This window comes from Kangiella sp. HZ709 (genome assembly GCF_009674675.1).
GTDB lineage: Bacteria > Pseudomonadota > Gammaproteobacteria > Enterobacterales > Kangiellaceae > Kangiella.
In genome coordinates this window covers 1-57671 of record NZ_WKJC01000002.1, presented here as the reverse complement: position 1 = coordinate 57671, position 57671 = coordinate 1, and the positions used below count along the sequence as shown (strand labels likewise).

Here is a 57671-nt window from a genome sequence, read left to right as displayed (position 1 = left end):
CCGGCAATTTTGCAACAGATGGCTGATGAGATTAAGTCGGTGACGGCTATGGGCGTTGAAGTGGGCGTGGTGATTGGGGGCGGCAATATTTACCGCGGTCAGGCGCTATCTGAAGCCGGTATGAATCGTGTAACGGGCGATCATATGGGCATGTTAGCGACTGTAATGAATTCTTTAGCGCTTCAAGACTCGTTTGAGCGAAATAATATACCAGCGAAAGTATTATCCGCGATGCCAATCGACGGAGTGTGCGAAGGTTTTTCACGCCGAGGCGCTATTAATGCGCTTGAAAAGGGTAAGGTTGTTATCTTCTGCGCCGGAACCGGTAACCCTTTCTTTACTACGGATACAGCGGCTTGTTTGCGTGGGATTGAGATTGAAGCAGACCTAATCTTAAAGGCAACTAAGGTTGATGGTGTTTATAACGCTGACCCAGCAAAAGATCCCGATGCAGTGAAATATGACCAGTTAAGCTATAAAGAAGCGCTAGAAAAGGAATTGGCGGTGATGGATTTAACTGCGTTTCATTTAGCCCGCGATCACCAAAAGAATATTCGAGTATTCAATATGACTAAGTCGGGTGCTTTGAAAGATGTGGTTACTGGCGGTTCTGAAGGGACGCTTGTTCATCCATAACATAGGTTCGTCGTAAGGCAGCAATAAATCATTATTTTACTTAGAATTTAAGCCAATTTAGGGCATAATATGCGCCTTACTCTAGTATGCAAGATGCCGTCTAGAGCCCAGAAATAACAGAATTAGAGATATTTAGGAGTTTGCCGTGATAAACGAGATTCACCAAGACGCTGATGAGCGTATGGATAAAAGCCTTGAGTCATTAAAAATGGCTTTAACCAAAATCCGTACAGGCCGTGCACACCCCAGTTTATTAGAGCATTTGATGGTGCCTTATTATGGTGCTGATACTCCTATCAGCCAAGTAGCGAGCATTTCGGTTCAAGAGGGCCGGACCTTGGTATTGCAAATCTTTGATAAAGGCGCGATTGAAGCAACTGAAAAGGCGATTTTGAAGTCAGACTTAGGCTTAACGCCCAATGTTGCAGGCCAAGTTATCCGTATTACTTTACCACCATTGAACGAAGAACGTCGTCGCGAACTCACTAAAGTGGTCGGTGGTGAAGCGGAAAATGCCAAAGTGGCTATTCGTAATATTCGTCGTGATGCTAATTCGACTTTGAAAGAGTTGGAGAAAGAGAAAGAAATCTCTGAAGATGAGTTGCGTGCGGCTGAGTCGAATATCCAATCTTTGACTGACGATATGATTGTTAAAGTTGATGCGATGGCGGCGGAGAAAGAGAAAGAGTTGATGGAAATATAATTAAAGCGAATTTTTCGTTTTAATTATCGTATTGCCGCGGGAAACTGCGGCTTTATTGTATTTATAAGATAACGAATATTAAGTCATGAGCGAGATTGAACCTAACATTCCTGCAAACCTAAAGCATATTGCTATCATTATGGATGGTAATGGTCGCTGGGCGCAAAAGCGTGGCAAGAAGCGCGTGATGGGCCATAAAGCAGGGATGGAACGCGCTCGTGAAATGGCGGAATATTGTGGTGAGCAAGGAATAAGTGTTTTAACGCTATTTGCTTTCTCCAGCGAAAATTGGAAACGGCCACAAGACGAAGTCAGTTTCCTGATGGATTTATTCGCCACTAGCTTAAAAAACGAATCTAAAAAATTGCATAAAAACAATGTAAAGCTTGTGGTTATTGGTGATAAAGCGGGCTTTGATAAACGGTTACAAAAAGCTATTGATAATGCAGAAGAACTGACTAAAGATAATCATGGTTTACTTCTGCAAATAGCAGCCAATTATGGCGGTCATTGGGATATCACTCAAGCGGCCAACCAGTGTCTTATGGATGGAATTGGAAAGATTACTGAAGATGACATTAGTAAGCGTCTTGTGACAGCAGATGTTACGGATGTTGATTTAATGATCAGAACTGGTGGTGAGCAACGTATAAGTAATTTCTTATTATGGCAAACTGCTTATTCTGAGTTGTATTTTAGTGATGCCTTGTGGCCAGATTTTGATAGCAAAGAATTAGAAGTCGCTATTAGCGATTTCGCAAAAAGACAAAGACGCTTCGGGCAAACAGGCGAACAAATAGGATAGATGAGGATAAGAAGGGTATATGTTTAAACAAAGAGTTATTACGGCGTTACTATTATTGCCATTGGCAGCTTTGCTTTTATTTTATCCGACGTTAGAGATATTCTCTTTTATTTTGATCCCAATTTTCGGATTGCTAGCTTGGGAATGGTCTAAGCTATTAGAAACTAAGTATGCCGTAGTTCAGTATGGTTTTATTGCGGGTGCTTTGGCTATCGTAGGTTTCTTCTGTTATCAATTATTTAATATGGGTTTCTATGAAACTCCAAACCATATTTTAATGCAAAAAGCAGGTTTGGGATTATTAAACCTCTATCCTTTTAAAGCTTTGATGGTGGCAGCATTGATCTGGGTATTAGCCTTTGTTTTGGTGTTAATGTTTCCTAAAGGCAGTAGGCTTTGGACTCGTGGCGCAGCATTAAGAATGTTATTTGGTTGGGTGATGTTAGCTGCTGCCTGGTTAGCGATAGTCTTAATTCGTTCTAGCCAATATGAAATTGATACCAACTATGGCGGCTTTCTATTATTGCTCATGTTTTTTGTTATTTGGGGTGCTGATGTCGGTGCTTATTTAGCAGGAAAAACTTTTGGCAAAAACAAATTAGCTCCGGTGGTTAGTCCTAATAAAACTTGGGAAGGTTTTTTTGGTGGCTTAATCACTTCTTTTTTAGTGGCATGGGCGCTTGGCACCTATATGGGTTTACCGTTACCTCTGAAATATTTCATTCCTTTTGTGCTCATCCTGGGTATCGTATCTGTTATTGGTGATCTATTTGTTTCTATGTTGAAACGCCAAGCAAAAATTAAAGATACCAGCAATATTTTACCTGGCCATGGCGGCCTGCTTGACCGTTTGGATAGTACCTTATCAGTAGCCCCCTTTTTTGTGGTTTTACTATTGTGGCTTAAAGGCGGTTTTTAAGTTTTATGACTTCTAGTAAAGAGCAAATTACCATCCTTGGCGCAACAGGCTCTATAGGTATTAACACTTTAGATGTAATTTCTCGACATCCGGAAAAATATCAAACTTTTGCCTTAACAGCACATCGTAATGTGGATCTGCTGTCCGAGCAATGTTTACAATTTAAGCCACGATATGCAGTTATAACCGATGAAAGCAAAGCTGAGCAGTTAAAGGTAACGCTTGCTAGCTATAACTCTAATACGCAAGTTCTATCTGCAACTGAAGATTTGTCTGTAGTGGCAAGTCATAGTGATGTAGATACTGTGATGGCTGCAATTGTTGGTGCCGCTGGTTTGTTACCAACGTTAGCAGCTGTTGAAGCGAGTAAAAAAGTCTTGCTTGCCAATAAAGAAGCTCTTGTTATGTCCGGCTCTATCTTTATGCAAGCGGTAAAAGAATCGGGCTCTACTTTATTACCGATTGACAGTGAGCATAATGCAATATTTCAATCTTTACCTGAGCACTTTGTTGCACAAGGGATCCGCTCTTGCGGGATTGAAAACATTGTCCTTACTGGCTCAGGCGGTCCGTTTTTAAATAAGCCGCTAGATGATTTCTCTTCAATCACTCAGGAAGAAGCCTGTGCTCATCCAAATTGGGATATGGGAAGAAAGATTTCCGTTGACTCTGCCACTATGATGAATAAGGGATTGGAGTTAATCGAAGCTTGTTGGATGTTTGACGTAAAACCTTCGGATATTGAAGTGATTTTGCACCCGCAAAGTATTATTCACTCGATGGTTCGTTATAAAGATGGCTCAGTAATTTCGCAAATGGGCAATCCCGATATGCGCACGCCGATTGCTCATGCCCTAGCATTTCCTGAACGAGTTGATGCTGGTGTTGCGCCATTAGACTTTATGAGCATTAGCCAATTAACCTTTGATAAACCTTGCTTCAAACGTTTCCCGTGTTTGAAATTAGCCATTGATGCCATGAAAGCTGGCGGCAATATGCCTGCGACCTTGAATGCGGCTAATGAAATTGCGGTGGAAGCATTTTTGCAAGAAGAGATCGGCTTTACACAAATCGCGGAAGTGATTCAGCAAACGTTAAGCCAAACTGGCTATGCTGAAATAGCGGATTTAAGAGCTGTTTTGGCGGCTGATTTATCTGCACGGCAATTAACTACTCAAATAATTAGTGAGTTATAACTTTGAGCTTTTTCTACAGTATTTTTGGATTACTTATCCTGCTTGGCATTTTGGTCACTTTTCATGAGTGGGGGCACTATTGGGTAGCTAAAAAGCTGGGTGTTAAAGCATTAAGGTTCTCGGTAGGTTTTGGTAAGCCTTTTTGGAGTAAGTACAACAAGGCTGGCACCGAGTTTGCCGTCGCGCCTATTCCGCTGGGTGGTTACGTAAGATTTGTCGATGAGCGAGAAGGTAATGTAGCGGATGAAGATTTACCTTATGCATTTAATAGAGCGCCAGTCTGGAAGCGAATTTTAATTGTATTGGCAGGCCCAATGGCGAATTTCTTATTGGCTATTTTGGTTTATGCGGCTGTTTATATGATGGGCGTAAATATTAGTAAACCGTTTATTTCAGAAGTCAAAGTAGATTCAATTGCCTATAAATCCGGATTTCCAGAAAACAGTGAAATAATTTCGGTAAATGGTAATAAAGTAAGACATCTTGAAGATTTTGTGTTTGGGCTAATTGGCGAAGTTGGTAATCAGGATAAAGTTGCGATTGAGCTTATTCCTGATGGGGAAGCTAAAAAAACTATCTATCTTGATGTGGCTAATTGGAAAGAGCCTGATGAAGGAACTATTGTCGATGCTTTAGGCGTGAGCTTTAGTAGAGTCTACAGTGGAAGCTCTATTGGCTACGTTTCTGAAAAATCAGCAGCTGAAGAAGCAGGCATTAGAGTCGGTGATAAAATTATCGCTTTGAATGAGACTAACATTGAAAAGTGGTCTGATATTACTGAATTTATGAATTCGAATGGTAGTAAGCTATTAACCTTATCCTATGAAAGGGATGGCTATCAGTATCAAAAAGAGATTGCTCCTAAAGTCTTCGAGCAAAATGAGCAAATAAGGTATTTGATAGGTATCTCTCCGAGAACCTTTAACGAATTCAATACCATTCAATATGGTCTATTTGAAGCGCTGCAAAAAGGCTCGGAAGAGACTTGGACCATGCTGAATAGAATTACCAGTTTCATTGGCAAATTAGTCACTGGCAAACTATCTATCAAAAACTTAGGTGGACCAGTGGGAATAGCCCAAGGAGCAGGGCAAGTAGTACAGGCAGGAATGGTTGCATTCTTGTTTTATCTCGCTATGATAAGCGTCAATTTAGGGTTCGTGAACTTATTGCCTATTCCGATGCTAGATGGCGGTCATTTAATGTACTATTTGGCCGAATTAATCCGTGGAAAGCCAGTTTCTGAAAAAATAATGGAACTTGGTATGCGAATAGGCATCATATTACTGCTGACAATCATGGCGATTGCGCTATACAACGACATAAATCGAACATTTTAGAGTATTTAATTAATGCGTTTAATAACAAAAACATTAACAGTTTTATTGATTTCATTGGCAGCAGCCAAAGCTCAAGCTATTGAGCCGTTTGTAGTAGAAGATATCCAAGTTGAAGGTTTGCAAAGAGTTGAATTAGGAACCTTCTTCACCACCTTGCCAATTCGTGTTGGTGAAACTCTAGATGAAGCACGTGTACCGAATATTATTCGAGCAGTTTATAAGACCGGTAACTTTGATTCTGTAAAGCTTCAGAAAGAAGGGTTGAAACTGAAGATAACAGTAGTAGAAAGACCTACCGTTGCTTCAATCGTTATTTCAGGTAATAAGGTACTTAAAACGGATCAAATTGAAGCTGGTTTAAGTGCATCAGGGGTAATGGAGAAAGAACCTTTTAACCCTTTTGTTTTAGAAAAAATTAAGCAGGAAATTACATCACAATACTTTGCCAATGGTAAGTATGATGTAGATATCAATGTCAGATTAGGAACTTTATCTAGAAATCGAGTTAATCTTTTTATTGAGGTTGAAGAGGGGCAGAGTGCGTTAATTGCTGACATAAACATTATTGGAAATAAGTTATTTACCGATGAAGAGTTAATAAGCCAAATTGAATCCACAACAGGCGGAATGTTTTCTTTTATTTCTAATGACAATAAATACGCTAGGCAAACACTTGATAAAGATATTGAAACGTTAACTTCTTTTTATAAGGATCGTGGTTACTTAGATTTTTCGGTAACCGATACCAATATCTCTTTGTCGCAAAACCAAAGAGATTTATACATTTCTTTAAAAGTCAAAGAAGGTGAGCTTTATTATATTAATGAAGTTAAAATTCTTGGGGATTTCCAAATAGAGAAAGATGTTATCGAAGCCATGATGCCTTTTAAAGAAGGCGATAAATATTCACATGCGATTCTTAAATTTTATGAAGAGCAAGTAGAGGAGTTTCTGGGCTTTTACGGGTATACCTACCCAGAAGTTAAAACATTTCCTGAGAAGTTAGCAGACTCAAATGAAGTTGACTTGAACATATTGATAAACCCTGGGAAACGTTTTTATGTAGATAAAATTGAGTTTGCAGGGACATCTGACACCGATGAGAACGTATTCCGGAGAGAGTTTAGAATTAGAGAAGGCGAGCCTTTATCATCTAAGTTAATCGATCGTTCAAAGCTCAGATTGCAAAGATTACCTTTTGTAGAAAAAGTAGATATTAAGAATAAAGTTAGCGAAGAACACCCTAATAAAATTGATTTAGATGTGAACATCGAAGAAAGAGGTGCAGCTCAGATAAGTGGTAGCTTGGGTTATAATGATAGGTTCGGTATAACACTGCAAGGCAATCTTTCTCATAGTAACTTTTTAGGTGAAGGTAAAAATGTAGGGCTTGGGTTGTCTTTTAATCGTGCGCAAGAAAGTATCAATGCCTCTTACTCCGATCCGTACTTTTTTAATGACAACTTGGGCTTTACAAGTTCTCTATCTTTTAGAAAAACAGATTTTGAAGAATTAAATATTTTTAATGGACAAAGCTTAGATACCATTTCACTTGGGTTAGGCTTGGTTTATCCAATAGGTGAATTCACCTCTCTAAATTATGGTTTCTCTTACCAAGACAATACCTTGAAAGCGCCAGGTTCATTCGACCTTCGAGTCTTGGAGTTTTTTGAGTCTTTTGGTCAAGATCCAAGAACAGAGCCTAACCTTGATTTTGTCAATTTCTCGCTGAATTTTGGTTGGCAAACAAATAAGTTAAATAGAGGTATATTCCCTACTAATGGGTATTCCCACTCGGTTGCTTTAGAAGTTGGAACTCCTATTGGAGATACAGAGTTTTATAAGGTTAACTATAACTTTAGGCAGTATTTCCCTTTAACATCTGATAATGATTGGATTATTTCGGTGAGAGCGAACCTAGGGTATGGAGAAGGATTAGGTGATACAAGTCGCCTTCCTTACTTTGAAAACTTTTTTGCTGGCGGCGCAGGAAGCTTGAGAGGTTTTGAGCCAAATACTATTGGTCCTAGGAGTATCCAGCTTATACCATCAACTTCTAATATACCTGGACCATTTCCTGGTGGTGGCAATGACACTATTAGCTTTCCACCTGCATTTGATACTGTACAAATTGGAGGCTTCTCTATTGGTGGAGACTCTTTGGCTACGGCATCACTTGAGTTGATTTTCCCTATTCCTTTTGCAGATAACAACAATGTAAGAGCAAGTCTTTTTGTAGATGCCGGTAACGTATGGGACTCTCAATTTAATGTTTCAAGGTTTGATGGTTTAAATATTATTAATAACAATAATCGGCAGTTTGATAGTGTTCCAGATTTCGCAGACCCAAATAGTATAAGAGTTTCTTCAGGGCTTGCGCTACAATGGTGGTCACCATTAGGACCATTAATGTTTAGCTTCTCTAACCCAATAGATAAGCAATTTTATGATGAAGTGAAAACTTTCACTTTCACAATTGGTCAAACCTTTTAATTAATGTTTTTACATTAGGAGTAATATTTTGAATAAAGTAATATTAGTTATAGCCAGTGTTTTAAGTTTAATGTCTTTTTCGGCTATAGCTGAAACACGTATTGCAACTGTAAACACAGCTTATGTACAAGCAAAGGCTCCACAAAATGATACGATAGGGCAACGCCTAAAGTCGCAGTTCTCAGGTAGAGAAAATGAAATTAAGCGCTTAGCAGAAACCATCAAAAAAGAACAAGAAAATTTTACAAAAAATTCTGCAACAATGTCTGAAAGTCAATTGACTAACTCTCGACGTGAGATAGAAAAAAAGATGGCGGATTTCCAGTTGAAGCAAAAGAATGCCAAAGATGACTTTGATAAAGCTCGTCGTGATGAAGCAATGAAACTCAATAGTCAGATTAAAAAAGCTATTGACGCCGTTGCTGTAAAGGGTGGGTTTAACCTTGTGATTGAAAGGCAAGCAGCTGTTTTTACGGATGTTTCTGTTCCTGATCTTACAGAGCAAGTTTTGGCAGAATTGAAAAAATAATTTATTCTTGCAAGGAGCCTTTTTGAAGAAAAGCCTTCATAAAATTTCTCAGCTATTAAATGCTGAGCTGATTGGAGAACCGCAGTGCGAAATCGCTGCGGTTTTGCCGTTAGATAAAGCAGACGATTTAAGCCTCAGTTTTATCAATGATCCTAAATATATCCCGCAAATTGAATCATCTAAAGCAGCGGCTCTAATTATTAGTGCAAAGTATTTAGAAGAAGTATCGCAACGATACAAAGGGAATATATTAATCGTAAAAGACCCTTATCTTGCTTTTGCAAAAGTATCTCAACTATTAGATCCTAGTCCGGTACCAAGCCCAGGTATAAGTCCACTAAGTTCAATTTCTGACTCGGCTAAAATCGGCTCAAATGTCCATATTGGTGACTTTGTGTCGTTAGGAGACAATGTGGTGGTTGGTGATAATACTATCATCGAATCAGGTGCTCAGATATCCAGTGGCACTATCATCGGCGCCAATTGTAGGATTTACCCTAATGTGGTCTGTTATCATAGTATTGTCGTTGGCAATAGTTGTGTGATTCACGCTAGTGCAGTGATTGGTAGTGATGGTTTTGGTTATGCTAATGACCAAGGCAGTTGGGTAAAGATCCCACAAACTGGCTCTGTGATTATTGGAGATAATGTAGAAATTGGTGCTCACACCGCTATTGATCGTGGGGCTTTAGAAAACACTATTATATCTGAAGGTGTTATTCTGGATAATCACATTCATATTGCGCACAATGTTGAAATTGGAAAAAACACTGCCATTGCAGGCTGCACTGCTGTAGCAGGAAGTAGCAAAATTGGGGCTTACTGTACCATTGCTGGTAGGGTAAGTATTATTGGGCACTTGAACATTTGCGATAAAGCACATATCACTGCTTGCTCATTTATCAATAAATCCATTTCTGAACCCGGTGTCTATTCCTCAGGAACAACGTTTCAAACAAATAAAAATTGGCAGAAAAGTGCAGTACGTTTTAGACAATTAGATGATATGTGGCGTAAGCTAAAAGCCGTTAGTAAAGAATTAGCATTATTAAAAAATAAAGAGAAATAACATGAACAGCGAAAATGCAGTAATGAACTCGATGGATATTTATGAGGTAATGAAACACTTGCCCCATCGTTATCCTTTTCTACTAATCGATAGAGTGATTGATTATACTCCGGGCGAAACTTTAACTGCGATAAAAAACGTTACTGTTAATGAGCCTTTTTTCCCAGGACATTTTCCACATAGACCTGTTTTTCCAGGAGTATTAATGTTAGAAGCTTTAGCACAGGCTACTGGCATATTGTCTTTTAAAACTACTGAAGATTTGCCTTCAGATGATTCTTTATATTACTTTGCCGGCATTGATAATGCGCGGTTTAAAAAGCCTGTTGAGCCCGGCGATCAGTTAGTGATGACAGTTACATTATTAAAGCGTAAGCGCAATTTATGGCGTTTTGAAGCAGAAGCAAGAGTTGATGGTAAAGTGGTTTGTTCTGCAGAATTAATGTGCGCTAAATCAGAAATTTAAGAGGGTAGAAGATGATTCATCCCACTGCAATTATTCATGAAACAGCTAAGATTGCCGAGAATGTAATTATTGGTCCATATTCTATTGTGGGTAAAGAAGTAACTATAGGCGATGGATCTCACTTAGGGCCGCATGTCGTTATCGGCGACTATACTCAGATCGGAAAGAATAACCGCTTTTATCAATTCTCATCTATTGGTGAAGAAAACCAAGATAAGAAATATGCTGGGGAACCGACTAAAACCATCATAGGTGATGGCAATGTGTTTAGAGAATGCTGTACTGTCCATAGAGGTACTGTGCAAGATAAGTCGGTTACTCAGATCGGAAATGATGGCTGGTTTATGGCGTACACGCATATAGCACATGACTGTGTATTGGGTGACAATATTATCATGTCGAATAACGCGACTTTGGCCGGTCATGTTGTAGTAGGTAACCATGTAATTCTCTCTGGTTTTGCTAAAGTTCATCAATTTTGCAAAATTGGGGCTCATGCTTTTATCGGCATGGACTGTGCTATTTCTAAAGATATTCCGCCATTTATATTGGTTGCCGAAAATGCACCTTATGGTTTAAATAGTGAAGGATTAAAGCGCCGAGGGTTTTCATCGGAATCGATTAGTGATCTTAAAAAAGCTTATCGTTTAATTTATAGAAAATCACTTAAAGTTGATGAAGCAATCGAAGAGTTGTCACAATTATCAGATGAAAAGGTTAAAGACTTAATTAACTTCTTGAAAAACGCTACTCGAGGGATATTAAGATAATATGCCGCATAGCTTGTCAGCTGCTGTTGAGACACAAGCAGTAAATAAAATTAACAGAATTGCTATAGTCGCCGGAGAATCTTCCGGCGATATTTTAGGTGCTGGTTTAATTCGAGAGTTAAAGAAAGCGAACCCAAATTTAGTCATCGAAGGTATTGGCGGACCTTTAATGGTAAAAGAAGGCTGCGAGACTTTATTTCCCATGGATAAATTAGCTGTCATGGGTATAGTGCCTATTTTAAAACGGTTACCAGAACTGCTTAAAATTAGAAGGCTATTAGCTACTCGTTGGAAAAAAAGCAAACCTGATTTATTTATTGGAATTGATGCCCCTGAATTTAATATTGGCTTAGCATTAAAGTTGAAATCTTCCCATATCAAGACCGTTCATTATGTCAGTCCTTCTGTTTGGGCATGGCGACCTAAGCGCATCGTCAAGATTAAAAAAGCGGTAGATTTAATGTTGTGCTTGTTTCCTTTTGAACAGAAAATTTATGATAAACATTTTATCGACAATACTTGCGTTGGTCATACTTTGGCTGATGAAATTCCTTTATATACCGATAAAACGGAAGCAAAAAGAACTTTAGATTTAGAAGAAGCTTGTCGATATATCTGTGTGATGCCGGGTTCTCGCGGCAGTGAGATAAAGTACTTGGCGAAAGATTTTTTAAAATCGCTTAAGTTAGTAAATCGCTTTTATCCAGATATAAAATTTATTGCTCCGATGGCTAATGAGTTGCGAAAAGAGCAGTTTTTAGAAGCAATTAATCAAGAAAGCGAACTGCCGGAAATTAAATTGATTGATGGTCAGTCACGAGTTGCCATGGCTGCATCAGATTTGGTTTTAATGGCTTCCGGAACGGCCACTTTAGAAGGGTTATTGATTAAGCGTCCAATGGTTGTGGCCTATAAGTTCGGAGAGCTGAGCTACCGTATTTATAAAAAATTACTAATTATTGATAACTACTCAATTCCTAACCTTCTAACCGGTGAAACGCTAATTCCTGAAGCTGTGCAACATGAATGTACTCCCGACGCATTGTTTAGCGAAATAAGGGCTTGGTTAGATGCAGATCCACAGCGTTGGGACTATACCTTGCTCAAATTTATGGAGTGGCACCAAAAGTTAAGAAAAAATGCTGATGTCTACGCTGCTAGCTATATTCAAGATTGGTATTCTCAGCAGAATTTGCTGCCACCGGAGTCAATAGACTAGTTAGCTTATGAGTCGAGAGCAGTTTCAGTTTATTGCAGGAGTTGATGAAGTTGGCCGAGGTCCATTAGCAGGTCCTGTGGTAGCCGCGGCGGTTATTTTAGATCCGCGAAAGCCAATTCAAGGGTTGGCCGACTCAAAAAAACTGTCTGAAGCAAAGAGGGAAGCACTTTCCCATGAAATTAAAGAAAAAGCATTGTCCTGGTCGATTGCTCGGGCAGAAATAGAAGAAATTGATCAGATCAATATTTTGCAAGCGAGTTTGTTGGCGATGAAACGAGCCGTCGAAACCTTAGGTCAATTCCCGCAATTGGCGTTAATTGATGGTAATAAATTGCCTGATTTAGCGTGTGCAATGGAAGCGATTATCAAAGGCGACTCAAAAGAAGCTTGTATCAGCGCAGCTTCAATTATTGCAAAGGTTGCTAGAGACGAGGAAATGGTAGAAATGGATCATCGTTACCCTGGTTACGGATTTGCTAAGCATAAAGGCTATCCAACTAAGCAGCATAGAGAGGCCATTCAAACCTTAGGTATTACTCCAATCCATCGCCGATCTTTTGCTCCAGTACAAAAGTTATTGTTCTAATACTAAGAAATCCTATTAAAAAGCTGACATCAGTTTTTTCTGCTTTATAATCTTTTGATACAACAATAATTCTTATCAGTATTCTATGAGCCCAAGCTTTGTTCATTTAAAAGTCCACACCGAATATTCGATGGTGGATGGCTTGGTGCGTGTAAAGCCTTTAATTTCACAATGTGTTGAGAATGGTCATGTAGCCATTGCTATGACTGACCAAATGAATATGTGTGGTTTAGTCAAGTTTTACTCTGGTACAGTGAAATCTGGGGTAAAACCTATTGTTGGGGCAGATTTACTAATCCAACATCCTGAGAATGAGGATGAACATTTTAGAGTCACAGCTTTATGCATGAATCAAGAGGGCTATCAAAACCTTAAGGAGCTAATTTCAAAGGCATATTTAGGTAACCAGCTTCGAGGTTTGCCGTTAGTCAAGAAAGCTTGGTTACCGCAACACAATGAGGGACTGATCATATTGTCGGGTGCCAGAGAAGGTGACGTTGGTAAAGCCTTATTAGCGGACAATATGGATGCTGCCGCGGAGTATTTAGGCTTTTGGAACCATCATTTCGAAGATAGGTTTTATTTAGAGTTACAAAGAACGGGACGTCCGCAAGAAAATGAATATATTCATCAGGTTATTGGAATAGCGCAAGGGTCCAATACCCCAGTGGTTGCTACCAATGACGTTCGCTTTATCGATTCTTCTGATTTTGGCGCTCATGAAGCCAGAGTCTGCATTAATCAAGGTCGTGTACTAGGCGATCCCAGAAGGCCAAGGGATTATTCTAATCAGCAGTATTTGCGTAGTGCTGATGAAATGATTGAGTTATTTTCCGACATCCCAGAAGCGATTGAAAACACTGTTGAGATTGCTAAACGCTGTAATCTAGATTTGATGCTAGGTAAATACTTCTTACCTGACTTTCCGATTCCTGAAGGCATGACCATTGATGAGTTTTTCGCCGAAGAATCAAGAAAAGGTTTAGAAAAACGTTTAGATCATTTGTACGAGCGAAGCGCAGACAATTTTGCAGAAATTCGTCAACCCTATGATGAACGCCTACAAATTGAACTCGATGTCATTAACGAAATGGGCTTTCCTGGCTACTTTTTAATTGTTGCTGACTTTATTCAATGGTCCAAGAACAATGGTGTACCGGTTGGCCCTGGCCGTGGTTCAGGTGCTGGTTCCTTAGTGGCCTATGCATTGGATATTACCGATCTGGATCCGCTTGAGTACGATTTATTATTCGAACGTTTTTTGAATCCTGAACGAATTTCGATGCCCGATTTCGATGTCGACTTCTGTATGGAAGGTCGTGATAAGGTGATCGATTACGTAGCCCAAACCTATGGTCGAAATAGCGTTTCGCAAATTATCACCTTTGGTACCATGGCAGCGAAAGCTGTTATTCGTGATGTGGGACGAGTATTAAGTCAACCTTATGGTTTTGTTGATAAACTTGCCAAGCTTATTCCTTTTGAAGTTGGTATGACTTTAGAAAAAGCTTGGGAACAAGAGCCAGAAATTCCTAGACGCTATGAAGAAGACGATGATATGCGTGAGCTTTGGGATCTCGCAAGAAAGCTCGAAGGTATCACTCGTAATGCGGGTAAGCATGCCGGTGGAGTAGTTATAGCGCCAAATGATCTTACTGAGTTTGCGCCGCTCTATTGTGATGAAACTGGCTCAAATATTGTTACACAGTTTGACAAAGATGATGTTGAAAGTGCAGGTCTGGTAAAATTTGATTTTTTAGGGCTAAGAACTTTAACTATTATTGATTGGGCGCTGGAAACCGCGAACCGCCAGCTGGCTAAGCAAAGTATTGAGCCTATTGATATTAGCCGCATTGATACAGAAGATCCTGATGTCTATCAATTGCTCCAAAAAGCAGATACTACAGCAGTATTCCAGTTAGAGTCTCGTGGTATGAAGGATTTGATTAAGCGCCTACAACCAAGTCGCTTTGAGGATATTATTGCACTGGTAGCCTTGTTTAGGCCGGGTCCATTGCAATCGGGGATGGTCGACGACTTTATCGCCCGTAAACACAAACGACAACCAGTTTCATATCCGCATCCGGATTATCAGCACGAATGGCTCAAAGATACCCTAGAGCCGACTTATGGCATTATTTTGTACCAAGAACAAGTGATGCAAATCGCTCAGATATTGTCTGGTTACTCACTCGGCGGTGCAGATATTTTACGTCGTGCTATGGGTAAGAAGAAGCTTGAGGAAATGGAGAAGCAGAGAGCCATTTTCAAACAAGGTGCTATTGATAATGGTGTTGATGGCGACCTGTCGATGAAAATTTTTGACTTGGTAGAAAAGTTCGCTGGTTATGGTTTTAACAAATCTCACTCAGCTGCTTACGCATTAGTCGCTTACCAAACTGCTTGGCTTAAAACTCATCATCCCGCAGCGTTTATGGCAGCGGTAATGTCTTCAGATATGGATAATACTGACAAGGTAGTAACCTATGTTGAAGACGCCGAAAATAATGGCTTAGTTATTCGCCCACCGGATGTAAATGAAGGCCAATATCGATTCTCAGTTGATGATGAAGGAAATGTTATTTATGGCATAGGTGCTATTAAAGGTGTTGGTGAGGCTGCGATAGAATCAATTGTTAAGGATCGAGAAGCGAACGGACCCTATACCGATTTATTCGATTTTTGTAGCAGGATTGACCTTAAGAAAGCCAATCGCCGTGTTTTAGAGTCACTCATTAAAGCTGGTGCTTTAGATAAAGTTGCGCCGAACCGAGCTACTTTGATGGCTAGCCTTGATGAAGCGATTAAAGCTGCTGAGCAATTTAATAAAAGCCAAGAAGCAGGGCAAGATGACTTGTTTGGCTCAGTAGTTACCGAAACTGCTACTCAACAACATCAATACATTAAGGTAAAGCCTTGGACTGACGAGCAGGTTTTGCAGGGCGAGAAAGAAACTCTAGGCTTGTATTTGACAGGCCATCCAATTGAACGTTATTTGCCTGAAGTGAACCAGATGTCGATAAGACGTTTGAGAGACTTGCAACCTACAAGGCGTGGTGAAAACACAAAAGTGTCTGGTTTAATTGTTGGAATGCGAGTAATGACGACTAAGCGCGGTGATAAAATGGCGATTCTCACACTTGATGACAAATCTGGTCGCTGTGATGTTGCTGTTTATTCAGAAGCTTTTGAGACTTACCAACATTTATTATCAAAAGATAAAGTTATAGTTGTTGAGGGTGAAGCTAGAAATGATGAGTATTCTGGCGGCGTTAGTATTAGTGCTAAAACTTTAATGTCTTTTGAAGAAACTCGGGAACGTTACTGTAAAAAGATACAGATAACTATTTCTGATTCGATAACGGGCCCCGATACTTTAGCGGAGCTTAAGGAATTAATTCAAATGAATCGAGATGGAGCTTGTCCATTTTCCATTAAATTACAAGCACAGCAGGCGCAACTAGAAGGTGTGTTTCAATTTTCAGAAGATTGGTGTGTACAACCTAGCGATAGTTTAGTTTTTAGCTTAAAACATTTACCAGGTTGTGTGGATTATAAGGTTGTATATTAGCAAGAGCTAATTGCACCTACAATTTTCTTCCTAGCTTTCGTTCCGCAATTTTCTTTTCCCAATCGACTTTAAAAAAGTTGAGTTTCTCGAAAGCATTCAGACCATGTATAACTAAGCCGATTGCCCATCCTAGTATTAACCAATTAAAGGTAGGCTCATACAATCCTTTTTTGAATACTATAACGGGAATAAACACTAGGAAAAAAAACAAGTGAGTTAAGAACTCTTTAACGCCTTTGGCATATTCGATGGCTTCTTTTTCATCAGCTTGTATAGTTTCAATTGGTTTCGATTGCTCGGATAGTGAATTATCAGATTCAGTCATTTTAGACTCTCCTTGAATAGAATTTTCAGTAGGTAGTTCAAAAGTTGAGATATCTACTTCAAATACAGCAGCCAATGATTTTTTTGTTTCAAGACTTGGATTTTGTCCCCTTTCAAGGCGTTGTATAGTGCGAACATTTAAACCCGTAACTTGGGCTAACTGTTCTTGTGACCAACCACGCTTTAATCTGAGTTTGCGAATAATCATTGTTTACTGTTTCGGTTAAGTGAGTCGAGAGTGTGGCTTAAAATGGCATAACTATACCACGACAAATGGACGGCTTTCATTAGAAGTCCCCCGGCATTCTAACGACATTGAGCCGACATGATGTAAGAATCAATGACTTACAACAGTTAAAAAATCAAAGAAGTCCTTCATGCTTTAACAGCCATTGTTTTGCTTGCAGCCCACCAGCGTAGCCGGTTAAGGCACCATTAGCACCAATGACTCTATGACAAGGTACGATTATGGAAATGGGGTTTTTTCCATTGGCTGCGCCGACAGCGCGCGAAGCCTTAGTATTCCCAATCGCGCTAGCTATTTCTCCATAATTTCGACTTTCACCAAAAGGGATCTTTGTAAGTTGTTGCCATACGTTTTTTTGAAAATCGGTACCATTGGACTCAAGCGGCAAATCAAATTGTCGACGATCGCCGGCAAAGTATTCATCTAATTGTTTACGGCACAGTTCGATTAAATCGGTACTCTTGTTGATCGCATTTGTTGCATCAAAACTTTGCCATGCTTTAAATAAGACAGCTTTAATAACTTTCTCATCGGCATAAATAAACAGTTTGCCGAATGGTATTTTAAACGTTTGATAGTAAAGCTGATTCATAAGCTATTCCATAGTTGTAAGGTCGCATAGCTACGCCATGGCTTCCATTGTTCTGTGTCGGTTATTTGATACTTTTTCATGGCTTTGATAATGCCTAAATCATTTTCTGGGAAAGCATCCGTGTCGATTCCTGAGCGTAATTTAATATACTCTAGGGTCCAAGGTCCTATCCCTTTTATATCCAATATGGACGCTAAATTTTGTCCTGAATTTTGAATGTACCATTGGGAAAAATGTTTTAAGGTTTCTCTTCTGGCATTGGGCATTTTCAAAAAAGAGACATCAGCATCTACAACTGCTTCCGGTGTAGGAAAAGTTTTATACTGTTTATTATATTCTGCACCTAAATGTTCTATTAAGTGAGCGGTGTGGGTGTAAGCGGCTTTGACTGAAACCTGTTGACCTAAAATTGCTTTTATCCCTGCCTCATAAGTATCCCAAGTAGCAGGCAACCTTAGTCCTTTTTGCAACAATGGCGATAATTTTGGATCACTTTTGAGATGATTTTCTACTACTTGCGTATTGGTATTAATGTCCAATATGCGCTTAATATTATTTAAGACAGGCATCAAGTATCGGATGTTAGAGATTTCTATTTGGATATCAAAGGCTTTAGCAATTGGTTTGTGACTGGCTTTAAAGATCCCTGATATATTCTCAGCTAAATCATCTGGTGACTGATATAGAAAAGTTCGTTCATAGCTATTCTGCTTAACGGATTCAAAGCTCGATATTTCTCTTTGTTTAAGAAATTGCTGCATTAATTTCCAATTGTAATCTGCTTGATAATACACTCTTAATTGAATAGCAGAATGTTCGCATGGTTGATAATTACGAATATCACTAGGGGTAAGGTGAATCGTTTTTTTAAAGGCATCATTAAAACGTCGAATACTATTAAAACCCGCACTAAAAGCGATGTCTGTGATATTTAATCGTGTTTGATGTAATAGCTGTTTGGCAAACATGAGGCGTACATGGTTCGCATATTGTCTTGGTGAGGTTCCTATATGTTGTTGAAATAGCTTTCTTAGATAGCGTTCAGAAATTCCTAACGGCTCACAAAAATCAGCCATAGCTTGATGATTGAGTTCACCAGCATGAATTTTATTCATTGCTCGATTAAAGACGGCTTGGGTGCCTAGCCAGGCTGCAGATTGAGGCGCAGACTCTGGGCGGCATCGCCTACAAGGTCTAAATCCAGCATCTTGCGCCTGAATAGCCCTATCAAAATAAAGCACATTTTTTTCTTTAGGCGAAGGCGCTGGGCAGATTGGTCGACAGTAGATTTTAGTGGTTTTAACAGCCACAAAAAATTTACCGTCGTATCTGATATCTCGAGCCAATCGTGCTTTTTGATAAGTTTGCATAACTGTCTAATGCTTTAATTTAGAATTAAATATTAGCATGTAAATACAAATTGAGTAGCCATTTTCGGAACTCAATGATTTTATATGTTTTTGAACTCTTGAAAGCTATATAACTCAAAATATCAAAGTCACAGTAAAATTAAGTTATGAAAATAATATTGAGTTTAATACTAGTTCTATTTATCTCTTTACCTATAGCTAACTCAGCTGAAAGTTCGAGTTTATCTAATGAGCTGGTGAATGCCGCTTTATCGAGAACTAACGCATCGGTAACCTATGATGGAGCTTATCGAAAAATTGCTTATCCGATGGGGGATGTGCCGGCTGATGTTGGCGTATGCACTGATGTGGTTATTCGAGCTTATCGAGCTATAGATTTGGATCTGCAAGAATTGGTGCATATCGATATGAGTCAAAATTTTTCAGAGTATCCAAAAAATTGGGGGTTGAATCGTCCTGATACTAATATTGATCACAGGAGGGTCCCTAACTTAGAGGCGTTTTTCAAGAGGTATGCTGAAGTACTCGTCATTACTGATGACTCTGAAGATTATCAACCTGGGGATATTGTCAGTTGGCGTTTAGATAATAACTTGCCGCATATAGGTATCGTTTCGAATGTTAAAGATAGTAACTCAGGTAATTACAAAATTGTTCATAATATTGGTAGGGGACCAACACTAGAAGATATGCTTTTTGATTATAAAATCGTCGGTCATTTTGGATATTTACCAGAAAAAGCAGAAGATTGATAATTGTCAGACCAGTAGCAGTATTGCCTTTCTTTACTTTCCTTAACAAGCACAAAAAAGTAGAATAGTCAGCCAAGATAGCTTTAAACATATAAAGATTAATACCAACATGAGTTTAAACTTTTTAGATTTTGAACGACCAATTGCAGAATTAGAAGCCCAGATCGACGAGCTCCGCTTGATGGGTGAAGATAAAGAATTAAATATCAGCGAAGAAATTGATCGTTTAAAAGCAAAATCCAATGAATTAACTGAGCAGATCTTTAAGGATTTATCGCCTTGGCAGGTCGCTCAACTGGCACGCCATCCACAGCGTCCATATACACGCGATTATATTGAGCACATCTTCACAGACTTTGATGAGTTAGCGGGCGATAGAGCTTATGCTGATGATGCGTCTATTGTTGGCGGTATGGCTCGACTTGATGGTAAACCTGTTGTTGTGATTGGACATCAAAAAGGCCGCGATACTAAAGAAAAAATTAAGCATAATTTTGGTATGTCTCGTCCTGAAGGATATCGTAAGGCAAAACGTTTAATGGAATTAGCTGAGCGTTTTCAAATCCCTATTTTTACTTTTATCGATACTCCAGGAGCATTCCCTGGTGTTGGTGCAGAGGAGCGCGGCCAATCTGAAGCTATTGCCCGTAACTTAAAAGTGATGGCTACCTTAAAGGTACCTGTTGTGGCGACTGTAATTGGTGAAGGTGGTTCTGGTGGAGCTCTTGCCATCGGGGTAGGCGATAGAGTCAATATGCTGCAATACTCTACCTATTCAGTTATTTCTCCTGAAGGTTGTGCTTCGATTTTGTGGAAGAGCGCTGAAAAAGCAGAAGAGGCAGCATCGGCTATGGGTATTACCGCGGAACGTATTAAAGAGCTAGGTCTTATTGATGCGATTGTAGCAGAACCTAAAGGTGGTGCTCACCGTGACTACCCTTTGATGGCGACTAATCTTAAGCAACGCTTATTAGAAGATTTAGAATACCTCGAATCCTTGGATGAAAATACTCTGCTGAATAAGCGCTATGAAAAATTAATGGCGGTAGGAACTGTCAGCGAAGACTAATGAGCATTAGTAGTGGTTCAAAAGAGCCAGTAACTCAAGCGGTAAATGAGTTTCTGGCTTTTCTCGTTTCTGAACATCCCAAAATTCGTAAATTAGTCATCGCATTAAGCGGCGGCAAAGACTCAGTGTGTTTGTTGAACGCTTTATCTAAGCATGCTAAAAATTTTGTTCTTCAAGCAGTGTATATTGATCATGGTTTACAAGCAGAGTCACTAGAATGGGGCACATTCAATCAAGAGCTTTGCGAAACACTGGGTATTAATTATTCATCAGTAAAAGTAGTTGTTAATCGAAGGCAAGCAAGTTTAGAGCAAGCAGCTAGAAATGCTCGTTATCAAGCTTTAAGTCAGTTTGTTGACGCGCAATCTTGTTTAGTAACAGCTCAGCACCAAGATGACCAGGCAGAAACAGTGTTATTACAACTCCTTCGAAGCGCAGGAGTTAAAGGCCTTTCGGCAATGCCTTACAGCAAATGTTTTGCAGCAGGCTGGCATGCAAGGCCGTTATTAAAAGTGTCTCAAGATGCTATAGCAGACTATATTCAGAAATATCAGCTAAAACATATTGAAGATAATTCTAATCAAGATATAGCATTTAGCAGAAATTTTCTGCGCCATAAAATCATTCCTGAACTTAGCAAGCATTGGCCTCAAGTTTCCGAGACTTTAGCTAATTCGGCAGAGAACTTTGCAGCAACGCAGTTACTACTTGAAGAATTAGCGCAACTAGACTATCAAGATGCGTTTGATCAAAGCAGATTGGACATTAGTAAACTTGAAGTGTTATCTAGTGAACGCCAGTCTAATTTATTAAGATATTGGTTTGCGAAATTTAATATAAAAATGCCGTCAAGAGTTTTATTACAAGAAATAAAATCTCAGTTTCTAAATACTCAATCTGATATAAATCCCTGCATTGATATTGAGGCTTATCAATTAAGACGTTATAAAAATCATATCTACTTATTATCAGACCCTTTGGAAAAATTTAATCCATCTCAAGAATGGCAATGGACATTGACTAACAATTTTAATGGTGCGAATAAGCAAACGATCTTGGTTAAAGATGTCCTTGAGATGTGGCCTGAGCTTCGAGACCAGCAGGTGATTGTTAGATATCGAGCAGAAGGTGATAAATTTTATCATCCTAATAAAGAGCATGGGCAAACATTAAAGAATTACTTCCAGGAAAATGATGTACCTAGTTGGCTACGGGCATCTGCTTTGTTAGTGGTGTATCAAGGAAAAGTTATTTTTGTTCAGAAAAGAAAGCTGTTATAGCCTCTTTTTCTTGCATCGCATCTTGGAATCCAATTTGCATTAAGTGCTGAGTGAAAGGTGCATAAAACAATAAATAGCTAAGGATATTCTCGCCTTTATCTGCGGCTATTCCAATGCGTTTAAAAAAGAATTTTAAGCTTTTTGGAAGAGCTTCAAAGTATTGTCCAGCCAGCTCTGCTGGGTCGATGCTGGGTGAAATAATTAAGGCATCGATAGGCCGCAAAGCTAGCTGACTCTTAATAATGTCATCATCTGGGATATGGCTCAAAAGTTCATTAACTCTGCGCAGACGTTCAATATCGCTTTCTAAGCTATCCACAAAAATACTATTCAGTAAATGACCGCTTATATCGCCAATAGAAGGGATTTCCGTATGTTTTTGTTCTTCAGCTTTCAATGGATTTACTGTAATCACAAATAATTTATTGGCATTTAAATGTAATGCAGGACTTAAGGGCGCTAAAAAACGCAATGCACCATCACCGTAGTGAGTAGCTCCGATCTTTCTAGACGGAAATATTACTGGAATAGCAGCTGAGGCCATTAAGTGATCAAGACTAATGGTTGCTGCTTGTCCTCTACGGCGATATCTTTTCCAAGACTTGTTGTTGGTGCTTTGGTGAAAACTAACAGAGTCGCCATTGTTGTAATCATAACTGGTGGTACAAAGGGCAGTTAAGTTTCCCAGTTGAATATTTGAATCAATGGATTCGAATTGCACCATACTTGCTAGCAAACTTTCTAACGGCGAATTATCCAATAAAGAAATGGCTTTTTGATTTTGATTTTTCGGTTTAGCTAACGCCCATAACCAGTGAAAAAAGTTTTTAGAAAGATGGCCTGCGCCAGTTTTATATACTTGATTAGGTTGAAAGTTCTGCCAAATCTTCGATAGTCTTGCTAAGCCATGTGAGAATTGGTGATTGTGAGTCGCTAAAACGGTTCCATTAATAGCGCCTGCAGAAACGCCTGTGATAATGGAAAAAGGACTTTCTTTAGGTTGTGATAAGATTTCATTAACAGCATTAAGAACTCCAATTTGATAAGCCGCGCGAGCACCGCCACCGCTTAAGACTAATGCTTGCGAGTCGGTCATTTACAGAGCCCAGCGCTTTCTTAATGCTGCATATACTTTTCTAGGATATTTCATTTTTCCGCGTGAACCATTGTAGCGACCAAGTGCTAATGTGGTATTGCCTTTTTCATACTTTAAATACAGCTTATAGATATAACAGCCGTACTTAATATTGGTTTCTATATCAAACAAATCATCTTCAGGTGTACCGATTTCTTTTATCCAAAAGGGCATGATTTGCATTAATCCTCTAGCATAAGCCACAGATAAAGCATAACGGTCAAAATTCGACTCCACTTCCATAATGGCAAGTACCATTTGTGGATCCACTCCTGCAGCATTGGAGTGTTTATGCACTAGGGCAAGAATCTTTAAGCGTTCCTTTTCAGGGATGTGTGGGGCGCGCTTAGCTAACCGAATGGACATATCTTTCATCCAAACTTTTGCATCATATTCATCAACAAAATGATGCTCAGCATTGAGTAAAGATTTAAGTTCATCTTTAAAGGCTTGGCCAGGGTCTTCTTGCGCTTGTACAAAAACGCTAGTGGTTAACAATATAACCACTAATAAGCTTCTTTTGATTGATGATATAAAACTCATGATATCTACTGTTTTAGAACAAAGTTTCCAAGAATGCATCTAAGTTACTTAACTCTATGTCTTGCTTATCAGCACCTTGGCGAGCTTTATATTCAACAGTATTATTTTTTAAACCGCGATCACTAATAACCACGCGATGGGGCACGCCGATAAGTTCCATATCTGAGAACATTACGCCGGCGCGTTCTTTGCGATCATCAAATAATACTTCAATTCCTTGTTGTTGCAGTTTGACATAAAGCTCTTCTGAAACTTTTTGCACTTCTTCTGATTTATGCATATTCATTGGAACAATGGCAATTTGGAAGGGGGCAATAGCATCAGGCCATACAATACCATAATCGTCATGGTTTTGTTCAATAGCAGCAGCAACAATTCTAGAAACTCCAATACCATAGCAACCCATACTCATAGTTAGGGCTTTTCCATTCTGATCCAGGACCGTAGCATTCATGGCTTCAGAATACTTAGTACCCAATTGGAAGATATGGCCAACTTCAATGCCTCGTTTGATTTCTAATTCACCTTTACCGTCTGGACTTTTATCACCAGCTACCACTTCTCTAAAATCAAAAACTTCGCTATAACTAGCATCGCGTTCCCAATTGACACCAGTAAAGTGGAAGCCATCTTCATTGGCTCCGCAGACGAAATCCGCTAATGTTGCAGCATCTCTATCCACTAGAATTGTCATCTTTAAATTAACTGGTCCTAATGAGCCTGGCGTCGCTCCTGTGGCTTCTTTTATGGTCTCGACTTTATCAACAAACTCTACTGGAGATTGAATAAGAGGGTGTTTTTCGGCTTTAACCTCATTAAGAGTATGGTCACCACGAAGAATTAAACAAACTATTGGAGATGCTTCGGTTGCACCTTTAACTAATAAAGTTTTAATAGTTTGCTTGGCATTGATGTTCAAAAAATCCGCAACGGCATCAATGGTTTTACAATTTGGGGTTTCAACTTTAACTAACTCGGTTGAGGCGTCAGGGCGTTCAATCTGTGGAGATAAACTTTCCGCTTTTTCAACATTCGCGGCGTAATCACTTTCGGTACTAAAAGCGATTGCGTCTTCACCAGACGCTGCTAGCACATGGAATTCATGCGAGGTAGAGCCACCGATAGAGCCTGTGTCAGCTATTACAGGGCGATAATCTAAACCTATGCGATCAAATATATTGCAGTAGGTTTGATGCATCACTGTATAAGTATCTTCTAAAGAACTTTGATCCGCATGGAAAGAATAGGCATCTTTCATTAAAAATTCGCGAGCTCGCATTACGCCAAAACGTGGACGAACTTCGTCACGGAACTTAGTTTGAATTTGGTAGAGATTCGTTGGTAGTTGCTTGTAGCTATTAATTTCATCACGAACCAAAGTGGTAATAATTTCTTCATGTGTTGGCCCCAAACAAAAATCACGATTATGGCGATCTTTAAAACGTAATAACTCTGGACCAAACTGATCCCAGCGACCCGATTCTTCCCATAAATCTGCAGGCTGAACAGCGGGCATTAAAACTTCTATGGCGCCAGAAGTATTCATTTCTTCTCTGACAATGGACTCTACTTTTCTTAAAACCCGCAAACCTGTGGGTAGCCAAGTATACATGCCTGAAGCAATTTTGCGGATCATTCCCGCACGTAGCATAAGTTTATGACTAATTAGCTCAGCATCACTTGGATCTTCGCGAAGAGTTGATAATAAATAGTTACTGGTACGCATTGTTTCGTCTTAGTTTTTTAGTTAAGGCATTGTAACAAGGTTATATAAAGGGCTAAAGCACAAATCGGTAAACTTGCAAATTGTATAAAAAGTAGTCTATATTTATAGAGTATTAGTCTGTATGAATTAATCAGGAGTTGTGTATGAAGACTTTCTCATTTTCATTAACATTGATAATTTCTGCTAGTTTATTGGCTTCTTGCTCAAGTTCTTCAAAGTATACTAGCGCTAAATCATCTGGTGATGATTACGTTTATGTCTTAGATTATAGAAAGATTAGTGCTGTAGAAAGAGCAAGACTATCATCTGCTGGAAATCTAAGAACTGTTTGGGTAAACCCACCAGTTAAAAGAATTAAGAAAAGCGAACTACCCAAAATAGACTAGTTTTTAGCTTTTCTGTCAAAAACCTGAATTCCATTTATCCAGGTTTGGTGTACTTTTGTATCCCAAATTTTATTTAGCTCGTCACTAAATAAATCTTTATCAACTAATATGAAGTCCGCTTTTTTGCCTTTCTCTAGCGAGCCTATATGCTTTTCCCAAAATGAAGCATAGGCGCCATTGACGGTAAAGCTAGCCAAGGCCTCTTTAATCGAAAGAGCTTCATTAGAGTACCAGCCATCTTTTGGTTGATTATCATGGCTTTGTCGCTTCACCGCTGAGAATAAACCATGGAAAGGGTTAGCAAGCTCAACAGGAAAATCTGAACCTGAGGCAATCAAGACATCATTATTTAGCATAGTACGCCAAGCATAAGCTCCCTTAATTCGCTCAGAACCAACGCGATCCTCAGCCATATTCATATCTGAGGTGGCGTGCGTAGGTTGCATTGAAGCAATAACGCCTAATTTTGTAAAGCGGGGTATATCTTCTAGTGCCACCACTTGCGCATGCTCTATTCGGTGGCGTGAAGATTGAATCGAATTTTTTTTATCTAACTTCTCAAAAGTATCTAAAACTTGTCGGTTACCTTTGTCACCAATGGCATGCACATTAATTTGAAAGTCATATTGATTGATTAAATCGAACTTGCTCTTTAGCACCTTGTCAGAATGAAATAATAAGCCTACGTTATCGGCGTCATCAGAATAAGGCTCGATTAAAGCTGCGCCGCGAGATCCCAATGCGCCATCGGTGTAAAGTTTAACCGATTGTATCTTCAAGAATGAATCATCAATTTTTCCTAATTTAAGCATGGCTCCTAGGTATTCATCGCTGCCTGATAACATGCCATAAACTCTTAAAGGGATTTCTTTCTTTTCAGACATTTTCAGCATAGATTTATAGGTAGGGAAACTAACGCCGGCATCGTGTACAGAAGTAATGCCCAGTTGGATTAGGTGTTCAAATGCAATATCTAAAGAGGTTTCTATTTCATCAGCATTTTGCTCAGGAATTTTTTCCGTAACCATACCCATGGCAGTATCGATGAGCACACCAGTAGGGTTTCCTTCCTTGTCTTTAATGATTTTACCGCCTTTTGGATCAGGTGTGTTTCTATTGATACCTGCAAGCTCTAATGCTTTTGAGTTTGCCCAGCCTGCGTGACCATCCACTCTACTTAACCAAATAGGTTTGTCGGTATTGATTTTGTCCAGAGATTTTTTAGTAGGGAATGTATTAGAGTCCCATAAAACTTGATTCCAGCCACGACCAATAAACCAACGCTTCTTGGGGTGTTTGTTAATATACTCTGCGACTTTGCTAGCGGATAGCGACTCACTTTGTATTCCTCTTAAATCAATCTCCTGTAGGTTATTCCCTAGGCCAAGAAGATGACCATGAGAGTCAATTAGACCTGGTAATAAGGTTTTTCCTTGGCCGTCAATGGCTCTACTAAAACTGACTTTTTTGGCTAACTCTTCACGTTCTCCAATACCAATAACGGTCTCGCCCTCGAATAAAATAGCCTCAAACTCCACCAGTTCTCCTTGGTTGATAGAGTAACCCTTAACATTGTGAATAAGAGTCGCTAACCCCCAGGCTTGGGTGCTAAACATCAATAATATGGCGAGAAAGAGTTTTTTCATGGGGCTGATATTGTTTAAGGTTTTGCTTAATCTAATACAGTCACTTGCTCATGAAAAGAAAAATTAACTAAGCTTGAGTAATAAAACTCAAAATGAAACAACTTCCCTTGTAATATCCATAAACTATTTATTAGGAACCTAATAAATACTGCGAAAAGCCAGCAACTATAAGGCTTGCAGCTTGCTTAGACCTAAGGTCTGGCGTACCATATAGCGCTTCTTAGGCTAGGGCCTAATTTACACCAAGAATTTACTATTTCGGATACTAATTTACATGAGCACAAATATGCGCAGCCACTACTGTGGTGAACTTTCAAAAAACAATGAAAATCAATCAGTTACAATTGCAGGTTGGGTGCACAGACGCCGTGATTTAGGCGGTCTTATCTTTTTGCAATTAAGAGATAGAACCGGTGTATTGCAAGTGGTTATTGATCCTGATTTTAAAGAGTTGTTTGAAACCGCAGAACAACTGCGCAATGAATTTGTAATTCAGGTGAAAGGAACCGTTAGAGCTCGCCCTGAAGATATGGTAAATAAAAATATGGCTTCTGGTGATATTGAGGTCTTGGCACAAGAAATTACGATATTAAATAAAGCGCAACCACCTGCGATTCCAATTGATGAAAACTTGGAAGCATCGGAAGAAATGCGCCTGAAATACCGCTATTTAGATTTGCGTCGTCCAGAGATGCAAGACAAGTTATTGTTTCGCCATAAAGTGACTAGTGCTATGCGCCGTTATATGGATGAGCATGGCTTTGTTGATGTGGAAACGCCAATTTTGACTAAGGCAACGCCGGAAGGTGCTCGAGATTACTTAGTACCAAGTCGAGTTAAGAACGGTTCTTTCTATGCTTTGCCTCAATCGCCACAGTTGTTTAAACAATTGTTGATGATGGCTGGCTTTGATCGTTATTATCAAATCGTAAAATGTTTCCGTGATGAAGACTTGCGTGCGGATCGTCAGCCAGAATTTACCCAACTGGATATTGAAACGTCGTTCCTTGATCAAGAAGAAATCATGAACTTGATGGAAGGTATGATCCGCCATTTATTCAGTGAACTTAAAGGAATTGAGATGCCAGTGTTCCCGCGCATGAGTTATGCCGAAGCAATGGATCGTTATGGTTCTGATAAACCAGACTTACGAATGGATACCGAATTAGTTACGGTTGATGACGAATTGAAAGATGTAGAGTTTAAAGTTTTTGCAGGCCCTGCAAATGACGAAAATTCGCGTGTTGCAGCGTTAAGAGTTCCAGCTGGTGCTCAATTTAGTCGTAAACAAATCGATGAATACACCAAATTCGTTGGCGTATATGGCGCTAAAGGTTTAGCTTGGATTAAAGTTAATGATGATGGCTTACAAAGCCCAATCATTAAGTTTATTGGTGACGATGTCGCCGCAGCCATAGTCTCAAAAGTCGGCGCGGTGGCAGGTGATATCATCTTCTTCGGTTCCGATACTAAACGTGTTGTTGCGGATGCGATGGGTGCTTTACGCTTAAAAACGGCAGAAGATTTAAACTTAGTTTCTAACGATTGGAAACCATTGTGGGTAGTTGATTTCCCAATGTTTGAAGAAATTGATGGTCATGTGCATGCTTTACACCATCCATTCACTGCACCAAAAGATTTGGATGTGGCTGCAGTTAAAGCTAATCCAACAGGTACTCTATCGAAAGCCTATGACATGGTTTTAAATGGCAGTGAAGTTGGCGGTGGCTCAGTTCGGATCCATAACCAAGATATGCAAGAAGCGGTTTTTGATATTTTAGGTATTGATGAAAATGAGCAGCAAGAGAAATTCGGTTTCTTGCTAGATGCTTTAAAGTTTGGTTGTCCTCCTCATGGTGGTTTAGCATTTGGTTTAGATCGTCTAGTGATGTTAATGGTTGGCTCTGACTCAATTCGTGATGTCATAGCATTCCCAAAAACTACAACGGCATCATGTCCATTAACGCAGGCACCAAGTAAAATTGAAACTGCTCAATTGGAAGAGTTAGGAATTGAAGTCACTAAAAAGGATGCTACTCAAAAGAGGCCAAGAGAAAAACCTAACGAATCTATCTCGTAACTATCGATTGAGGCCTGAAGACATTAAGAACTTTAGGTAAATAGTTATGAAGCTAAACCAAATGAGAAGGTTTGCTTTCTAAAAGATAAAATAGGGTCGTGGCTACGGTTAAATAGCCTATGGCAGCATGAATTCAAGGTATAAACTTTACCTAGAAGAATTTATGACGACCCAAAGTTCGAAAGGAGAATAAAAATGGCTGGTCACAGTAAATGGGCTAACATTAAACACAGAAAAGCAGCACAAGATGCTAAACGAGGAAAAATATTCACTAAAGTTATTCGTGAATTAGTCGTTGCCGCAAAGGCAGGTGGTGCAGAACCAGATGATAATCCACGCTTAAGAGCTGCCATCGATAAAGCCTTAGGCGCCAATATGAAACGCGATACGATTGAAAAAGCAGTGGCGCGTGGTGCAGGTAATACCGAAGGTGAAAATTATGATGAACTGACCTATGAAGGTTATGGTCCTGGCGGTGTTGCGGTTTTAGTTGAAAGTATGACTGATAATAAAAATCGTACTGTTGGCGAAGTTCGCTTTGCTTTTACTAAAAGCGGAGGTAATTTAGGAACTTCTGGTTCGGTGGCGTATTTGTTTGAGCGTAAAGGTCAATATATCTATTCTGCTGAAACTGATGAAGATGCTTTGATGGAAGCTGCGCTTGATGCTGGAGCTGATGATATTATCACTCATGAAGATGGTTCTTTAGAAGTCCTTGCTCCATGGGAAGACTTTATGACTATAAAGGACTTGTTGGAAAACGCGGGTTTTAAGGCCGAAAATGCTGAAGTTGCGATGTTGCCATCCACTCAAGCGGATCTAGATATCAAAGACGGTGCAAAGGTTTTGCGCTTAATTGATTTGTTGGAAGAGTTGGATGATGTTCAAAATGTTTATACCAATGCGAATATTCCTGCTGAATCTTACGAACTAGTTTAGTATCTAATAAGCCAAGATAAGAATTAAAACCTCTTCTCTTGGCTTTACAATACACCTTTATAGAAACATACTTAACACTCATAACTTCTAATAAAATACACTATGGCTGTCATCCTTGGAATTGACCCTGGCTCACGAATCACTGGATTTGGTATTATCCAAGTGGGTGATGGCATTCCCCATAATAAACCTAAATATATTACCAGTGGCTGTATTCGTATTAAAGATGGCTCGTTGGACCAAAAACTAAAACAAATCTTTGATTCCGTCTGCGAGTTAATCCTTGAGTTTAAACCCGATGAATTTGCGATCGAGTCAGTTTTTTTATCTAAAAATGCAGACTCAGCATTAAAGTTAGGACAAGCTAGAGGCGCTGCCATTGTTGGTGCTAGCCATTATGCTTTGCCAGTGGCTGAATACCCGGCTAGAAAAGTAAAGCAATCGGTGGTTGGAACCGGTGCTGCTGATAAAACGCAAGTTCAGCATATGGTGAAAATGATTTTAAAATTACCATCAAACCCTCAGGCCGATGCCGCCGATGCGTTAGCCGTGGCATTGTGTCATGCCAATACGGCAAGCGGTCTAGATAAATTATCAGGTGCCAAAGGCACCGCCAAAACAATAGCGAGAGGACGGTTACGTTGATAGGAAGAATACGCGGTATATTAATTGAGAAAACTCCACCATTTGTCATCCTAGAAACAAGCGCCGGAGTAGGCTATGAAATTCAGGTACCGATGACGACTTTCTATCAATTGCCGGAAGAGGGTGCAGAAACCATTCTTTCTACTCATGTATCAATTTCTGAAAACCTACATGCTTTGTATGGCTTTATATCAGCTAAAGATCGTTTGTTATTCAGAGAATTAATTAAAGTTAATGGCGTGGGACCTAAACTAGCGTTGGCTATTTTGTCCGGTATGGAAGCGGATGAGTTTGTATTAACCGTTCACGATCATAACGTCGATCGATTAGTCAAACTTCCCGGTGTAGGTAAGAAAACCGCAGAACGTTTATTAATCGAAATGACCGATAAGTTAAAAGATTGGTCAGTTTCAGCTGAATTGATAGAACAAACTGAAAGACCAGCTCAATCAGCTGTTGGTCGCTCTAATGATCAAACTCAAGAAGCGATTAGCGCGCTAGTAGCTTTAGGTTATAAGCCGCAAATTGCCAGCAAAGCTATCTCACAAGTCGCAACAGAAGATTTGAAGTCAGAAGAAATTATAAGAATGGCTTTAAGGAAATTGGCGGGTTAAAAAAAGCCAAGCGTTAGCTTGGCTTTTTCGCATTAGAACTAGCGTTAAATTATTTATCCATCCCTAACTCATCCATAAAGAAGGCATATTCCATAGCGGTTTGCTTTAAACGTTGAAAACGTCCTGAGGCGCCGCCATGTCCGGCTTCCATATTGGTATGGAATAACAGTTTGTTATCCCCCGTTTTATATTCACGAAGTTTAGCTACCCATTTCATAGGTTCGAAGTATTGAACTTGCGAGTCATGTAAACCTGTAGTGACTAGCATATTAGGATATTCTTTACGCTCAATTTGATCGTATGGTGAGTAAGACAGCATATACTCATAAGAGTCTTTATTTTTTGGATTGCCCCATTCGTTAAATTCATTAGTGGTTAACGGGATTGACTCGTCTAGCATGGTCGTTACCACGTCCACAAAAGGTACATGTGAAGCTACAGCTTTGTATTTCTCTGGCGCCATATTAATCACCGCACCCATTAATAAACCACCAGCACTTCCGCCAGCGATCACGACTTTATCTTTATGGCCATATCCTTGTGCTACTAATCCATCAGTAACATCAATAAAGTCAGTAAAAGTATTTATTTTATTGAACATTTTACCGTCTTCATACCAATGACGACCTAATGTTTGCGAGCCGCGAATGTGGGCAATGGCATAAACAAAACCGCGATCGAGTAACGACAGAATGGTAGAGCGGAATCTTGGATCAATGGTGGCGCCATAGGAGCCATAGGCATATTGGTACAAAGGATTGGTTCCATCTTTTTTGAAAGTATTCTTTCGATAAACAATCGATACTGGAACCATTTTGCCATCGCGCGCTTTTACGCTAATGCGTTCGCTATGGTAGTTATCGGCGTCAAAATCGCCAAGCACTTTATCTTGCTTTTTTAACTCTGACTTACCAGATGCAATATCGTAATCATAGGTAGAACCTGGAGTGGTTAAACTACTGTAATAATAACGAACGGTTTTTGCATTTGGATCAACGTTCGTGCTCATTGACATAACGTAAGCGGCGTCTTTTGCTGGAATAGTGGTAAATTCACCAGAATCTTTGTCCATCAATCGAATACGACTTAAACCGCCATTACGCTCGCTCAGTGCTAAGAATTGATTAAAGCCGGTGACGCCTTGTAATAGAGTGTTTTCATCATGTGGGATTATCTCAGCCCACTTGGAGAAGTCATCTTTATTTTCAATGCTTGCTTGCATCAAACGAAAGTTTTGTGCACCTTTGTTAGTACGAATATAGATATCATCACCTGACTTAGTGATGCCGTATTCATGACCCTCTTCAAGCGGGTAAAATAGTTCAAAGTCGCCAGCAGGGTTGTTCGCATCTAAGAAACTCATGCCTTTAGTTTCAGTGCTTGAGTGAGCAATGATTAGCATGGAGCTATCCATAGTTTTGCCAATTCCTGTGTAGAAAGTTTTATTGTTTTCTTCATACACTAAAACGTCTTCTGATTGAGGCGTACCTAATTTGTGGCGATAGACTTTATCCGCCAATAAAGTTTGCGGATCTTTTTGTAAATAAAATAAATATTCATCATCATTAGCCCAAACGATATTGCTGCTCGCGTTTTTTAAAACATCATCGTACATCTTGCCGGTTTCAAGGTTTTTAAATTTGATGTTGTAAATTCTGCGACCCTCTTTATCTTCAGCATAGGCCAAAGTCTGCTGGCTTTTACCAAGTTCTAAACCTGAAATCGAAAAATAACCTTCTTTTGGCGCATGTGCATTAACATCCACTATGATTTCTTCTGCGGCTTCTAAGGTGCCCTTTTTACGAGCATAAATTGGGTACTCTTTATCTGTTTCAAAGCGACGATAGTACCAGTAACCTTCTTTAAAATAAGGAACGCTTGAATTGTCTTTTTCTATTCTTGATACAATTTCATCGTATAAAGTTTTCTGTAGTCCTTCGGTATGTGCCAACATCTTTTCTTTGTAGGCATTTTCTGCTTCAAGGTGCGCAAGGATTTCAGGATCTTTACGTTCGTCATCGCGCATCCAATAATAGTTATCGACACGCTTATGATCATGTATCACCATTTCAAATGCTTCTTTGCGAGCTATCGGAGGTTGGGGCTCGGCGGGTTTAGTGACCGCGGCTTCCTGACTGGCTGCAATTGGAGCGGAGGCTTTGCTTTGAACCTCTTTAGCTTGATCGTCTTTATTGTTATTGATGACGTAATAAACGCCAAAAGCTAAAGCGGCTAAGCTTAATAAAATGAGTAAATATTTCATACCTAGTTCCTAATGAATTTTTGATAGCAGACGTTATACCAGATTTTTTGTGTAGTTAGCGGAATTTCGTAGCAAATTATAATGGTCAGAGCTGTTTGGTTGTAAAAAAAGTAGGATGAAATCTTAACGCTTTTCAAGGATAATACGCGCCCTCGGATATTTAAGTTCGATAAAACAATCACACGACAGGATTAGCGGAGAAAACCATGAGTTGCGATTTTATTGCATTAGCTGGCGCAGGCGTTCAAAAATTACACCCTTATCAACCAGGTAAGCCGATTTCTGAGCTGGAAAGAGAGCTGGGGATTACCAATATTGTTAAGCTTGCTAGCAATGAAAATCCAATTGGTATTAGCAGCAAAGCACAAGCAGCTATGGAAAAAGAGTTTGCTGAAATGGCACGTTATCCTGATGCTAATGGCTATTATTTAAAAGCAAAACTAGCAGAGCGTTGTGGTGTGGATATTAATCAGATAACGCTTGGCAACGGATCTAATGATGTGCTGGAGTTGATTGCCCGTGTTTTTGTGCAACCTGAGCATGAAGTTATTTTCTCTCAACACGCTTTTGTCGTATACCCAATTGTAACTCAAGCGATTGGTGCTAAAGCCGTACAAATTCCTGCCAAAAATTGGGGGCATGATTTAGAAGCGACTGCAGATGCAATTAATGCTAACACTCGCATGGTGTTTATCGCTAACCCTAACAACCCTACCGGTACTTGGAATAATTCAACTGATCTTAAAGCCTTTATGGATAAGGTGCCAAATGATGTGATAGTGGTGGTGGATGAGGCCTATTATGAATACGTTGAGTTTGCTGAATATCCACAAACGATTCCATGGATCAAAGAGTACCCGAACCTCATCGTGACTCGCACTTTTTCAAAAGCATACGGGTTAGCTGGAGTTCGGGCTGGTTATGCGGTTGCCAATGAAGAAATTACGGGTTTAATCAATCGCCCTCGTCAGCCTTTTAATATGAACTCATTGGCATTAGCGGCGGCTGAAGCGGTATTAGATGACCATGAATATTTACAGCGCGCTTTAGATGTGAATAAAGCCGGAATGCAGCAATTGATTGATGCATTTAATCAGTTGGGCTATGACTATATTTCTTCAGTGACAAACTTTATCACTGTGGATATGAAGCAAAATGCTGGCCCTTTATATGATGAAATGCTGCAAAAGGGTGTGATTGTTCGGCCTGTTGCCAATTACGAGATGCCAAATCATTTACGGGTTTCGATTGGTTTGGAAGAAGAAAATGCTAAGTTTATCCGTGTCTTAACTGAAATGAGCAAAGGTTAAGGGACAACCTTAAGCGAGGTCATGTGGAGAGCACAGCCATGAGCGAAAAAAATGTAGAAAGCACCGTAGTAATCACTATTGATGGCCCGAGCGGCTCAGGTAAAGGTACCATCAGTCAAATTCTAGCAACAAAGCTCGGTTATCATTTACTGGATAGCGGGGCTTTGTATCGTTTGACCGCGCTGGCGGTAATTAAAAATGATATACCGCTAGACGATATACCGGCAATTGAAGAGGCAGCTTTGCATTTGGATGTGGTTTTCCAGCCATCCAGCGACGGTTCGGAGCAAGCGATTCTTCTCAATGGCGAAAATGTTGGCGTGCAATTGCGTTTGGATGAAACCAGTGCCATGGCGTCGAAGGTGGCTGCCATTCCACAAGTTCGAGACGCGCTTTTGACTCGTCAGCGACAATTTCGCCAAAAACCAGGTTTAGTAGCGGATGGCCGGGATATGGGAACAGTGGTTTTTACTGATGCAAAACATAAGGTCTTTTTAACTGCAAGCCCCGAAATACGGGCGGATAGGCGCTATAAACAGTTGACCGAAAAGGGTGTAAATGCTAGTATTCCGCACCTTTTGAAAAGCATCATTGAAAGGGATGAGCGTGACCGTACCCGTGAAGTGGCTCCATTGGTGCCAGCGCAGGGTGCTTTAGAGGTCGATAGCACAGACTTAACGATTGATGAGGTTGTTCAGCAAATACTTGATTTTATTCATGATTCTTGAATTGAATCCTAGCTGATTTATAAAAATTCCGTTTGCTTGCATGGATGATAAGCGAACTTAACTAACTGACCCAGTATTAGCGGATCTTAATCTGGTGATTTTGAAACAAGTCTTAATGTGGCAGATAACTTATCTTTTTTGTCCATTAAGGTATCAGGTACTAACAAATGAGCGAAAATTTCGCAGAACTTTTTGAAGAAAGTTTAACTAACGTAGAAATGCGTCCAGGCGCAATCATCACAGGTGTGGTGGTTGATATTGATAATGAAGTTGTGATCGTTAACGCTGGCCTTAAATCTGAAGGCGTTATCCCACGTAATCAGTTCTTAAGTGATACTGGTGAGTTGGAAGTAACGGTTGGTGACGAAGTTCAAGTAGCATTAGACGCAGTTGAAGATGGTTTCGGTGAAACTCGCCTATCACGTGAGCGCGCTAAGCGTTTCGCAGCATGGGGCGTGTTGGAATCTGCTCACGAAGCACAAGAAACTATTAAAGGTGTTATCACTGGTAAAGTTAAAGGTGGTTTCACTGTTGAAGTTCAATCAATCCGTGCATTCTTGCCTGGTTCATTGGTTGACGTTCGTCCAGTACGTGATACGACACACCTTGAAGGTGTAGAGCTTGATTTTAAAGTTATCAAGTTAGATCAAAAACGCAACAATGTTGTGGTTTCTCGTCGCGCAGTGATTGAGTCTGAGAATTCAGCTGAACGTGAAGAGTTGCTTGCTAACCTTGAAGAAGGTTCAGAAGCTAAAGGTATCGTTAAGAACTTAACTGACTACGGTGCATTCGTAGATTTAGGTGGTGTTGACGGCTTATTGCACATCACAGATATGGCTTGGAAGCGCATTAAGCACCCAAGTGAAGTAGTTCAAGTTGGTGACGAAATTGACGTTAAAGTATTGAAATTTGACCGTGAGCGTAACCGTGTATCTCTGGGTATCAAGCAATTAGGCTCTGATCCTTGGGTAGACATCATGAACCGTTACCCAGAAGGCGCTCGTCTTCAAGGTCGCGTGACTAACTTAACTGACTACGGTTGTTTCGTTGAAATCGAAGATGGTGTTGAAGGTTTAGTACACGTTTCAGAAATGGATTGGACTAATAAAAACATCCACCCTTCTAAAGTCGTTAACTTAGGTGACGAAGTTGAAGTTATGGTGTTGGATATTGACGAGGAACGTCGTCGTATCTCATTAGGTGTTAAGCAATGTATTCCTAACCCATGGGATGAGTTTGCAGCAAACTTTGCTAAAAATGACAAAGTTACTGGTAACATCAAGTCAATCACAGACTTCGGTATCTTCATCGGCCTTAACGGCGGCATTGACGGTTTAGTTCACTTGTCTGATATTTCTTGGACATTGTCTGGCGAAGAAGCTGTTCGTGAATTCAAGAAAGGCGACGAAGTTGAAGCTGTGGTATTAGCAGTTGATGCTGAGCGTGAGCGTATCTCTTTAGGTATCAAGCAAGTTGATGCTGATCCTTTATCTGACTTCTTAGCGGCTAACCCTAAAGGTTCAATCGTTAAAGGTACAGCTAAAGAAGTCGATGCGAAAGGCGTTTTAGTTGAGCTAGCTGACGGTATTGAAGGTTACTTACGTGCTTCAGACATTAGCTCTGAGCGTGTTGATGACGCTACTAAGCACTTTGCCGCTGGCGATGCTGTTGAAGCTAAGTTTGTCGGTGTTGATAAGAAGAGCCGTAATATCAGCTTATCTATCAAAGCTAAAGACCATGCTGAAGAGCAAGCTGCTATCAAAGAGTTTAGCAACGACAAGCCATCATCTTCACCTTCAACTTTAGGTGACTTGTTAAAAGAGCAAATGGGCGATTAATCGCTAGTTTGTAGCTTTTTAAAAACCCGCCTTTTATGGCGGGTTTTTTAATGATTGCAATTTTTTACATCTTATTCCCCAAAAAGCAGAAAAATGTTATATAATTAAATGAGTTAGCTGTTTTTTATGGCTAATTTTGAAACTTTTTATGTTGTTCAAAGGTCAGAAAAATAACAAGTAGACGAACAATGATTACTTGAAATTGTGCAGTTGGCGATAAAGAACAAAGGATTTATGTATGACAAAATCACAATTAATCGAAAAATTAGTCGATAAAAACCCACAGTTATCGGTCCGCGATTTAGAGTTAGTAGTGAAGTCTTTGATTGACCAAATGTCGGAATCATTAGCAACCGGTGACAGAATTGAAATTCGTGGTTTTGGGAGTTTCTCTTTACATTATCGCGCGCCAAGAGTTGGTCGAAACCCAAAAACTGGTGAGTCGGTAACTTTGAATGGTAAATATGTCCCGCATTTTAAGCCAGGAAAAGAGTTACGTGAACGAACTAATGCTGGTAAAGATAAACCGATAAAACCATAATATTAATTTTTAGGAGTTAATGGTGAGATTACTTATCGCCATAATATTGCTGTTAGCGGCATTTGGGTTAGCGTTTATGTTCGCTAATCAAAACGACCAAACCATTCAACTCAACTACCTTTTTGGAGAAGCTTCAGTACAGTTAGTGCTGCTGATAACCGTTTGTTTAGCTCTTGGTTTGATTATTGGCTTATCTATGTCTAGTTTGTCATTGTTGAAAACTAAAACTCAATTAAAAAACACTAAACGCAAGTTAGTAAAAGCGGAGCAAGAGCTTAATAACTTAAGAACTATGCCGATTAAGGAAGACCTTTAGGCATGAATGAATGGGTGTTGATGGCAATATTAGCGTTATTGCCTATTGCGGTGTTCTCTGGCTATCGAGTGGGTAAAAAAAGCTCAAACAAATCCGAATTGAAACCATCTAGTCTTTCCAGTAATTATATAAAAGGTCTAAATTACTTACTTAATGAGCAGCCCGATAAAGCCGTTGATACCTTTATAGATCTACTACAGGTGGATACTGATACAGTTGATACTCATATGGCGTTAGGTCATTTATTTCGCAAAAGAGGTGAGGTAGATAGAGCGATTAGGCTGCATCAAAATATCATTGCTAGACCGCAACTCTCAAAGAAGAACCACAATAAAGCCCTATATGAGTTGGCTGTCGATTATCAAGCTGTTGGAATGTACGACCGCGCTACCAACTTGTTTGATAAACTTTTAGCAGAGCCAAAGCATAAAAAAGATTCTTTGCACCAACTTTTAAATATTTACCAAGCAACTCGTGATTGGGAGCAAGCGGCTAAAACTGCAGAGCAGTTAGAAATAGTCATGGGCGAAAAGCAATCAAAAGCTATTGCTCATTACTACTGTGAGCTGGCGACTGAAAAGAAAAATGCCAAAGATTTAAAAACAGCAATGGCTACCATTAAAAAGGCTTTAGTGGCTAATCCTAACTCAGTAAGAGCCAGTTTATTGCAAGGCGATATATATTTTGAAGATTCAAATTATAAAGCGGCAATAAAAGCCTATAGCAAGCTACTTGAGCAGGACATCGCTTTTTTACCAGAAGCATTGCACAATCTTAAAGAAGCTTTTGAACAACGAAAAGATGAAAAAGGTTATGTGAAGCTTTTACAGCAAAGTATTGAAAAAGGTGCCGGAGTTTCAGCAGTAATTGAGCTTTCAAAGATCATTAAGAAAGAGCAAGGCGATCGGGCCGCGGCCGAGAATATAGGGATGCATTTGCGAGATAAGCCTTCCCTTAAAGGTCTGCATCAATTAATTAGTATGCACATTGAGCATGCTCACGACTCAGCTAAACCTAGCCTGCAGTTACTGGATGGAATCGTTGAAAAGTTGGTTGAAAGAAAACCTCGTTATGTATGTCATAATTGTGGCTTCAATGGTCGCATTATTCATTGGCAATGCCCTAGTTGTAAAGACTGGAGTTCCATTAAACCCATTCAAGGTATAGAAGGCGAGTAACTTTTATATGAAGCAAGATCCAAAAATTATCGTAGCACTCGATTACGATAATAAAAAAAATGCGTTAGCATTAGTTGAGCAGTTAGATCCAAGTTTAGCAGCGCTAAAAGTAGGCAAAGAAATGTTTACTTTATTTGGCCCTAAGTTCGTTAAAAAACTGGTAAAAAAAGACTTCAAGATTTTTCTAGATTTGAAGTTTCATGATATTCCAAATACAGTGGCCAAAGCTTGTCGAGCAGCTGCTGAACTAGGCGTTTGGATGACCAATGTTCATGCGATAGGTGGCGTTGAAATGATGCAGAAGGCCAATGCGGCTGTACAAGCTTATGGTGATCATAGACCGCTCTTAATAGCGGTAACAATGCTTACTAGTATGGATGAAGCAAATTACAAAAAGCTTGGATATCAAAATACATTAGCGGAACAGGTACTACATTTGGCGGGTTTGACAAAAGAGGCTGGACTTGATGGAGTTGTTTGCTCTGCATGGGAAGCGCAAGCCTTGAAAGACAAGCATGGTGAGGACTTTAAATTGATAACACCAGGAATTCGTCCTATGGGTGCGGATATAGGTGATCAATCAAGAATTATGACGCCTACAAAAGCACTCCAGGCGGGTTCGGATTTTCTAGTGATAGGCCGCCCAATTACCCAAGCTGCAGATCCACTAAAAAGTTTGTGCGAAATCTCTGAAAGCTTAGTAATCGACTTGTAGCTAAGATTAATCTCCAATAAATTAATATCGTCAAAGGACGAATTCATTTCAAAGGAGATTAAAAATGAAAAAACTATCAATCGTGACATTGTCGGTAATTACTTTAACGGCTTCAATCTTGTCCAATATCGTAATAGCAAAAGATAAAGAACCACGAGCTGCAGTTGAACAGGCTCTTGCACGGCTAAATATCAATACTGCTTTAGCTGAGCAGTTGGCATCTAGTTTAAACGGTGTTGGCATAAAGAAAGCACAAGCTATTGTTGAATACCGTGAAACTTATGGTGAATTTAAGTCGATTAATGAATTAACGGCTGTAAAAGGTATTGGTGAAAAGACCTTAGAGAAAAATAAATATAAGCTGGTTTTGTGAGCCAACAAGCTTATTTTTTCTTTTGTATTAAAGCTTCAAAAGCTGGTTTATTTAACCGGCTTTTTGGCCAAAGCAATCCTACAAATATCCCTTGAATAAAGCCAATGATGTGTGATTCTTCGACGACATAACCACCAATAAGATCATTATATTCTGCTCTGATGCCAAAAATTTGCGGTGCAAATATTTTTAATCCAACGATTATAAGAAGCAGGGCGCTAAGCTTTACTTTAAAACGCATTTCAGCAACGCATGCAGCTGAAATTAAACCGTATAAAGCGCCTGACATTCCTACATAACGGCTTAATTCTGGTAAAAACAAATGAATACCAACAATATTTAAGATATAAAGTGAGATTATCCAAATTATCCAATCTTGCATCTTAAGTAATGGTCTAAAAATCAAGACAATTAACCAAAAGCCTACAAGGTTCATTAGTGTATGGACGACTCCTAAATGAACTAGATTTGGAGTTATGAAACGCCAAACCTCCCCATTACTGATAGACAGGCGTCTATAGGCTAGCCAGTTTGATGAAGTGGGTTCTAGTAATAGTAACACTAGCACAAGGCTACTGATACCGATGAAGAACCAGTAGTTTTTCAAAAAGTTGAGCATTTATTTTTTTAGATTAATAACGTTTTGTAGAGGCGTGTGTTTTTGTTGATTGTCTTGGGCAATAGTTTTGTAATTTGCCAATATTAACTCAGCTTTTTCCATTGGGGAAAATTCAGAACCACGACTTTTAGCAATCCCATCAATTAGCGCTATGGTTTCGCTTAATGCATGAACATCGTTAATATCTTGTAGTTTTTGAGAAAATTCACTCAAAGGCACAATAGATAAGCAATGACCCATAGAGCGTGCTAAATTGTCAACCTTGTATATACCAGGATCAGAAGTTTTACCTTCAACGATACGGTAAATAGTTGATTGACTTATGTGTGCTTTATTTTGAAGAGAGTAGTCGGTTTCGCCTAAGCTCTTCATCAACTCGCGTAATTGTTCTAATACATCACTCATAAATTTTACATTTTAATGCAAATTTGCATTGTTTTTAATGCGTATATGCATTAATATCAAATACATATCTAGTTCAGACATGCTTCACCTAGAAACAGTTTTATCACAGTCTCGAGGTCAAATAAAGCATTGATTTTACTATTGAGCTAGTAAAGGTTTCCTTCAGCTATATGGTGGAATTTTGGCTAAGCTTAGTGCTTAGCCTTTTTTTTATATTTCGTAGCAAGGTTGATAACCTTCTTGGTTAAGCTTCATTCTTCCTTGTTTAATGAAATTTTTAAGGAGATTATCCATTTCATTCATAATCTCCTTATCACCCGAAAGCTGGTATGGGCCATGTTGCATGACGGCTGCAATTCCTTGCTCTTTGATGTTGCCAGCGACTATACCCGAAAAAGCCTTCCTCAAATTAGCCGCTAATTCATGTGCTGCTTGATTAGTGCTTAGATTGAGTTTTGCCATATTCAGATGATCAGGTACAAATTCTTCTTGCAGATCCCAATCAATGGTTAATTGCCAGTTGTAATGGTAGGCGTCTTGCTTAGTCTTACGGTATTCTCTTACTTCTGCGATGCCTGTTTGAATGGCTTTGGCTACCTTATCAGGTGCATCAATAATAATTTGGTACTTCGCTTGCGCTTCCGGACCTAGGGTCTTCTCAATAAAATTATCAATGTCTTCAAAATAAGATTTAGACTCTTTAGGACCAGTAAATATTAAAGGAAAAGGAATGGTTTTATTTTTAGGCTCCAGCAATAAGCCTAATATATACAAAATTTCTTCAGCAGTTCCTGCTCCACCAGGAAAAACGATAATACCATGACCTAGTCGAACGAATGCTTCTAATCGTTTTTCGATATCCGGCATAATAATTAGTTCGTTTACTATGGGATTGGGAGATTCTGCAGCAATAATTGCAGGTTCTGTTATTCCCACATAACGTCCAGAACAAATCCGCTGCTTTGTATGACCAATTAAAGCTCCTTTCATTGGGCCTTTCATAGCCCCAATGCCACAACCAGTTATAACATTCAGTCCTCTTAGCCCTAACTGGTAGCCGACATCTTTAGTGTATTTATATTCGTGTTTTGGAATGGAGTGGCCACCCCAACAAACTACCATAGAGGGCTCTTCACCGACCTGCAAAGCTTTTGCATTACGAAGTATATGGAAAATGGCATTACTGATGCCTTTGGAGCTTTTAAAATCAATTCGGCTGTTAAACTCCAGCTCTTGCTTAAGAAAAACGATATCTCTTAGTACGCTAAAGACTTGCTCTTGTAGTCCATTTATCATCTTATTATCAACAAATGCAGACTTAGGAGCATTAAAGATTTTAAGCTTAAGGCCTTTGTTTAAAGGTATGATTTCGACATCAAAATCAGGTAGCTGATTATGGACGTGATAAATGTTATCAGTTGCTTCGCCGCTATTGAGCACTGCTAAGATACATTTTTTTAGCAGTAGATATTGCTCGCCATTAGTATCTTTACTGAGTAATTTAATCTCATCATTGGTCAGTAGCTCTAATCCTGATTGAGCGATAATTTCTGTTTGTTTAATAACTTCAGTCACAATATTATTTTTGTTCATAGGCTTGTAAACATTTTAGCACATGACAATGATAACTTGTCTAATCGCAGCGTTTACCTATAGATTTCTTATCAGAGTAGATTGTCGCTCGCCCGGATTTACTGACTCTTATTACTCGATTTAATTCTGGATAACGGGTATGACAAAAGTAGAGACTTCCATTGAGGTGATCAGTATAACCACGCGCATTGAATATTAAGCTGGTCTTGCGCTGAAAACTACTCCACATAACAGAACGATAATTACCCGTTAGTTTTGCACTGTAAAGTAATTGATGATTAATCGGCGACTGAACTTTCAGTTCTTGCCAATTCCTACTGCATTCTGCAGCGCTGCTTTTCCCGCATATGGTTATATTTGTATTACTTTTTATAGCTTCATTTTTTGCACTGTTCATTAAACTTAAAACGGTTGAAATGTCTGCAATTAGGTGTTGCTTCTGTATAAACCTATGTAGACTTGGGGCTGCAAAAGAGGCAACGATACTGAATATCGATAAGCTGACTAATAATTCAATTAAAGTAAATCCCTTTGTCATAATCAATCCTTTGATTTATTGAAGAGATTTAAATATAGCTCAGTTATATTGAGTACTTTAGTCGCTAAGTCACTATACGTTGTAGGAGATCTCTTAAGGTATTGGCAGCTATTTGCCAAAATATAAAGAGGTTCTATTTAAGGAAAGCAAAGGTTTAGTTAAATTATTCTATTTCCAGTTTCTTAATCTTGTAGCGAATAGTTCTAAAGCTAATACCTAGTAATTTTGCGGCCTCTGTACGATTCCAACGAGTTTGATTAAGCGCAGCGCGAATTTCTTGGCGCTCAATCTCTGTAACATACTCATCTAAACTTAAATCACCCCGTGATGAAATAAGTGACTCAGTCTGATTCTGACTGGCTGCTTGGATATTCGTTGCATAGCTGAAGTCTAAATCTTCAAGTGCAATATCTTCCGTAACAGATTGGTGGTTAGCGTTAATTAAAATTTTTCTAAGCTCGCGATAATTATAAGGGAAATCATACTTTTCTAACTTAGCACTCGCATTAGGTGCAAGCTTCTTATCAATAGATAAAGAGTTTAAACAGTAGTTCAGTAATTCAGAAAAATCTTCTATGCGTTGAGATATCGATGGTATAGATAATCTAAGTACATCTAACCTGAAGAAAAGATCTTCTCTTAGCTCCAAACTCGCTACATATTTATCAAGGTTCTCCGATGAGCAGGCAAGTACTCTAATATCAATGATTTGTTCTTTTTGGTCATTGATTTTTAAAGATTTAGTTTCGAGCACTTGTAGCAAGCGCTTCTGAGATGCTTTGCTAAGTAAATGCACATTATTAATGATAAGACTACTTTGATGAGCTTGTATTAATAAATTTTTATCTGGCTCGGAGGTTTTAAATAGTAATTCATCAATCATTTCTTGCTGTTCTGTACTACAGTCAAGATAAACAGCTTCATACTCTCCGCGCGAACTTTGATCGTGAATATACTGAGCTACGGTTTCTTTTTCAGTACCGTTAGCGCCATTAATAATCACTGGCGCATTGGATTTGTTAATTTTACTTAATTGCTGCCTAAAGTTAGAAATAGTAGTACTGGAGCCGTTGAAGAAATCAATGGGATAAATTTTTTCTGCAGCAGTTTCTTCTGCATTGTATTTAAACGCATTCTGGATCAGATGCCTTAATTGTACTAACTCGATAGGTTTAGCAACAAAATCAAAAGCGCCAAATTTCATAGCCTTTACGGCGGTATCAGTGTTGCCAAATGCAGTAATAACTGCGATAGGCATCTGTGGCAGGTTTTTATGGCAGTGTTCTACAATAGACAAGCCATTACCGTCTGGTAGTTTCATATCAGTCAGGCACAGGTTATAGCTTTGTTTTTGCAAATATCTCATGCCTTCAGCGACATCCTTTGCACAATCTACTTCAATATTGAGTTGTACTAAACTCATGGCCAAAAGATGACGGATATCAGCTTCATCATCAATGATAAGTACTTTGGGGTTTTTAATTGGAGACTTCATAATTGGCATCAAAAATAATTCTAAAACAAGCGCCCCCGAAGGCAATAGGTATGGGTTCTAATTGCGCTCCGTTGGCTTCACATAATTCTCTAGAGATGTACAAGCCTAAGCCAGTACCATCATGATTGGTGGTATAAAATGGTTCAAAAATCTTTTCCATTTGATCTAGAGGGATCCCTATGCCCTGATCGATAACGTCAAGATATACATTTTTATTATTTTTGTCATATTCGGCATTTAAATTAATGCTATATTTTTTTGTGTTGATAAAACTGTATTTCAAGCCATTTTCAATGAGGTTGGATAGAACTTGCTTTAACTGCCCTTGATCAAATTTCACCTTAACATTTTCGTCAAGAGGATTGATGAAAATTTCAGCTGTATGGTTGAGGCCTAACTTAAATTCGTGCACAAAGCTTTCTAAAAAGCGCTCTAAATAAACTTCCTGGCGAGAAGGTGTTTTGCGCTTAGAGACCATCTGAACATTCTCGATGATGTTATTAATTCGTTTTGATTGACGTTGAATAATACGCAACAAGTCTTTTTCTTGTTGGCTAGCAGTTTCTATTTCATCAAACATTTGACTTGCTTGGTTGATAGCGCTTAAAGGGTTGCGGATTTCATGAGCAATGCTGGCAGTTAGTTGACCTAGTGAGGCGAGTTTTGCTTGCTGTATCTTTTTAGAGATTTTTGAATAATCTTCTAGAGTAATTAAAATTTTATTATCGTTTTTTAAGCGAGAAAACTTAGGCAGAAGCCTTGGACTAGAAGGGCTTAACTTAATTAATGAGCCCTCTAGTTCCTGCGACTGCAGACCTTCTACTTGTTGCTGTAGTTCAGGGAGCAGAAACTTTAGATATTTCCCAGTGGGGGAAGGCGGATTGCCGATATAATACCAGGCAATCTTGTTAATATAGAGTAGCTTAAAATTCTCATCGATTACTATCAGGCCACGTTTCATATTATTAATAATATTACTATTGAGCTGATGCATATCGCTAATTAAATAGCTGTTCTCAATCGCTTCTGATTCGTAGTTCGTTAATCTTCGAGCCAACATATTACCCAAAAGCGATACAGTAAGGATTGCAAAAGCTTGCAAGAACAGGTTCATGTAATCAGATTCGCTTATCGAATCGGTTTTTAATGTCTTGACCATGACTAACGCTATGGTTGCAACGATTCCATACAGCAGTGCTAAACGATGTCTTAGCAGTAGTATGGCAAAAACAGAAACTGTCGCCATTATAATGGCGTAGCCAGCAGTATCACTATTGCTGGCAAAAGCCAGTAAAGAAATAAAGCCAATATCAATCATCGGCTTGACTATAGATAGTATATTAAATCGTTTTTCTGAAAGTGATATAAACAGCAATAAAGTCGCTAGTATAAAGTAGCTAATGGCTATGCTGTTATAAAATTGAGATGCATCTCCAGCAGGGCTAAGATCAAAAACAAATGGACTGATAAGGAAGTAGAAGGCCACCACTACTCTTATCAGGCTGTAGTAGCGCATAAATTGCCAGCCTAGCTCTAGTTTTTGATCTTGTGCATTCACGCAGTTCTCTCCATAAGATCTCGATCTTAGTTCCTCTGCAGAGAGTAATTACATATTGGCATCTTTTCAAGGAATAATAGGATAACTCATTGAAAAAATGTAGAATTGAGGGAGAATAGTCAAAAATTATTGTTGAGTTTAACTATGCGTATCGCAATAGCCCAAAACAACTATATTGTTGGTGATATAAAACATAATTTACATTTGATTCAAAAGTCGCTGCAGCAGGCTGAAACTCAAAATGCTGAGTTACTGGTTCTATCTGAGCTTGCCTTATGCTCATACCCACCTGAAGACTTGCTGTTACGCAGTGATTTATATGATTTGATTGAAGATGCTTTACAGCAATTAGCTCAATTAAACTCTTCAGTGGCCTTAGTGGTGGGGCACCCTACAAAAGAGGGTGATTTGATCTTTAATTGTGCCAGCTTTATTCATCAGGGAAGAGTTCAGGTTACCTATAAGAAGCAACTATTGCCCAATTATTCGGTATTTGACGAAAAACGTTATTTTACAGCCGGTAAAGAAAACTGTGTTATTCCCTTTAAAGGCGTGAATGTGGGCATCTTGATTTGTGAAGATTTATGGTTTCCCGAGCCAGCTCGGAACTGTAAAAATGCAGGAGCACAAATTATAGTCAGTCCTAATGCTTCACCTTATTATTATGGTAAGGGGCATCGCCGCGAAACTGAAGTTGGTGCAAGAGCCAAGGAAAACCAAATACCTGTGCTCTATGTCAATCAAGTTGGTGGACAAGATGAACTGTTATTTGATGGCGCTTCTATTGCTTATGGCATTGACGGTAAGTCTGTATTCACAGCTAATGAATTTGAAGAAGATTTTGTGGTTTTTGAATTTGATGAGCATCTTAATCAAATCTCTACCGATAGAATAACGTCGCAGCAGCTACATGATGAAGCTGAAATTTGGCAAGCTTTAGTATTAGGTACCCGTGACTATATTCATAAAAATGGTATGAGCGGAGCTTTGCTTGGCTTATCAGGTGGTATCGACTCAGCGGTTACTTTAGCGGTAGCTGTGGATGCGCTTGGTGCTGGTAATGTTAATGCTGTCATGATGCCTTTTAAATACACTGCCAGCATGAGCATTGAAGATGCTACTGCAGAAGCTGAAGCTTTGGGTATCGAATTTGATATTATTTCTATTGAGCCTATGTATCAAGCTTTTATGACGCAGCTTGCGGAAAAGTTTACAGGTACTGAGCCCAATGTTACCGAGCAGAATATTCAGGCTCGTTCGCGTGGAACTCTTTTGATGGCTTTATCCAATAAATTTGGACGAATAGTCTTAACTACAGGGAATAAGTCGGAAGTGGCCGTTGGCTACTGTACTTTATATGGTGATATGTGTGGCGGCTTTAATCCACTTAAAGATGTGCCCAAAACCATGGTGTATCGATTAGCTAACTACAGAAATAGTATCTCGCCAGTGATCCCTGAGCGTGTTATCACTCGTGCTCCTTCGGCTGAGTTGGCTCCGGATCAAAAAGATGAAGATAATTTACCACCCTATGATATCTTAGATCCAATTTTGCAAGCCTATGTGGAAGAGGATAAATCAATCGCCGAAATTGTTGCTTTGGGCTTTGACGAAGCGGTTGTTAGGCGAGTTATTTGGTTGGTTGATATAAATGAGCACAAAAGACGTCAATCCGCTCCTGGAGTGCGAATAAGCCCAAGAGCTTTTGGGCGGGATAGACGCTATCCAATTACTTCGGGCTATGGCCGACAATTTACATAATTAACGCGAAGATTTTATCGGGGAATACTGTGAAAAAAATAGAAGCAATTATAAAGCCTTTTAAGCTGGATGATATTCGTGAAGCCTTAACGGAAATTGGGGTTAACGGTATGACCGTCACTGAAGTGAAAGGCTTTGGTCGACAAAAAGGCCATACAGAGCTTTATCGAGGGGCGGAATATATGGTGGATTTTTTACCAAAAGCAAAAGTTGAAATCGTAGTTGCTGATGATTTAGTGGAGCGTTGCGTTGAGACTATTGTTGAAGTGGCTCGTACGGGTAAAATTGGTGATGGTAAAATCTTTGTCTGCCCTGTTGAGCAAGTAGTCAGAATAAGAACTGGCGAAGAAGGTACCGAAGCCGTATAGAGATTAAAAATCTTGTAATAAAAAAGGCGCTGCTTTTGGTTAAGTCAGCGCCTTTTTATTAGTAAGCGGTTTTTAAAACTCGGCTAATTCATAACCTGGATAGTTTAATAATAATACACGACGGTATTGCTCTGATAATTCTGGAATATCCAAGAATTTATAAGAATTCACTAGAATTTCTAAAGCCTGCGGAACTGAGCTTGATTTAGGATAAGCTTCAACGATGTACTTAGCACGATTTGCGGCGCCTACATAGCTGTCTCTAGCCATATAAAATTTAGCGATATGTAATTCGTGTTGAGCCAATAAATTTTTAACCTGAATCATGCGTTGACGAGCATCAGGTGCATAGTCACTGTCTGGGTAAACTTGCACCAAAGAGCGGAAGCTATCAAAAGCCGCTTTAAGGTTAGTCGTGTCGCGCTTATGGATATCGGCGCTTAACAAGTCTTTCAAGAAACCACGTTCTTGTTCATAGTACATGATGCCTTTCATGTAATAGACATAATCTAAACTTTTGTGCTGAGGATGCTGGCGAATAAAGCGATCGGCTTGTAACTGACCTTGATCGTAGGTACCTTTTTTAAAATAGGCAAAAATAAGATCCAGCTTTACTTGCTCAGAAATTCGACCAAATGGATAGCGAGTATCGATTTCTTCCATTAACTCAATAGCTCTAGTGTAGTTACCCGCATTTAAAGCAGATTTTGCTTTAGTGGTTAACTCCTGCGCTGTCAGCGATTCAACCTCAGTTTTATCTTCTGATTCTGGAGTCGAAGAACAACCAGCCAAAAAAAGTCCCGCGATTGCCAAAATTAATAATAATTGTTTTTGCATATAGATTTTCTGTTTAATTAGAGCCTGTTACAATGTGGCACATTCTAACCGAGCTAGACAGTCACGCCAATCTTTATTACGTGAATTTACATTGGCCTAATTACCGCTAGCTTTGGTTTATGCGCCCATAATTACGACGAGTAACCACTATGACCACTCAATCTGTTGAAATCAGACACCTATTTGACGAAAAAGTTTATGGGCAACGTTTAGATTTTGCTTTAGCACAAGAATTTCCTGAGTATTCGCGTTCAAGAATCCAAGATTGGATAAAAAATGGCTATGTCAAAGTTAATGATCAAGTTATTACTGCCAGCAAGCAAAAACTTGACGGCTTTGAAGAAATTGAAATTAATGCGGAAATCAAAGTAGAAGGCGATTGGAAGCCACAACCTATAGATCTCAATATTGCTTATGAGGATGATGATTTGTTGGTGATTAATAAGCCAGCAGGCTTAGTGGTTCATCCTGGGGCCGGCAATAAGGATGGTACTCTTGTTAATGCCTTATTACACCATGCTCCGGAATTAGCAAATTTACCAAGAGCCGGGATCATCCATCGTTTGGATAAAGAAACGACAGGTTTATTAGTGGTAGCTAAAACTATTGCAGCACATACCGACTTAGTTGAGCAATTACAGCGCCGCGCATTCACCCGTGAATATGATGCAGTAACTAATCGAGTGATGGTTTCAGGTAGCACAATTGATGCACCGATTGGTCGCCATCCAACTAAACGTACTTCTATGGCGGTCACGCCGGATGGTAAAAGAGCGATAACTCATTACCGTGTTGTTGAAAAATTCTTAGATCATAGTCATATCAAGTTGCGTCTAGAAACAGGCCGTACTCACCAAATCCGTGTGCATATGGCGCATTTGAAGTTTCCTCTGATTGGTGATCCTTTGTACGGTGGTCGTTATCGCACCCCAACTCAAATTACTTCAGAGCTTAGTGAGATTATGGGAGGCTTTAGGCGCCAAGCACTGCATGCATGCTTACTTGGACTACAACATCCAACTACGGGCGATTATATAGAGTGGCAAGCTGAATTACCGGATGATATGCAACAGCTACTAGTAGCTTTAAGAAAAAACAAGGCTTTTTACGAAAATCAGGAATAGTCAGTTTGAGATTGATAAAGCCTTATTGGCCTGCGCCAGATAATATCAAAGCGGTTTCAACCACTCGTGAAGCAGGAGTAAGCGTTGCACCTTATGCAAGTTTTAATTTAGCATTGCACGTTGGCGATCTAGATAAAGATGTCAGACTCAATCGAGATACTTTGAAAAGGATTGCGAAGCATCCTGTAGAGCCTATATGGCTGAATCAAACTCATTCAACAGTAGTAGTGGAGTATGCTCCCTCATTATTTGGCACTACAGCTGATGCTAGCTTTACCCGGAATTCTAATCAACCCTGTGTTGTTATGACAGCTGACTGCCTGCCTGTTCTCCTGTGTTCGAAAAGCGGTGACTTTGTGGCTGCGGTTCATGCGGGCTGGCGTGGTTTAGTAGATGGTATTTTAGAAAAAGCGGTTCAAAAATACGCTAAACCCGATGAACTACTGGCTTGGATTGGACCTGCCATCAGTCAAAAGCATTTCGAAGTAGGGCGTGAAGTAAAAGATCTTTTCCTTAAAGCCGAGCCAAAAACAGAGAAATTTTTCATACAAAATTTCAATAAAAAGTATTTGGCAGATTTACCTGGAATAGCGGAAATGAAACTAACTCAGTATGGAGTTGAGGTTTATCAAAGCGGGTTATGTAGCTACGAAAAAGATGAACACTTCTTTTCTTATCGTCGTGACGGCGTCACCGGACGGATGGCTTCAATGATTTGGATGGAAAGTTAAAATGTCTTATACGACTATTATTTTTATAACTTTCGTTTTACTTTTTATAGTCTATCTTTTACGGCTTAATTTTCTCGGCAAAAAGTACAACCAGGTCGATTGGGGTTCTAGATTTTTAAATAAGATAGACGGCGTATTTCGCTATTATTGTCATAATTTCCATAACCTGAATTTTATCGGGCTTGAAACTGATAGCAAGTGTTTTAAATTACCAAAAGACGGTGGTGCGCTAGTCATTTCCAATCATCTATCGGGGATTGATCCTTTTCTCTTAATTGCTGCTTGCGATCGTCCGATCCGATTTATGATAGCCAAAGAAGAGTATGAACGTTGGTATCTCAATTGGCTTTTTAAAGGTGCTGGTTGTATTCCGGTAGATAGAACTGGTCGTGCTGACATTGCTTTTCGTCAAGCGAAACGAGCTTTAGATAAAGGCGAAATTATAGCGTTATTCCCTCATGGTAAAATCCATTTAGACCATGAAGAGCCTTATCGAGTAAAGCCCGGTATTAAGAAGCTGGCAGAGTTTTCCAAGGCCCCAATTTTTGTCGCAAGATTGTCGGGTGTCAATGGACAGGGAAGCGTCTTCAAACCACTTTTTATGCGCTCCAATTCTCAAGTACAGCAGTTTTCAAATCTTAGCCATGAATTCTTTTCTGAAGAAGATAGTTTGTTAAGGCTGGGAGAGTTGCTACTTGGTCATAGAAACAAGCTTTAATTGATCATACTCATTAACCTTCTCTTGAATTAGTTTAATCTACCCTCATAAATTAAGCATGTTATAGAAGCAAGTATTAATCTTGCATTTCTCATGTGGAGATCGAAATTATGAGAATGGATAAATTAACCAGTAAGTTTCAAAACGCTTTATCCGATGCCCAATCGTTAGCTGTTGGTCAAGACCACCAATATATTGAGCCCGTACATTTACTATTAGCCATGTTACAGCAGCAGGGTAATAGTGTGGTGGGAATCTTGTCGCAAATTGGCGTTCATCCCAATTCATTGGCTAACAGCTTACAACAAGAATTAACCAAATTGCCTCAAGTAAGCGGCGCACCCGGTGAAGTGCACTTATCACAAAGCTTGGGGGCATTACTGAATGTGTGCGATAAATTGGCTCAACAACGAAATGACCAATATATTTCTTCGGAACTATTTTTATTAGCATCGCTTGGAGATAAAACTCTAGGCAAAGTTTTAAAAGATAACGGAGTCACTAGCCAATTGCTAGAAGAGGCGATTCAGAGAGTGCGAGGCGATCAAAGTGTTAATGACCCCAATGCCGAAGATAATCGTCAAGCTCTTGAAAAGTACACCATTGATTTAACTGAACAAGCGGAAAGTGGCAAGTTAGATCCCGTTATTGGGCGCGATGATGAGATTCGACGATGTATTCAAGTATTGCAGCGTCGAAGTAAAAATAACCCTGTATTAATTGGCGCGCCTGGAGTGGGTAAAACCGCTATCATAGAAGGTTTAGCCCAACGTATAATTAATGGGGAAGTCCCAGAAGGTATTAAAAACAAAAAAGTATTGTCTTTAGATATGGGTGCTTTAATAGCGGGTGCAAAATTTCGCGGCGAGTTTGAAGAACGTTTAAAAGCAGTGCTCAAAGATTTGTCAAAACAAGAAGGACAAATTATTTTATTTATAGATGAATTGCATACCATGGTAGGTGCAGGTAAAGCAGAGGGTGCAATGGATGCTGGGAATATGCTAAAACCAGCCTTGGCTCGTGGCGAGCTACATTGCGTTGGCGCTACTACTTTGGATGAGTATCGGCAATATGTAGAAAAAGATGCAGCTTTAGAAAGACGATTCCAAAAAGTTTTAGTGGATGAGCCTACTACTGAAGATACCATTGCCATATTGCGTGGCTTGAAAGAGCGATATGAAGTGCATCATGGAGTAGAAATTACTGATCCAGCAATTGTGGCAGCAACCAGTTTATCTCAACGCTATATCACGGATCGTCAACTTCCTGATAAGGCTATTGATTTAATTGATGAGGCTGCTAGTCGCATCCGAATGGAAATTGATTCTAAGCCTGAGGTCATGGATAAGCTGGATCGCCGTTTGATTCAATTAAAAATTCAACGTGAAGCTTTGAAAAAAGAATCTGATGAAGGCTCAAAGCAACGCTTAAATGAATTAGAAACTGAAATAGTCCAGCTTGAAAAAGAATTTGCTGAGTTAAATGATGTTTGGACTGCTGAAAAAGCCGCAGTACAAGGTACTCAAAGTATTAAGGCTGATTTGGATAAAGCTAGAACGGATCTTGAAGCGGCACAACGTGCCAGTGATTTAGCTAAAATGTCTGAACTGCAATATGGATTAATTCCAGAGCTTGAATCTAAATTGGCAAGTGTCGACGAAGCAAAAGATTTGGAGATGACTTTACTTCGTAATAATGTGACAGAACATGAAATTGCAGAAGTGGTCGCTAAATGGACGGGTATTCCTGTTTCAAAAATGATGCAGGGAGAAAAAGAAAAGCTACTGCAAATGGAAAGTTATTTGCATCAAAGAGTGGTTGGGCAAGATGAAGCTGTTGTCGCAGTATCCAATGCCGTTCGTCGTTCTCGCGCAGGTTTGTCTGATCCCAATCGACCGAATGGTTCTTTCTTATTCTTAGGGCCAACGGGAGTTGGTAAAACAGAACTTTGTAAATCCTTAGCTGAATTTTTGTTTGATACGGAAGATTCGATGATTCGTATCGACATGTCTGAGTTTATGGAAAAGCATGCTGTGGCTAGGTTAATTGGTGCGCCTCCAGGTTATTTGGGTTACGAAGAGGGGGGCTACTTAACCGAAGCTGTGAGAAGGAAGCCTTATTCGGTAGTGCTCTTTGATGAGGTTGAAAAAGCGCATGCAGATGTTTTTAATATCTTATTGCAAGTCTTGGAAGATGGTCGCTTGACTGATAGTCAAGGGCGGACGGTAGATTTTAGAAATACCGTGCTGGTGATGACTTCTAATTTAGGTTCAGATCTGATTCAAAATTTTGATCCGAATTCTTCGAGTTTAGATTTAAAGTCCCAGCTACTGGATGCTATGAGTAGTTTTTTCCGTCCAGAGTTTATCAATCGGATTGATGAAACTGTGGTATTCCATAGTTTAGATAAGGCGGCAGTTAAGAATATTGCTAATATACAACTATCGAATTTGAATAAACGGTTGAGAGAACTTGGCTTAAGTATTAGTTTTACAGTAGAGGCTATGAACCATCTTGCGGAGCTTGGGTTCGATCCAGTTTATGGCGCTCGACCGCTCAAACGTGCTATTCAATCTTATATTGAAAACCCATTGGCGCAAAAACTCTTAAATGGTGATTTTACCAAAGGAACTGAGATAAAGGTTTCACTAACAGATGGTACTTTTACTTTTAACTAAGCAAAAAAAAGCGAGCTAAATGCTCGCTTTTTTTATAACTGAACTTTCATTTACAGAACTTAGCGATATTGTCTTTTGCTTCTTTTAATCTATTGTTCCTTTCCTCATCAGTTAGCATACGGCGCTCGCCATTTTCTTCAATCTGAATGCGAGTGCTTCTATTTAAAGCTTCAAGATTATTCTTAGAGATAACGCAATTCTTTTCAGCTCGTTGAGCATTTATAGCGTCTACCCGATTTTTATCGGCATTTTGCGCGGCGATAACTTTGTCTTGTTCTTCTGCCACTGGATCGACGACTTCTGATTTAGCTTCAAAAGTTTTCACAGCGTCAGTTTTAGTCGAAGTTCTATTGCGTATAGTGACGTAATCAATACCTGATGGTGGTTTTGATTGGGTATATTTAATATTGCCATTGCTATCTTTCCATTTATAGATAACTTCACCAGCAATTGCTGCGTTCATCGTAAACGCGGTAACAGCGGTAAGCAAAAATAATTTAAGTTTTGACATGGTTCTTCCTATTAAATAAACAAATCAATGACATTTTTACAGTTTGCGCTAGATAACTCAAGCGACTGATTCAATATCTTCTTCTGTAAAGCCTAACTTATTCTTCTTAGCAAACTCGAACAGTTGCTCAAAAAGATTCGGATTTGTCTCTGACAAAGCGGCATTAATGATAATACATTTATACCCATCAATGACTGCTGGTCTTAACAGCGGGGAATACATCATACGACGATTTCTGAAGGTGCAAAGATTGCCACACATTCTTTCTGCCCAATCACTTGGACGAAATTTCTCACCGTTTTCAGTGACACCTTTAATAATAAATCGTTTATTACTTAATGCGCTCATGCCCACTCTTAATTGTTAGAGCCCTATAAATTGCGGCTATCTTGCCAGAAACAACTGTTCTGTCAAATTTTTAACCAATATGCCATTAATAAATGCGTATGGAAAGTGCTTCAAACCTAATTAACTAATATGGTATTCTACAGATATCAATAGTATAGCTTTCACAATTAGAGCTTTTTATGAAAATGCGTCAACGCTTCTCCTCGCATAGAGGAATATATCTAATCCCCAATTTATTAACCACAGCAGGTCTTTTTGCAGGTTTTTATGCGGTAGTGGCATCGATGCAAGGTCATTTTGAATATGCAGCAATCGCTATTTTCATTGCGATGATTATGGATGGACTTGATGGCAGAATAGCTCGAATCACCAATACTCAAACAGCCTTTGGTGCAGAATACGACTCTATGGCCGATATGGTCTCTTTTGGCATAGCGCCAGCTTTAGTTGCTTATAATTGGGCTTTGTCGGATTTAGGTAAATTTGGCTGGCTAGCCAGTTTTGTTTATGTAGTAGCGGCCGCTTTACGCCTAGCTCGCTTCAATACTCAAGTAGAAACAGCTGATAAACGCTATTTTCAAGGTTTGGCAAGTCCCTCTGCGGCTGCTATTTTAGCGGGCTTAGTTTGGTTAGGCGTAGAATACAGTTGGGAGCCAAAACCCTATGGTATCTATATAGGTATATTAACCATTGTTACTGGCTTATTAATGGTGAGTAATTTTCGGTACTCAAGTTTTAAAGGAGCAAATACCAAAGGCAAGGTACCTTTTATGGGTATCATTATAATGGTGCTACTATTTGTTTTGATTGCTTCTTTCCCGCCAGAAGTTTTGTTTATCGGTTTTGGGATCTATGCTTTGTCAGGGCCGATATTAACTCTCTGGCACCTCAAAGACATTCGTGAAGAGCGGATACAACGCAAAAAAGCTAAATCGAACACAGAAGATACAGAAACTGATAACGAAAGTGAGTCTATTTCTTAATAATTCCAAGTTTTTAATCGATACTATAAGCATGCTTCAAACAGACGATTACTCCTAGTATTATTCATGTCGCTATTCAGAGTGGTTTTGCATTAGAAATTTTTATCCTAAGTTGGTTGGTAGCGACTTTTTGTACGCTTTTTATTCACTGAAACAAGCGTTTAAAAAAAATATCAAAAAAGTGTGAAAAAAGGCTTGCCAGCTAACTAAAACTACCTATAATGCGCATCTCTTTCGAGGCATAGCTAAGAAAAAAAGCTCAATCAAAAATATATTGCTTTTTTTAATAAAAAATAAGCAAAAATGATTGACAGAGATTAAGGGCGATATATAATGTGCGCCCACTTGAGCAAAGCAAGTTCTTTGCCAAGACGTTCTTTAAAAGTTTGTAAGACAATTTGTGTGGGCACTTGATAGGTAATGCATCGCATTATCAATGAAGTGACCAACACCCTAAAATTAATTCGATTAATTGATTTATTTTTAATAAGT

General features: G+C 39.3%; 54 protein-coding genes (1 of these 54 running past the window's edge). 37 read left to right on the top strand and 17 right to left on the bottom strand.

Annotated elements, in window-relative coordinates:
- The 14 genes from pyrH to dnaE all read left to right on the top strand — a co-directional run.
- A protein-coding gene (gene pyrH / locus GJS41_RS09225; RefSeq protein ID WP_154247081.1) for a UMP kinase crosses the window boundary here: on the top strand, window positions 1-636 show its 3' portion. 81 nt of this gene lie to the left of the window's left edge; 636 of the gene's 717 nt are visible here — the last part of the coding sequence; its start codon lies off the left edge, out of view; it ends in the stop codon at window positions 634-636.
- Window positions 637-781: 145 nt separating this feature from the next.
- Complete coding sequence (gene frr, locus GJS41_RS09220; RefSeq protein WP_370515685.1) at window positions 782-1339, top strand: ribosome recycling factor; 558 nt, start codon at window positions 782-784, stop codon at window positions 1337-1339.
- Between the two features lie 85 nt (window positions 1340-1424).
- On the top strand, window positions 1425-2144 hold the full coding sequence (uppS, locus tag GJS41_RS09215) for a polyprenyl diphosphate synthase (protein ID WP_154247080.1): 720 nt from the start codon (window positions 1425-1427) through the stop codon (window positions 2142-2144).
- 19 nt (window positions 2145-2163) lie between these two features.
- The gene (locus GJS41_RS09210) at window positions 2164-3063 is read left to right on the top strand and encodes a phosphatidate cytidylyltransferase (RefSeq protein ID WP_154247079.1); all 900 of its coding nucleotides are present in this window, start codon (window positions 2164-2166) and stop codon (window positions 3061-3063) included.
- 5 nt (window positions 3064-3068) lie between these two features.
- On the top strand, window positions 3069-4259 hold the full coding sequence (gene ispC, locus GJS41_RS09205; protein WP_154247078.1) for a 1-deoxy-D-xylulose-5-phosphate reductoisomerase: 1191 nt from the start codon (window positions 3069-3071) through the stop codon (window positions 4257-4259).
- A 2-nt stretch (window positions 4260-4261) separates the two neighbouring features.
- Window positions 4262-5599, top strand: a complete 1338-nt coding sequence (rseP, locus tag GJS41_RS09200) for an RIP metalloprotease RseP (RefSeq protein WP_154247077.1) — start codon at window positions 4262-4264, stop codon at window positions 5597-5599.
- A 12-nt stretch (window positions 5600-5611) separates the two neighbouring features.
- Window positions 5612-8092 (top strand): outer membrane protein assembly factor BamA, encoded by a 2481-nt coding sequence (gene bamA / locus GJS41_RS09195; RefSeq protein ID WP_154247076.1) that lies wholly within the window; start codon window positions 5612-5614, stop codon window positions 8090-8092.
- 28 nt (window positions 8093-8120) lie between these two features.
- A complete protein-coding gene (locus tag GJS41_RS09190) occupies window positions 8121-8621 on the top strand; it encodes an OmpH family outer membrane protein (RefSeq protein ID WP_154247075.1) in 501 nt (166 codons plus the stop codon).
- Between the two features lie 22 nt (window positions 8622-8643).
- Window positions 8644-9690: a UDP-3-O-(3-hydroxymyristoyl)glucosamine N-acyltransferase gene (gene lpxD, locus GJS41_RS09185; protein WP_154247074.1), complete on the top strand. Its 1047-nt coding sequence runs from the start codon at window positions 8644-8646 to the stop codon at window positions 9688-9690.
- 22 nt (window positions 9691-9712) lie between these two features.
- The gene (gene fabZ, locus GJS41_RS09180; RefSeq protein WP_305047283.1) at window positions 9713-10156 is read left to right on the top strand and encodes a 3-hydroxyacyl-ACP dehydratase FabZ; all 444 of its coding nucleotides are present in this window, start codon (window positions 9713-9715) and stop codon (window positions 10154-10156) included.
- A gap of 11 nt (window positions 10157-10167) precedes the next feature.
- A complete protein-coding gene (gene lpxA, locus GJS41_RS09175) occupies window positions 10168-10926 on the top strand; it encodes an acyl-ACP--UDP-N-acetylglucosamine O-acyltransferase (RefSeq protein WP_154247072.1) in 759 nt (252 codons plus the stop codon).
- A gap of 1 nt (window position 10927) precedes the next feature.
- Window positions 10928-12145 (top strand): lipid-A-disaccharide synthase, encoded by a 1218-nt coding sequence (gene lpxB, locus GJS41_RS09170; RefSeq protein WP_154247071.1) that lies wholly within the window; start codon window positions 10928-10930, stop codon window positions 12143-12145.
- A 7-nt stretch (window positions 12146-12152) separates the two neighbouring features.
- Window positions 12153-12731 (top strand): ribonuclease HII, encoded by a 579-nt coding sequence (rnhB, locus tag GJS41_RS09165; RefSeq protein ID WP_154247070.1) that lies wholly within the window; start codon window positions 12153-12155, stop codon window positions 12729-12731.
- 85 nt (window positions 12732-12816) lie between these two features.
- Window positions 12817-16302 carry a DNA polymerase III subunit alpha gene (gene dnaE, locus GJS41_RS09160; protein WP_154247069.1) on the top strand — a complete coding sequence of 1162 codons (3486 nt, stop codon included), beginning with the start codon at window positions 12817-12819 and terminating at the stop codon, window positions 16300-16302.
- 16 nt (window positions 16303-16318) lie between these two features.
- On the opposite strand, the gene GJS41_RS09155 is transcribed toward dnaE, so the two are convergent.
- The 3 genes from GJS41_RS09155 to GJS41_RS09145 all read right to left on the bottom strand — a co-directional run bounded on the left by GJS41_RS09155 (window position 16319) and on the right by GJS41_RS09145 (window position 18835).
- Window positions 16319-16834 carry a helix-turn-helix domain-containing protein gene (locus GJS41_RS09155; protein ID WP_154247068.1) on the bottom strand — a complete coding sequence of 172 codons (516 nt, stop codon included), beginning with the start codon at window positions 16832-16834 and terminating at the stop codon, window positions 16319-16321.
- Window positions 16835-16988: 154 nt separating this feature from the next.
- Entirely contained in the window at window positions 16989-17465 is a 477-nt protein-coding gene (locus GJS41_RS09150; protein WP_154247067.1) for a methylated-DNA--[protein]-cysteine S-methyltransferase, read from the bottom strand.
- A complete protein-coding gene (locus GJS41_RS09145) occupies window positions 17462-18835 on the bottom strand; it encodes a DNA-3-methyladenine glycosylase 2 family protein (protein WP_154247066.1) in 1374 nt (457 codons plus the stop codon). The genes GJS41_RS09150 and GJS41_RS09145 overlap by 4 nt, the downstream gene beginning before the upstream one ends.
- Window positions 18836-18981: 146 nt before the next feature.
- On the opposite strand from GJS41_RS09145, the gene GJS41_RS09140 reads away from it, so the two are divergent.
- From GJS41_RS09140 to tilS, 3 genes are all read left to right on the top strand, one after another.
- Window positions 18982-19587, top strand: coding sequence for a DUF1287 domain-containing protein (locus GJS41_RS09140; protein ID WP_154247065.1), 606 nt, complete (start codon window positions 18982-18984; stop codon window positions 19585-19587).
- A 109-nt stretch (window positions 19588-19696) separates the two neighbouring features.
- Window positions 19697-20656 carry an acetyl-CoA carboxylase carboxyl transferase subunit alpha gene (gene accA, locus GJS41_RS09135; protein WP_154247064.1) on the top strand — a complete coding sequence of 320 codons (960 nt, stop codon included), beginning with the start codon at window positions 19697-19699 and terminating at the stop codon, window positions 20654-20656.
- Window positions 20656-21936 (top strand): tRNA lysidine(34) synthetase TilS, encoded by a 1281-nt coding sequence (tilS, locus tag GJS41_RS09130; protein ID WP_154247063.1) that lies wholly within the window; start codon window positions 20656-20658, stop codon window positions 21934-21936. The genes accA and tilS overlap by 1 nt, the downstream gene beginning before the upstream one ends.
- On the opposite strand, the gene GJS41_RS09125 is transcribed toward tilS, so the two are convergent.
- Genes GJS41_RS09125 through GJS41_RS09115 form a run of 3 tightly spaced genes read right to left on the bottom strand, consistent with a single transcriptional unit; the run spans window position 21905 to window position 25340 of the window.
- Window positions 21905-23032: a patatin-like phospholipase family protein gene (locus GJS41_RS09125; RefSeq protein ID WP_154247062.1), complete on the bottom strand. Its 1128-nt coding sequence runs from the start codon at window positions 23030-23032 to the stop codon at window positions 21905-21907. The genes tilS and GJS41_RS09125 overlap by 32 nt on opposite strands.
- A complete protein-coding gene (locus tag GJS41_RS09120; protein WP_154247061.1) occupies window positions 23033-23614 on the bottom strand; it encodes a transglycosylase SLT domain-containing protein in 582 nt (193 codons plus the stop codon).
- Between the two features lie 13 nt (window positions 23615-23627).
- Complete coding sequence (locus GJS41_RS09115) at window positions 23628-25340, bottom strand: proline--tRNA ligase (protein WP_154247060.1); 1713 nt, start codon at window positions 25338-25340, stop codon at window positions 23628-23630.
- A gap of 143 nt (window positions 25341-25483) precedes the next feature.
- On the opposite strand from GJS41_RS09115, the gene GJS41_RS09110 reads away from it, so the two are divergent.
- Complete coding sequence (locus GJS41_RS09110; protein ID WP_154247059.1) at window positions 25484-25726, top strand: hypothetical protein; 243 nt, start codon at window positions 25484-25486, stop codon at window positions 25724-25726.
- Here GJS41_RS09110 and GJS41_RS09105 read toward each other — a convergent pair.
- Window positions 25723-27372 (bottom strand): amidohydrolase, encoded by a 1650-nt coding sequence (locus tag GJS41_RS09105; RefSeq protein ID WP_154247058.1) that lies wholly within the window; start codon window positions 27370-27372, stop codon window positions 25723-25725. The genes GJS41_RS09110 and GJS41_RS09105 overlap by 4 nt on opposite strands.
- A 286-nt stretch (window positions 27373-27658) precedes the next feature.
- Here GJS41_RS09105 and aspS point away from each other — a divergent pair, with 286 nt between their 5' ends.
- From aspS to ruvA, 4 genes are all read left to right on the top strand, one after another.
- On the top strand, window positions 27659-29452 hold the full coding sequence (gene aspS, locus GJS41_RS09100; protein WP_154247057.1) for an aspartate--tRNA ligase: 1794 nt from the start codon (window positions 27659-27661) through the stop codon (window positions 29450-29452).
- 195 nt (window positions 29453-29647) lie between these two features.
- Complete coding sequence (locus tag GJS41_RS09095) at window positions 29648-30391, top strand: YebC/PmpR family DNA-binding transcriptional regulator (protein WP_154247056.1); 744 nt, start codon at window positions 29648-29650, stop codon at window positions 30389-30391.
- Window positions 30392-30493: 102 nt separating this feature from the next.
- The gene (gene ruvC, locus GJS41_RS09090; RefSeq protein WP_154247055.1) at window positions 30494-31036 is read left to right on the top strand and encodes a crossover junction endodeoxyribonuclease RuvC; all 543 of its coding nucleotides are present in this window, start codon (window positions 30494-30496) and stop codon (window positions 31034-31036) included.
- A complete protein-coding gene (ruvA, locus tag GJS41_RS09085; protein WP_154247054.1) occupies window positions 31033-31650 on the top strand; it encodes a Holliday junction branch migration protein RuvA in 618 nt (205 codons plus the stop codon). The genes ruvC and ruvA overlap by 4 nt, the downstream gene beginning before the upstream one ends.
- A 49-nt stretch (window positions 31651-31699) precedes the next feature.
- On the opposite strand, the gene GJS41_RS09080 is transcribed toward ruvA, so the two are convergent.
- Window positions 31700-33913, bottom strand: a complete 2214-nt coding sequence (locus GJS41_RS09080) for a S9 family peptidase (RefSeq protein ID WP_154247053.1) — start codon at window positions 33911-33913, stop codon at window positions 31700-31702.
- Window positions 33914-34119: 206 nt separating this feature from the next.
- Here GJS41_RS09080 and hisC point away from each other — a divergent pair, with 206 nt between their 5' ends.
- The 8 genes from hisC to GJS41_RS09040 all read left to right on the top strand — a co-directional run bounded on the left by hisC (window position 34120) and on the right by GJS41_RS09040 (window position 40912).
- Window positions 34120-35223, top strand: a complete 1104-nt coding sequence (hisC, locus tag GJS41_RS09075; RefSeq protein ID WP_154247052.1) for a histidinol-phosphate transaminase — start codon at window positions 34120-34122, stop codon at window positions 35221-35223.
- Window positions 35224-35261: 38 nt separating this feature from the next.
- A complete protein-coding gene (gene cmk, locus GJS41_RS09070) occupies window positions 35262-35951 on the top strand; it encodes a (d)CMP kinase (protein ID WP_154247051.1) in 690 nt (229 codons plus the stop codon).
- 167 nt (window positions 35952-36118) lie between these two features.
- Window positions 36119-37789 carry a 30S ribosomal protein S1 gene (gene rpsA, locus GJS41_RS09065; RefSeq protein WP_154247050.1) on the top strand — a complete coding sequence of 557 codons (1671 nt, stop codon included), beginning with the start codon at window positions 36119-36121 and terminating at the stop codon, window positions 37787-37789.
- 238 nt (window positions 37790-38027) lie between these two features.
- On the top strand, window positions 38028-38330 hold the full coding sequence (gene ihfB, locus GJS41_RS09060; protein WP_154247049.1) for an integration host factor subunit beta: 303 nt from the start codon (window positions 38028-38030) through the stop codon (window positions 38328-38330).
- 22 nt (window positions 38331-38352) lie between these two features.
- Entirely contained in the window at window positions 38353-38646 is a 294-nt protein-coding gene (locus GJS41_RS09055; protein WP_195758378.1) for a LapA family protein, read from the top strand.
- 2 nt (window positions 38647-38648) lie between these two features.
- Window positions 38649-39824: a lipopolysaccharide assembly protein LapB gene (gene lapB, locus GJS41_RS09050; protein WP_154247047.1), complete on the top strand. Its 1176-nt coding sequence runs from the start codon at window positions 38649-38651 to the stop codon at window positions 39822-39824.
- 7 nt (window positions 39825-39831) lie between these two features.
- Window positions 39832-40539: an orotidine-5'-phosphate decarboxylase gene (pyrF, locus tag GJS41_RS09045; protein ID WP_154247046.1), complete on the top strand. Its 708-nt coding sequence runs from the start codon at window positions 39832-39834 to the stop codon at window positions 40537-40539.
- Window positions 40540-40603: 64 nt separating this feature from the next.
- Window positions 40604-40912: a helix-hairpin-helix domain-containing protein gene (locus tag GJS41_RS09040; RefSeq protein WP_154247045.1), complete on the top strand. Its 309-nt coding sequence runs from the start codon at window positions 40604-40606 to the stop codon at window positions 40910-40912.
- A 10-nt stretch (window positions 40913-40922) separates the two neighbouring features.
- Here the strand turns inward: GJS41_RS09040 and rrtA are convergent, their stop codons facing one another.
- The 6 genes from rrtA to GJS41_RS11670 all read right to left on the bottom strand — a co-directional run bounded on the left by rrtA (window position 40923) and on the right by GJS41_RS11670 (window position 47120).
- Complete coding sequence (gene rrtA, locus GJS41_RS09035; protein ID WP_154247044.1) at window positions 40923-41531, bottom strand: rhombosortase; 609 nt, start codon at window positions 41529-41531, stop codon at window positions 40923-40925.
- Entirely contained in the window at window positions 41532-41936 is a 405-nt protein-coding gene (locus tag GJS41_RS09030) for a helix-turn-helix transcriptional regulator (protein WP_195758377.1), read from the bottom strand. It abuts the gene before it with no gap.
- A gap of 210 nt (window positions 41937-42146) precedes the next feature.
- Window positions 42147-43529 (bottom strand): nucleotide 5'-monophosphate nucleosidase PpnN, encoded by a 1383-nt coding sequence (gene ppnN / locus GJS41_RS09025; protein WP_154247043.1) that lies wholly within the window; start codon window positions 43527-43529, stop codon window positions 42147-42149.
- A gap of 40 nt (window positions 43530-43569) precedes the next feature.
- Window positions 43570-44067, bottom strand: a complete 498-nt coding sequence (locus GJS41_RS09020; RefSeq protein WP_154247457.1) for a GspH/FimT family pseudopilin — start codon at window positions 44065-44067, stop codon at window positions 43570-43572.
- Between the two features lie 163 nt (window positions 44068-44230).
- The gene (locus tag GJS41_RS09015) at window positions 44231-45562 is read right to left on the bottom strand and encodes a sigma-54 dependent transcriptional regulator (protein ID WP_195758376.1); all 1332 of its coding nucleotides are present in this window, start codon (window positions 45560-45562) and stop codon (window positions 44231-44233) included.
- Window positions 45546-47120: an ATP-binding protein gene (locus tag GJS41_RS11670; RefSeq protein WP_154247041.1), complete on the bottom strand. Its 1575-nt coding sequence runs from the start codon at window positions 47118-47120 to the stop codon at window positions 45546-45548. The genes GJS41_RS09015 and GJS41_RS11670 overlap by 17 nt, the downstream gene beginning before the upstream one ends.
- A gap of 132 nt (window positions 47121-47252) precedes the next feature.
- Here GJS41_RS11670 and GJS41_RS09005 point away from each other — a divergent pair, with 132 nt between their 5' ends.
- Window positions 47253-48881, top strand: a complete 1629-nt coding sequence (locus GJS41_RS09005) for an NAD+ synthase (protein ID WP_195758385.1) — start codon at window positions 47253-47255, stop codon at window positions 48879-48881.
- 29 nt (window positions 48882-48910) lie between these two features.
- Window positions 48911-49249 (top strand): P-II family nitrogen regulator, encoded by a 339-nt coding sequence (locus GJS41_RS09000; protein WP_370515684.1) that lies wholly within the window; start codon window positions 48911-48913, stop codon window positions 49247-49249.
- 72 nt (window positions 49250-49321) lie between these two features.
- Here GJS41_RS09000 and GJS41_RS08995 read toward each other — a convergent pair whose 3' ends face one another.
- On the bottom strand, window positions 49322-50086 hold the full coding sequence (locus GJS41_RS08995) for an outer membrane protein assembly factor BamD (protein WP_154247039.1): 765 nt from the start codon (window positions 50084-50086) through the stop codon (window positions 49322-49324).
- Between the two features lie 149 nt (window positions 50087-50235).
- On the opposite strand from GJS41_RS08995, the gene rluD reads away from it, so the two are divergent.
- The 4 genes from rluD to clpB all read left to right on the top strand — a co-directional run bounded on the left by rluD (window position 50236) and on the right by clpB (window position 55337).
- Window positions 50236-51210 (top strand): 23S rRNA pseudouridine(1911/1915/1917) synthase RluD, encoded by a 975-nt coding sequence (rluD, locus tag GJS41_RS08990; RefSeq protein ID WP_154247038.1) that lies wholly within the window; start codon window positions 50236-50238, stop codon window positions 51208-51210.
- 5 nt (window positions 51211-51215) lie between these two features.
- The gene (pgeF, locus tag GJS41_RS08985; RefSeq protein ID WP_154247037.1) at window positions 51216-51941 is read left to right on the top strand and encodes a peptidoglycan editing factor PgeF; all 726 of its coding nucleotides are present in this window, start codon (window positions 51216-51218) and stop codon (window positions 51939-51941) included.
- 1 nt (window position 51942) lies between these two features.
- A complete protein-coding gene (locus GJS41_RS08980; RefSeq protein ID WP_154247036.1) occupies window positions 51943-52659 on the top strand; it encodes a lysophospholipid acyltransferase family protein in 717 nt (238 codons plus the stop codon).
- Between the two features lie 110 nt (window positions 52660-52769).
- Window positions 52770-55337 carry an ATP-dependent chaperone ClpB gene (gene clpB, locus GJS41_RS08975; RefSeq protein WP_154247035.1) on the top strand — a complete coding sequence of 856 codons (2568 nt, stop codon included), beginning with the start codon at window positions 52770-52772 and terminating at the stop codon, window positions 55335-55337.
- A 46-nt stretch (window positions 55338-55383) separates the two neighbouring features.
- On the opposite strand, the gene GJS41_RS08970 is transcribed toward clpB, so the two are convergent.
- Both GJS41_RS08970 and GJS41_RS08965 read right to left on the bottom strand, forming a co-directional pair.
- Window positions 55384-55848, bottom strand: a complete 465-nt coding sequence (locus GJS41_RS08970) for a DUF4124 domain-containing protein (protein WP_154247034.1) — start codon at window positions 55846-55848, stop codon at window positions 55384-55386.
- 57 nt (window positions 55849-55905) lie between these two features.
- Complete coding sequence (locus GJS41_RS08965; RefSeq protein ID WP_154247033.1) at window positions 55906-56196, bottom strand: DUF3579 domain-containing protein; 291 nt, start codon at window positions 56194-56196, stop codon at window positions 55906-55908.
- Between the two features lie 179 nt (window positions 56197-56375).
- Here GJS41_RS08965 and pssA point away from each other — a divergent pair, with 179 nt between their 5' ends.
- Complete coding sequence (pssA, locus tag GJS41_RS08960; RefSeq protein WP_154247032.1) at window positions 56376-57179, top strand: CDP-diacylglycerol--serine O-phosphatidyltransferase; 804 nt, start codon at window positions 56376-56378, stop codon at window positions 57177-57179.
- Window positions 57180-57671 lie beyond the last annotated feature (492 nt).

Excerpts from the sequence above, each read along its gene's own strand:
- rpsA (WP_154247050.1), top strand. The coding sequence starts at position 36,119 with ATGAGCGAAAATTTCGCAGAACTTTTTGAAGAAAGTTTAACTAACGTA.
- pyrF (WP_154247046.1), top strand. The coding sequence starts at position 39,832 with ATGAAGCAAGATCCAAAAATTATCGTAGCACTCGATTACGATAATAAA.
- GJS41_RS09095 (WP_154247056.1), top strand. The coding sequence starts at position 29,648 with ATGGCTGGTCACAGTAAATGGGCTAACATTAAACACAGAAAAGCAGCA.
- GJS41_RS09115 (WP_154247060.1), bottom strand. The coding sequence starts at position 25,340 with ATGCGTACCAGTAACTATTTATTATCAACTCTTCGCGAAGATCCAAGT.
- GJS41_RS09110 (WP_154247059.1), top strand. The coding sequence starts at position 25,484 with ATGAAGACTTTCTCATTTTCATTAACATTGATAATTTCTGCTAGTTTA.
- GJS41_RS09125 (WP_154247062.1), bottom strand. The coding sequence starts at position 23,032 with ATGACCGACTCGCAAGCATTAGTCTTAAGCGGTGGCGGTGCTCGCGCG.
- dnaE (WP_154247069.1), top strand. The coding sequence starts at position 12,817 with ATGAGCCCAAGCTTTGTTCATTTAAAAGTCCACACCGAATATTCGATG.
- rnhB (WP_154247070.1), top strand. The coding sequence starts at position 12,153 with ATGAGTCGAGAGCAGTTTCAGTTTATTGCAGGAGTTGATGAAGTTGGC.
- GJS41_RS09080 (WP_154247053.1), bottom strand. The coding sequence starts at position 33,913 with ATGAAATATTTACTCATTTTATTAAGCTTAGCCGCTTTAGCTTTTGGC.
- clpB (WP_154247035.1), top strand. The coding sequence starts at position 52,770 with ATGAGAATGGATAAATTAACCAGTAAGTTTCAAAACGCTTTATCCGAT.
- GJS41_RS09150 (WP_154247067.1), bottom strand. The coding sequence starts at position 17,465 with ATGAATCAGCTTTACTATCAAACGTTTAAAATACCATTCGGCAAACTG.
- accA (WP_154247064.1), top strand. The coding sequence starts at position 19,697 with ATGAGTTTAAACTTTTTAGATTTTGAACGACCAATTGCAGAATTAGAA.
- lpxB (WP_154247071.1), top strand. The coding sequence starts at position 10,928 with ATGCCGCATAGCTTGTCAGCTGCTGTTGAGACACAAGCAGTAAATAAA.
- GJS41_RS09145 (WP_154247066.1), bottom strand. The coding sequence starts at position 18,835 with ATGCAAACTTATCAAAAAGCACGATTGGCTCGAGATATCAGATACGAC.
- GJS41_RS09155 (WP_154247068.1), bottom strand. The coding sequence starts at position 16,834 with ATGATTATTCGCAAACTCAGATTAAAGCGTGGTTGGTCACAAGAACAG.
- GJS41_RS09030 (WP_195758377.1), bottom strand. The coding sequence starts at position 41,936 with ATGAGTGATGTATTAGAACAATTACGCGAGTTGATGAAGAGCTTAGGC.
- pssA (WP_154247032.1), top strand. The coding sequence starts at position 56,376 with ATGAAAATGCGTCAACGCTTCTCCTCGCATAGAGGAATATATCTAATC.
- GJS41_RS09020 (WP_154247457.1), bottom strand. The coding sequence starts at position 44,067 with ATGACAAAGGGATTTACTTTAATTGAATTATTAGTCAGCTTATCGATA.
- aspS (WP_154247057.1), top strand. The coding sequence starts at position 27,659 with ATGCGCAGCCACTACTGTGGTGAACTTTCAAAAAACAATGAAAATCAA.
- GJS41_RS09105 (WP_154247058.1), bottom strand. The coding sequence starts at position 27,372 with ATGAAAAAACTCTTTCTCGCCATATTATTGATGTTTAGCACCCAAGCC.
- hisC (WP_154247052.1), top strand. The coding sequence starts at position 34,120 with ATGAGTTGCGATTTTATTGCATTAGCTGGCGCAGGCGTTCAAAAATTA.
- rrtA (WP_154247044.1), bottom strand. The coding sequence starts at position 41,531 with ATGCTCAACTTTTTGAAAAACTACTGGTTCTTCATCGGTATCAGTAGC.
- GJS41_RS09140 (WP_154247065.1), top strand. The coding sequence starts at position 18,982 with ATGAAAATAATATTGAGTTTAATACTAGTTCTATTTATCTCTTTACCT.
- ihfB (WP_154247049.1), top strand. The coding sequence starts at position 38,028 with ATGACAAAATCACAATTAATCGAAAAATTAGTCGATAAAAACCCACAG.
- fabZ (WP_305047283.1), top strand. The coding sequence starts at position 9,713 with ATGAACTCGATGGATATTTATGAGGTAATGAAACACTTGCCCCATCGT.
- GJS41_RS09040 (WP_154247045.1), top strand. The coding sequence starts at position 40,604 with ATGAAAAAACTATCAATCGTGACATTGTCGGTAATTACTTTAACGGCT.
- GJS41_RS08965 (WP_154247033.1), bottom strand. The coding sequence starts at position 56,196 with ATGAGCGCATTAAGTAATAAACGATTTATTATTAAAGGTGTCACTGAA.
- bamA (WP_154247076.1), top strand. The coding sequence starts at position 5,612 with ATGCGTTTAATAACAAAAACATTAACAGTTTTATTGATTTCATTGGCA.
- cmk (WP_154247051.1), top strand. The coding sequence starts at position 35,262 with ATGAGCGAAAAAAATGTAGAAAGCACCGTAGTAATCACTATTGATGGC.
- tilS (WP_154247063.1), top strand. The coding sequence starts at position 20,656 with ATGAGCATTAGTAGTGGTTCAAAAGAGCCAGTAACTCAAGCGGTAAAT.
- rluD (WP_154247038.1), top strand. The coding sequence starts at position 50,236 with ATGACCACTCAATCTGTTGAAATCAGACACCTATTTGACGAAAAAGTT.
- lapB (WP_154247047.1), top strand. The coding sequence starts at position 38,649 with ATGAATGAATGGGTGTTGATGGCAATATTAGCGTTATTGCCTATTGCG.
- GJS41_RS08980 (WP_154247036.1), top strand. The coding sequence starts at position 51,943 with ATGTCTTATACGACTATTATTTTTATAACTTTCGTTTTACTTTTTATA.
- GJS41_RS08970 (WP_154247034.1), bottom strand. The coding sequence starts at position 55,848 with ATGTCAAAACTTAAATTATTTTTGCTTACCGCTGTTACCGCGTTTACG.
- ruvC (WP_154247055.1), top strand. The coding sequence starts at position 30,494 with ATGGCTGTCATCCTTGGAATTGACCCTGGCTCACGAATCACTGGATTT.
- uppS (WP_154247080.1), top strand. The coding sequence starts at position 1,425 with ATGAGCGAGATTGAACCTAACATTCCTGCAAACCTAAAGCATATTGCT.
- ppnN (WP_154247043.1), bottom strand. The coding sequence starts at position 43,529 with ATGAACAAAAATAATATTGTGACTGAAGTTATTAAACAAACAGAAATT.
- GJS41_RS09015 (WP_195758376.1), bottom strand. The coding sequence starts at position 45,562 with ATGAAGTCTCCAATTAAAAACCCCAAAGTACTTATCATTGATGATGAA.
- GJS41_RS09120 (WP_154247061.1), bottom strand. The coding sequence starts at position 23,614 with ATGAGTTTTATATCATCAATCAAAAGAAGCTTATTAGTGGTTATATTG.
- GJS41_RS09210 (WP_154247079.1), top strand. The coding sequence starts at position 2,164 with ATGTTTAAACAAAGAGTTATTACGGCGTTACTATTATTGCCATTGGCA.
- GJS41_RS08995 (WP_154247039.1), bottom strand. The coding sequence starts at position 50,086 with ATGCAAAAACAATTATTATTAATTTTGGCAATCGCGGGACTTTTTTTG.
- lpxA (WP_154247072.1), top strand. The coding sequence starts at position 10,168 with ATGATTCATCCCACTGCAATTATTCATGAAACAGCTAAGATTGCCGAG.
- ispC (WP_154247078.1), top strand. The coding sequence starts at position 3,069 with ATGACTTCTAGTAAAGAGCAAATTACCATCCTTGGCGCAACAGGCTCT.